Here is a 57,671-nt window from a genome sequence, read left to right as displayed (position 1 = left end):
TTCCTGTGATACTTAGTTCCTTCTGGTTATTTAGATTTTTCAGGATCATTTGATTGGTTTTAATTTTCAGGTAGAGATCGGCCATGTATTTCCTTGTTTTATTTTGTCTTAAAGGTATAGGGTACAGGCATTATGTCTGCTGAATAGTTAATTCAATCCCAACTCTTCTTTGAGCGGTTTTAAGTAACGCCGGCTGACAGGAATGCGTTCATCATTACGTAAGACTAATTCTGCGTGACCGTTTTCTCCGAAAACAATTTCCCGCAAATGCGTCATATTGACCAGATACTGGCGATGGCAGCGGGTCAGGGGAGTACGGGTTTCCAGAGTGCGCAAAGTTAACTCCGTAAACCCCTCCTGCCCATTGGCATTCATTACATAGACACCGCTCATACGTGAGGTGATGTATAACACATCATCCAGCTGCATCAGCCATATCCGGCTGTGTCCTGTGCAGGGAATATATTTCAGTTGCTCATTTTCCGGTTGCAAGTCCGCCAGATGCTGTTTTTGATAGCCTGAACGTAATCGCTGTAATGTCTTGCTCAGCCGATCTTTTTCCAGCGGTTTCAGCAGATAATCAAATGCGTGTTCCTCAAATGCCTGTATGGCATATTCGTCAAATGCGGTGAGAAAAACAATATAGGGACGATGGTCAGGGTCGAGCATACTGACCATTTCCAGTCCGGTAATACGGGGCATTTGAATATCAAGGAAAACCACATCCGGCTTCAGGCGATGAATGGCTCCAATCGCTTCTACTGCGTTGGCACATTCACCGATGATTTGGATATCCGTTTCCTCTTCCAGCAGGCAACGTAAATTCTCACGGGCCAACGGTTCATCATCAACAATCAATACATTCATATTTACGCTGTCTTATCAGCCTCTTCTTCCAAGGGTAAACACAAAATGACGCGGGTAAATTCTTCCGGCTGGCAATCAACACGTACGCCGTAGTGTTCACCGTAACGCAGCCGCAGGCGTTTATCTACCAGACTCATTCCAAGCCCATCCCCTGATTGTTGTGGGCAATAAAGCCCTGCATTATCTTCAATTTCAACCAACAGCATATTCGCTTGCTGGTGAGCTCTAATCGTAATTCTTCCGGTATCCAGTAACTGTGATGTGCCATGTTTAATTGCATTTTCAACCATAGGTTGCAGGGAGAATGCGGGTAGTCTGGCGTAGCGCAGTGATTCCGGGATATTTATGGTTATCTGAAGGCGTTCACAGAATCGAGCCTTCTCAATCTGTAAGTAAGCATTCACATGCTCTATCTCATTTTGCAGTGTGGCAATCTCTTCCGGCCGTTTCAGATTTTTGCGGAAAAATGTGGAAAGGTATTGCACCAGTTGGCCTGCCTGCTGGCTGTCACGCCGTATCACAGCCTGCAAGGTATTCAGGGCATTAAATAAAAAGTGAGGATTTACTTGCGCGTGAAGCAGCTTTACTTCTGATTGCAGCAGAGACTGTTTATTCCGTTCATATTGTCCGGCAAGAATTTGGGCTGAAAGCAGGCTGGCAATACCTTCCCCCAGTGTCCGATTGATTGAGCTGAATAAACGATTTTTCGCTTCGTACAATTTGATGGTGCCGATGACTTGCTGATTCTCACCCCGTAAAGGAATGACCAATGCTGAACCCAGTTTACAGGCGGGGTTGAGAGAGCAGCAATAAGGAATTTCATTACCATCGGCATAGACAACTTCATTATTGGCGATAGCGCGATGCGATTGCTCAGAGGCGATAGGCGTTCCCGGCAGGTGATGATCAGAACCAATTCCGATAAATGCCAACAATTTCTCCCGATCTGTAATGGCCACAGCACCGATTTCTAATTCCTGATAGATGACTTTTGCGACACGCATACTGTTAGTTTCATTAAATCCTTTCAGTAACATACCTTCAGTGCATACAGCGATTTGCAGCGCCTGAGCAGAAAAGGCGCTAGTATATTTTTCAAAGATAGCCCTTCTGTCCAGCAGGATACGGATAAACATGGCGGCACCGATACTGTTGGCGATGATCATCGGAGCAGCAATATTCCTGACTAAATTGAACGCTTCACTGAAAGGATGAGTAAATAGCAGAATAATTCCCATCTGGGCACATTCTGCAAAAAAAGTCACAATAGCCGCAGTCCATAAATTAAGTAATTTGTTGATCCTGCCGCGCTTCATTAAATAATTATGTACAAGGCCGCCAAGTACGCCTTCTATAATGGTTGATACCATACAGCTGAACGCTGTCATTCCACCAAGAGAATAGCGATGTAATCCCCCCGTGAATCCGACCATTGCACCCACAGTCGGCCCACCCAGTAATCCTCCTAACACAGCACCGATGGCGCGGGTGTTGGCAATAGAATCATTAACATGCAGGCCAAAATATGTTCCCATCACGCAAAAGATGGAAAAGATGACATAACACATGAGTTTGTGAGGTAAGCGAACACTCACTTGCAGTAGAGGGATGAACAGAGGTGTTTTACTCAACAGCCAGGCAATCACCAGATAAATGCACATCTGCTGGAGAAGTAATAACACGAGGTTAAATTCATACATTTTTTTTCACAGAATCTTTGATAATTATAAATAAATTTATACAGTTATTATCAAAGTTTGAATTTAACATCGTCAATAGGATAGCGGAAATTAACCTATTTTCGGACGGGAGGAAGGCAATCCGCCCTTAACAGAGCGGATTTTATTCAGGAAATAAACAGGATGTTATATGCAGACAACATAATCGGTCACTGTTTCATTGATAACATGCGCCGTTCCGTTATCAATATTGACTGCAAAATGGGCATTGTCACCATCTTCATCTATTCCTGGTGTTGCAGAGCGATAAGAACGGAACTGCGGCCAGCCATACAGATCGTGCATTTCATTCTGCTGGTGAATTTGATACAGGCTGAGCAAGTCTTCTTTTGTCGGTAATTTTTTATGTATTTTATGGCAATACCATATAGCTCCCTTATAAACACGACGTGGCCAGTATTCACCATTTTCGGGATATGTAGTCATGCCTTCCATTCCCATTCCCATAGCCTTAAGTTCGGTTTGTAGTAGAGGTCGGCTAAAGACTCGTCCGTTCCCGCCTGTTACTGTGTCCGCCATATGCCCCCAGAAATTTGCATATTGAGAATTAGGGCTGGTCGCAACAGTGAAAATGACATACTCAGTTTTTGGTGCTGAAACGCCATATCCGGCTACTTGCAGGGTTGTTTTGACACCCAAACCCTGTGGGTCAGTGACGGGAAGGGACAATATACCGTTATCGCCAGTCACTCCCTGATAATGTTTTTTATTACCATTTATCTGTAGTGTGATTGACTGATGAACACTCTGACGATTCAGGGCTTCAATCGCTTTTACTTCTACCGGAACATTTCTTACAGGTTGGCCGTGATTGAATGCTTTCACGCTCAAAGTAATGGTTTCGCCTTTTTTAGCTTCGCCTGTATTAACGGTAACTTTCAGATTATCAGCAATTCCTTTGATTTTTCCGCCTTCTGTGCCGCCATAGGTATCATTACCCTGTGCCTGGCTCATACTGCTATCAATCGTTTTGGTATTTCCGGTAATATGAAGCCCATTCTGTGCCTGAACAGCAAGTGCTTTTACTCTACCCGCATCTGACAGTGTCAGTGTATAAGCGGGGATCTTACCTGATTGGGTAATTGTCGAGCCTTTAGTAATATCAACATTCCCTTTGTCTCCCCATACATAGCGTGACCTGTCTGTACCTTCGCCATTATTGGCATTGAAAGTATAAGTCGCATTGAGAGTATGCCCCATCTCCAGCCTGCCTGACATTTTGACATCTTTAATGATTGGTTTGTCAGGATGGAAGAAGGTGATCGCTATTGGTTTGAAATTAAGTTCTTTGAAGTTAGCAGTGACTGTCAGCACACCCGTTTTTTCGCCAGCAGTAAGTAATGCTTCATAAGTGCCCGGCTGAGTCTCTTTTATTTTTCCTATTTTGGGAGCGTCACCTGTCCCGCTTAATTCGCTGCTTGTGAATTTGATATCTTCAGTAGAGTCAGGAATTGGGTTGCCATTCCCATCTTTTAGCACCAATTTAAGCAGTGTACTGGAATGATCATCAGCTGACAGATCGTGATCTCTGACTGTGAATGTGGATTTATCAACACTTGCCTCTGCCTGTAGTACCTGAACCTGAGTTTCTGCCCGTCTGGAAGCATTATCATGCTCATCATAAGCAACCGCGCTTATAGCATATATATTGTTGCCATCATGGTGATATTTAGGCAGTGTCAGCAGATAGCGGTTATCGTTTTGTCGTTCAATTTTGCCACCACTGGCGAGCAGGCTTGCGGTATCCCACTGAATCGTTTTCAATCCATATTTACTATTCACACTAATATGAATTGGTTTTATTTCACCAGCATGACCGGAGATCAGGCTATCTAGTGTCAGGCGGATAACTTCACGTTTGCGGTATTCCAGAACGATCTGGTTATTACGATCGACAAGATCATAGCGGCTGCCCTGTAGTGTATGCCTGAATCCAACGGCATCAGGATTAACCTGTTTTGACCATGGAGTACCGATTTCATAATTCAGTTCTAAGTTAAACTGAGTATCTCCGTTACCGGACATATCCTGCTTGCGATCTATCCCGAAAGTCAGTAGTGGGATAGGGGTATAATTAATGCCAGCGGTAAACGCGGCGGGGTTTTTTCGGCGGTGCTCTTTATTGATTAACCCGACTTCATTTCCGAAATATTGTTCATAGACCAGCTTACCGCCAAACTGTGGCAGAGCGGGGATATAACCCTGTGCTCTCAAATCGAATCCATTAGCAGGGCGTTCATCATAATCTTCCAGTAAGCGTGATTCTCTCCAGTTACTTAAGCGTAAATAGCCGTTCATGCCCAGTTTCAGGTAATTACGGGTATATTCTGCACCAAGGCCAAGCCGGGTATTACTGCCGGTAAAATCGTGATCCAGAAAAGCGTTGTATCCCAGCATCCAGTTATCAAAAAACTGCCGTTGCCCAACACCGATATTAATAGTGTTGCGTTTATCAATACGGCGCAGACCAAATTGAGTAAAATCCATTTTACTGTTGCTGTCATACAAAGGCAGCAGCATATCAAGCTGGCTGCCATCCAGATGACCCTGTCGATCAATATTCGCCTGTACCCGGGCTGTACCATAATGTTTCAGCCAATTCTGGAGCTGCTGATTGGCTTTGCCGACAGCCAGATTACTTAACTGATTGATTGCACTATTACCCACTTTATCACTGCTCAGTATCTCTCCGATGCGGGTGGCGGAATCTGCCAGCGTGCGCTCAGTATCATCTGTTACGGGGGGCGGCGCTGATGGAGCTTGCCCTGCTAAGAGCGGTTTTAATTCAGCCTGTCTTGATGCTGATTGTTCCGATAAAAAGTAATTGAATGGTAAATACTTATTGGGACGAGGTCTGGGAACGTTAATTTCATCGCCGGCACTAAGTTCGGAAAATGGTTGCTTGAAAGTACGTAACTTATTTATTTCCTTTAGCTGCTCGATAGTGAAATTATAGCGTTTAGCAATAGTGTTAATTGTTTCTCCTGACTTCAGAATATAAGGCTCTGTCGGTATTGCTATCAAAGAAGCATATTGAGATGTCGTCAGTGTTTCAGCCGCGGCAATAGTGGGAACAAATGCGCTAGCCAGTGGGAACGAAAATTGGGCGATAATGTTTATCCAGGCTACTTGTTTCAGTAAAGATCGCTGATTTTGTACCCACGGTTTATCAAGTTTTTTATACATAAATATTAAACCTGTAACAGTAAAAGCATCAGGTGATGACGATATAAAAAAATGGCAAAGTGACATTGCCTTATTTAAGGCATAACAAATACGCCAGCGAAAATACTGCTAGTGTGGTTAATGCATAGATTATTAATCTGACATATACAGTATGCTAGGTTTTTTATTCCAGCATAAATTTTTTTTGGGGTCAACAGTACTTTCTTTATTATCTATTGAAAATAGAAGGTGATAACCCGATGTGGAATAATTAATAGATAATGTACACCTGTTATATTATTTCTCAATATTATGATTTTATTGAATATATTAATTAAACAATAGCGTGATGGAGTCTTATTTATATGAAGATAAATCATCTGATGAAGGAATTAAATAATTCTAAACACTATGAGGTTTCGATAATTAAATATCCATTGCTAATTATTATTGGTTTTTGTTTTCATTTTTATTTTATTAAGCATTGCTACTTTTATTGATTATCAGTGTTTATTTATTATGTAGAGGGTATAGGAGTGATCTTTTTATTTATAACTAAATATTAATTAATAAATTAAATTTAATTATAAAAAGTATTAAGTAATGAAATCTGACTTTGAACACTTATTAATTTCCCTCCGTATCACCACTAAAAGTTGATTAGGTATATAATGTTATGAAAGGTTGAGCAAAATATCTGATTCTTGTCAGTGATGAAGCGCACGAATTTCTAAAAAGGATTTATAAAAATAGTGTCACACTAGGCAGTTAATTCATCTCTCGATAATAAACAGATCATACAAATAGAGGCCGAAATGCAGCTAAAACAGGATCGTTGAGCGGGGGCAGTTAAACTTAATGCGGTAAATTACCGACGAGTTTTGTTCGGGTAGTATGTTTGGAGCTTACAAAACATAATGAAGAAAAGAACACTTTTCACAATATTGCTGATTATTTTCCTGACCGCAATGGCCGTGCTTTTTCGTTCACATCATCAGGATTTATTGTTACAGGGAGAAGTAGAAGCCCCTGAAGTCATCATTGCATCCAAAGCATCTGGACGTGTAGCCTCGCTTCATGTTGAAAGAGGCGATGATGTTAAAGCAGGGCAATTGCTGGTAAGTCTTGATGGCCCGGAATTGACTGCAAAAGTTGCCGCCGCTCAGGCAGCCCGTGATCAGGCCAAAGCAAAACTCGATTTATCCATAAATGGTACACGGGAAGAGAATATCCGCAGTCTGGAAGCTGCATTTTTGCAGGCAGAATTTGGCTATAAAAATGCAAAGCGTGAATTTGAGCGGCTGAGCCATATTTCAGCCAAAGGTTACTCATCTGCCAGTGAATTGGATAATGCCCGAAATGCCCGCAATATTGCCTATCAGAAAATGTTGGCAGCGAAAGCAGAACTGGATGCGGGAAAAAATGGTGATCGCATCGAGCTACGGCAACAGTATCAGGCTGCACTGAATGAAGCTGACGAAAAATTACAGGAACTAAAAATTCAGAGTAATGATTTACAGGTAACAGCTCCTGTTGACGGTGAAGTCGGGCCACTTCCGGCAGAAGTCGGTCAGCTTTTTAATGCCGGTAGCCCATTGGCAACGTTAGTGCGAATTCCCGAAACCTATTTTGTCTATAATCTGCGTGAAGATATTCTGGCGAAAGTGCGCAAAGGTGACAAAGTTAAACTGCGTGTACCGGCGCTGAATAACGAAGAGATTCAGGCTGAAGTGCGTTATATCGCACCAATGGGGGATTATGCGACAAAACGTGCAACCCGTGCGACAGGGGACTTTGATCTGAGAACCTTTGAAGTACGTTTATACCCATCGCAACCGGTTGATGGTTTACGTCCCGGTATGAGTGCGTTATGGCTCTGGGGTCGCTAAGGTGGCAGTCTGATGAACAGAAAAGGTGGGTGGTTTGGTTTTAAATGGAACAGCTTGAGCTGGAATAACATTAAGCGGTGGAATAGCCTGAAATGGCATGCTCATGAATGGAATGTGTTTAAACAGGCCTTTAATAAGGAGCTGAGGGTTGCATCCCGCAGCCCGGTTTTTCACTGGTTGAGCTGGTTGTTTCCTTTGTTACTGTTTATCTTAATCAGTGCCACTTTTTCGGAGGGGACGCTGTTAAATCTGCCTGTTTCGGCAGTGGATAATGATCACAGCTCTTTATCACGAACGCTGATCCGTAACTTGAATGCTGCTCCTCATGCAGATATCAAAACTTATGATGGTGGGTTAGCAGAATCATTAGAACGTCTTGGCAGTGCGCAGGATTATGCGCTGCTCTATATTCCCCATGAACTTGAAAAAGATGCGCTGAGTGGTAAACAGCCGACAGTGAGTATGTATTACAATGCATTGTTTTATGGTGCAGGGCGCTATTCGGTAGTGGATTTCAGCGGGCTGATGGCAGAAATGAATGCCAAATATCGGGGGATAATCGCATCTGAAATTGGTCGCTCCTTGCCGCCGCTCGCCAGAGCGAGTATGTCTTATGACAGCTTGTTTAATGCCAGTGGCAGCTATATCTATTATCAGCAATTCGCCGCAACCATCCATTTATTACAGCTTTTTGTCGTGACCGGCACTATTTATACCATGGTGAGAGGGAAACATCTCCTGAGAGCAAAATCTTTTGTTCCGGCTTTAATAGGGAAACTTGCTCCGCATACTCTGATTTTCACTCTGTTGCTGATGGTAGAAATTATGGCGCTGGTGGCATTTTCTGATGCCAAAGTAGCAGGTAACCCGCTCTATATGCCTGTGGTGGGGTTTTTCTATGTGATTGCGGCTCAAAGTGTCGGGCTGTTGTTGTTTACTTTTACCAACAGCGCATTAACGGCTTATACATTGATTGGAATGCTGGTGAGTATTGCAATGTCATTTTCCGGCATGGTAGTGCCTGAATTATCAATGGTATGGCCAGCCCGATTAATTGCCAATCTGGAGCCGCTAACCCACGCTTTAAACGCTATGTTCGATATCTTCTTACGGGAAGTATCATTAAAAATCATCCTGTATGTCTGCATGTTGTTAGCAATTTACCCTTTGGTTAGTGCCTTACTGATCCGCAATCGCCTGTGGAAACGGCTTAATCAGCCTGAGGAGAGCCTATGATGCAGGGGAAATTCGGAAAATGAGTAATTGGAAAATGTACTGGCAGACTTTCCGCACGGTATTGTTGGGAATGTTGGAAAAGCCTATGTGGCTGATGCTGATTGTTTCTCTGTGTGTCATGAGTCTGGTTTATGTCCACCCCACATTATGGGATTTGCCTGTTGCGGTCATTGATCAGGACAATAGTCATATGAGCCGTGCGCTGATCCGTCACATTGATGCAACGGCAAAAGTAGAAACCCAAAGTTATGCCAGCCTTGCAGATGCCCGCGCTGACATGCTACAGCGGGAAATATTTGCCATTATTATTGTACCGACAGATTTCGAGAAGCGCCTTTTAAGCGGGAAAAACGTGACCGTACCGGTTTATGGTGATGCGACCAACCGCCTCGCTAACGGGCAGATTCAACAGGATTTGGTATTGGCTTACCAAGAACTGTTATCAGAATACAATATGCAATTACTTTTGAAATCGGGTTTCAGTACGGAACAGGTGAAAGTGCTGCTGCAACCGATCAAAGGAGAAACCATCGGGTTATTCAATCCGGGAGTGAGTTATGCCGCAATTGTTTTCCCCGGATTATTAGTGATGTTGTTGCAGCACTCTTTACTGGTTGCCTGTGTGCGTGTGAGTATTGCCATTCGTAAAACCCCAAAAGGCGATCCTCCATTACCAGTCTATCTGGGAGCATTGTCCGCACTGTTGCCTATCTGGCTGTTTTTATCCGTCATCTTTTTTGTGCTATGGCCGTGGGTACTGGGATATCGGCAGGATGCACCAATCTATCAGTTGCTGTTAATGACTTTTCCATTTCTGCTGGCGGTATTGGGGCTAGGCAAACTGGTGACAGAGTGCTTGCGCAGCGTGGAAATGGTTTATCTGACACTGGCGTTTATTACCACACCGGTGTTCTATATTTCCGGCACGATCTGGCCTGTTCAGGCAATGCCTGATTGGGTAAGAGCGATTTCACTCGCTTTACCATCGACATGGGCAACCAAAATCATCGCGGGGATAAACCAAATGAATATGCCTCTGCAAAGTATGCTGGGGGATATTGCGATGATCCTGTTCCTCGGGGCTATCTATCTGCTTCTGGGGGTTTTGGTTGGGATGTTACGTGATGGGGAATTGCGGGGGTTGGGAGTGCTGATGAATCGATTGAGAAGAAAATAATAACAATCGTGGAGTGCTGTCTGACCGATAGTGAAAATATATTGATTTGGGATGGGTTCCGTGTAAAGGTTTCAGGTGCTGATTTACTGGATATCAACGTCAGTTTTTATTGCCGTTTTTTTGAGATAGCATCAGGAAATATCACAGTATTTTGGCAGAATAACAAATTCCTTTTCATGCAAAAGGAACTGACTTTTATTAGGTTAAATCCACTCTCTATTTTGGTTTATGACAGTTAGCTGAATTTATCAAAATGGAACAGAAAGAGGGCGCTGATCAGCACGATCGCGCGTTATCGTCATGTTAATCAGGGTCGAAATTCCGGTTGATGCGATGGGGATTGATCGCTTACTGCGGGAATCCTTTGAGACATCGGCAGAAGCTGAGTTAGTTCACAGGCTAAGAGAAGATGGCCTGTTGACACTGGGTGTTGTTGCGACTGACGATGAAGGTCACGTGATTGGCTATGTTGGTTTCACACCGGTTGATGTCAATGGACAGAATCATAACTGGGTTGGGTTGGCACCCTTGGCGGTGGCTGAATCGTACCGTCGTCAGGGGATTGGCGAAAAACTGGTATATGAAGGGTTAGATAGCCTGAATGAATTTGGCTACGGGGCAGTTGTTGTACTTGGTGAGCCTGAATATTATCAGAGATTTGGTTTCAGGCTTGCTGAAGAGTATCAACTCCATTGTCAGTGGCCTGACAGTGAACAATATTTTCAGGTTTATACGCTGGCAGATGTTTCGCTGGATGATTGCCATGGTCTGGTCACATATTCCAGTCATTTTGCTGACGTATGAGGACTGATGGAAAACATTGGATGTGACATGTTGGCGGCAACGTGTAGTTAACTAAACTCGTTAACTGAACCTACGATAAATAGGTGGCTATACAGATAGGCTGGGCAGTTACCAGCCTTTCTTTTTGCTGCTTACTCAGTTGTTTTACCCGATATTCCAGTTTCAAAGCCGCACTCCTGTCTGGTACGTGGCTATGATAAACCAATATTAATGGCCCTTTTCCTTTCAGTGCCTTCGCTCCTTTTCCGGTAGTATGCTGAGCCAGACGGCGAGAAATATCGGTTGTAATTCCAGTATATAGTGAACCATTCTGAGTTCTTATCAGGTAAAGATACCAATCAGGTTTTTTAATATTCATTATTTTTCTTAAGTGATTTTCTCTGTACTAATAACAATAAAAATTAATAAATAGATTGGCTATCATCTGAATGATTATATTTTTGCTATTATAACTTATGGATTATATTAAATTATATGTTTATTAACAGTCAGTGAGTGCTTTTTAAGTTCAAAATTCTTGAATGAGAATAGCAGTAATTGCTAATTTTCATTTTTCCAATAAGCGTATAAATTGATCCGCGTCACAAAGATGAATCCCTATATTCAAAAAGTAGTCAGAGGATCTAAACATGAAAAATATAAAATTTATTGCTGCTGTTTTGTCATTAAGTGCTATTTCGTTTGGTTCTTTTGCGGCAACTGAAGTTCAAAACGCTACTGGGGAGAAGATTGGTGTTGTTTCAGTATCGGGAGCAGACACGTTGGATAGTCTGACTGAAGAATTATCCAAAAAAGCTGATGAAGCTGGAGCATCCTATTTCCGTGTTGTTGCTGCAACAGGCCATAATAAACTGTATGGTATTGCTGAACTCTATAAATAACTTATAGTTAAACCCAGACTTCACTCATATTATTCGATAAAGATCAGAACGCGTATTGGAAAGATATCCAGCGTGTTCTGATTAAAAGAGAAAATATAACGGTATATAAACAAATGGAATCGGATAAAAAAAAATTAATAATATGTCAGTATCTCGCCAATCAACATGTCTTCACACTTTGTACTTCTTCACAACAGGATCTCTGGTGTGCAAGTTGCTTCTATCTCTTTGATGCTGAAAAGATGGTTCTGTGGTTTATGACTGAATCGGATACGCGCCACGGTAAGATAATGCAGGAAAATACCATCGTTGCGGGAACTATTGCCGAGCAAACCCACAATATTTCCCAAATCAGAGGCATTCAGTTTCGTGGGGAGATTGTTGCTCTGACTGGTAAAGCGGAAACCATTGCCAGAGCAGCTTATTGTCACCAGTTTCCTGTTGCGATAACGGCAAAAACACCAATTTGGCAACTGAACCTGAATGAAATCAAAATGGTGGATAACACCCTTGGTTTTGGCAAAAAATTACACTGGCAGCGTTAATATCAGCGTTATAAATTGAATGCGACAAAATGGTGTGCTGCTGCGGCAATAAATCTGTCGCAAAAAGCTTTCATAAAAAGCCATCGTAAAAAATTACCGCAAATAGTGGATAACCTGATTGTTGCTACCCCGCCAGATTAACGTCGGGTCGTGCAGCTCCTGTTCAAATTTCCCATCAATTAACACATTAATATGGCTGACAATCTCCTGCTGGAGTTCATTTAATTCGTTGAGCATATAACCTGTCCAGAGCCAGATATCTTTATCTGGACATTCTCTTTTTACCCGTTTGACCAACCGGAGAATGGCAGATGTGTTATTGGGATGAAGCGGATCGCCACCGGATAGTGACAGCCCTTGTCGCCTGATCCGGTGATCATTCAAATCATCAATGAGCTGATTTTCAACAGCCGGGGTGAAAGGGTGACCGGAATCAATCCGCCACGTACTTTGGTTATAGCAGCCACGACACTGATGGGAACAACCTGCTACAAACAGCGTGCAGCGGGTACCGGGGCCATTGACCACATCGACCGGATAATATTGATGATAATTCATGATATTAACCAATATTCCCATTATCGAGATGTTTAATACGGCGTTTCACCTCTTCCTGTTTACCCGTATTAAACGGGCGGGCATCGGGGCTGCCAAGATAACCGCAAACTCGTCTTATCACGGAAACATGGGTTGAATCATGATTACCACAAGCCGGGCAGGTAAAGCCCTTGCTGGTACAGGAAAACTCTCCGGTAAAACCACATTGATAACACTCATCAATCGGGGTATTGGTTCCATAATAAGGAACACGGGAATAACTGTAATCCCATACATCTTCCAGTGCTTTTAAATTATGTTGCAGGTTGGGATATTCGCCGTAGCAGATAAAACCACCATTCGCCAACGGAGGATATGACGCTTCAAAATCCAGTTTATCGTAGGGATTAACCTTTTTCTCCACATCCAGATGAAAGCTGTTCGTGTAATAGCCTTTATCCGTAACGCCGCTAATTACACCGAACTCACTGGCATCAAGGCGACAGAAACGGTCACATAAACTTTCACTTGGCGTACTGTATAAGCTGAATCCATAGCCGGTTTCCTGCTTCCATTCGTCGACGGTTTTACGCAGGTATGCGACGATAGCGAGTGCTTTCTGGCGGCGCTGTTCATCATCAAATAGATGAATATGATCACCATATAACGCATTGATTGTTTCATGGATACCAATATACCCTAACGATATAGAAGCCCGCCCATGCCTGAAAATTTCAGCGATGTTATCATCTTCTTTCAGCCTCACTCCACAAGCACCTTCCATATAGAGAATAGGAGCGACCCGTGCTTTAGTATTTTCCAGCCGCATGATGCGCGTCATTAATGCTTTTCTGGCAATCTGCAAGCGCTGATCTAACAACTGCCAGAAGCGTATCTCATCACCTCCTGATTCAATGGCAATACGTGGAAGATTCAGACTGATCACTCCCAGATTGTTGCGTCCGGCATGAATTTGCTGTCCATCCTCGTCATAAACACCAAGAAAGCTGCGGCAACCCATTGGAGTTTTAAATGATCCGGTTACTTTAACCACTTGATCATAATTAAGAATGTCGGGATACATACGCTTGCTGGCGCATTCAAGAGCCAATAATTTAATATCATAGTTGGGATCACCAAACCGGTGATTCAGCCCATCACGAATAGCAAAGACCAGTTTGGGAAATACAGCCGTTTTGCGGTTTTTACCCAGACCAGCGAGGCGATTACGTAAAATAGCAGTCTGAATTAAACGGGATTCTTTTGATGTTCCCAGACCAAATCCAAACGTCACAAACGGCGTTTGTCCATTGGCGGTATGCAACGTATTCACTTCATATTCCAGAGACTGGAAAGCATCGTAGCATTCCTTTTCCGTACGGGCTTCAGCATAAGCTATCCTATCTGAGATATTCCACTCCTCAGCAATGCTCAGGTGTTTGTGATAGCTGGTTTTAACAAATGGAGCGAGTACTTCATCAATTCGATCAATGGTTGTACCTCCATAAATATGACTGGCAACCTGAGCAATAATCTGGGCTGTGACGGCAGTTGCTGTGGAGATCGACTTTGGCGGCTCAATTTCAGCGTTTCCCATTTTAAAACCGTGGGTCAGCATCCCTTCTAAATCGACCAACATGCAGTTAAACATCGGGAAAAATGGCGCATAATCCAGATCATGGTAGTGAATTTCGCCTCTTTCATGTGCCGCAACAACATCATCCGGCAGCATATACTGCTTGGCATATTGTCTGGCAACAATTCCTGCCAGTAAATCACGCTGAGTAGGAATGACTTTGGCGTCTTTATTGGCATTTTCATTGAATAAAGGGAGGTCACTCTGTTCAATCAACCCGCGAATTTCCTGATCCAGACGATCATGCCATTCGCGGAGATCTTTTTCACCGACATCAATAGAATGGTCACTGCTCTGCATCACAACCGTGTTCACAATAGGATTCCTCAATATGTTATCCCCAAACTGAATCTTAACTCCCATCGCAATGACTGTTGCATGATGGACTGTTTTTTTATCTGGTGTGGATAACTCTGTGTATAAATACTATATATAGTGCTTTATTTATATTTAAGCACAATATATGGGTATATTAACTTTATATACCCATATATAGTGCTTTATTTATATTTAAGCACAATATATGGGTATATAAAGTTAATATACAGCTCAATAAGTTGATCTGAGACAAAGAAAAGGAAAGTTATTCCGGGGAGATACAGGCAGAAAAAAGAGCAACCAACCCTGATATTGAAACTATCAGGGCTGATGGGCTATGAATTAGCTACGGACGGCAATCGCTTCGATTTCGATTTTCACATCTTTTGGCAGACGGGCAACTTCAACGCATGAACGCGCAGGGAATGGCGCATTATGTTCAGTGAAGAACGCTTCATAAGCGGCATTCACAACAGTAAAGTCATTCAGGTCTTTAACAAACACCGTTGTTTTCACAATATTGGCAACTTTCAGGCCAGATTGCTCAATGATAGCCTTAACGTTTTCCAGTGACTGGCGGGTTTGAGCGGTAATATCTTCAGAAACAGCTCCTGTTTTTGGATCAACAGGGATTTGACCAGAAGTAATAACCATGCTGCCCAGATCAACGCCCTGAACATAAGGGCCGATTGCGGCTGGAGCATTTTCGGTATGGATGGAACGTGACATTAGGAACTCCTGTTTAACGTCAGAATGGAAGATTTTGAGAAGGTTTTATTATAGTGGCACTCTACCCGGCATCAACTGCGGGATCTTAATCGTTGCTGATAACAGCCTGACGATCAAATTCTTTTTCGCAATATTTGCAACGCACGATGAGATCGTGAGCTGTTTCCATTACGTGAAAGCTGCTTTCGACAGGCTCATTATGGCTGATACAGTTACCGTTGGGGCATACAAGAATACCGTCAATCTGTTCGGGGAGGCTAATTGGCATTTTCTTGACAACAACGTAATTTTCAATGTTATTGATAGTCGCATGTGGAGCGTACATGGCGAGCTGGTTTGCCTGATACTCTGTCAGGAACGTATTTTCAATTTTGATCAGATCCTTCTTCCCTAAATGATTGGAAGGTAAATTCAGGCCAATGGTAATACGCTGATCAGTTTCTGTGAGTTTGAAGAGAGATAACAACTTAAAACCGATCTGAGCCGGAATATGGTCGATAACTGTGCCGCATTTAATGGCTTCTACTTGCAACTGATGGTCTTGTAGTGGATGCTCTTGAGTCATGTTGTGTTGCGAATACCGTTTAGGTATTCCTCCTCTGGACATTGGGTGATCAGGGAAATGTGTACATTTTGTCATATAAAATATGGCATTTCACCTTGTATGGATGACACAAGGTGAAATAATATTTTTCTTTCTCAACAGAAAGAAAATTAAAGTTTGATAGCCTTTAATTTTGTTGCTAGCCTGTAAATACATTGTTATTTTGCAATAAATAAAATTAATGATTAAAGTTTTCTTTATTTAATCAATCAATAAAGCTTATCAGAGTATAACCAAATGAAAATGCAAAAGAATATGAAGATTAATATACTGCATTCTTTTACTGAGAAAAAAATTGGTATAAAAAGGCTTTTTGACTGGGAAACTATTAATAAAATACCGATTAATGAAAGTCATGAACCTTTAGAAATAGTTTCTGAAACAGATAAAATAAAACTGCAACCGGTTTATTTTCTTGCGGGTATCAATGGTGCTGTTGAATATTGTGCAGTGAGAAGAAGTGTGGCTGAAAAATTAAGACAGGCCTCCCGATTATTGCCATCTCATTTAGGGCTTCTGGTTCTGGATGGGTGGCGTTCATGGGAAACTCAGTTTGCATTGCAGGAGAAAACGCGGGCTAAAATTGCGGAACAGTACAGTCAGTTATCCATTGAAGAACAAAAAGAATTACTGGAACAGTTTGTGGCTCCGGCCCCGACTGAGCAAAACCCGGTCAGCCCTCATCTGACAGGAGGTTCAGTGGATGTGACGCTGTTTGACATTGCATCGGGTAACGCACTGTTTATGGGAACTGAATTTGATGAGGTGGATGATCTGTCTTACACCGCCGCTTTAGAGCAGGAACCGGAGACAAACATGCCTGCTGTGTTATACCGCCGGGTACTTTATCACGCCATGATTCAGGCTGGTTTTACTAATCTGCCGACGGAATGGTGGCATTACGATTATGGTAATGCTTCATGGGCATTTTATAAAAATGATCGTGCTATTTATGGTGCAGTGCAGGGAATCAGATAATCGGGAAATAGAATATGGAAATAATGTTATCGGCTCAAACTGAATAAAGGTAATAACAGGGGTAAATAATGAGAAACACCTTAATTAACGCTGATAATTCATTAATGTTATGGGCTTTTATTATGATTGCGGTAGCTGTTGCAATTATGCTGGAACAAAAATATAAATGGGCCACTAAAATACCGGGAGCAGTTATTGCTCTGGTAATAGCCATTCTGGCTTCTAACTTACATATTATTCCGACTGAAGCTCCTGCTTATGATGTTGTCTGGGAATATATTGTTCCCTTAGCAATTCCGTTGCTGTTATTTAAAACCAATTTACATAATCTGATTACCGGTAGCTGGCGGTTATTGATATTATTTTTGATTTCCTCTGTCGCGACTATGGTTGGCACAGTTGTTGCGTTTCATTTACTCAGGGGATATATCCCTGAACTGGATAAAATCAGCGGTATGATTTCCGCATCTTATACAGGTGGTGGAGTCAACTTTGCGGCAATGGCAGCTAAATTAGAACCATCGCAAAGTATGATTGCATCTACTATTGTGGCTGACCATATGATGATGGCTGCTTATTTTATTATTCTGATGGTCATCTCCGGTTGGACAGTAGCGAGGAACTTTTGGGGAAGCCCTTACTCCGATGCCATTGATAATGACTCGAATCTGGATAAATCCCGGACGTTAGCAGCCGCTTACTGGAAACCGAAAAATATTGCTCTGAAAGATATAGCTTTATCATTGGCATGGTCAATTTTTATAGTGGTTTTATCATTCCACCTTTCATCATGGCTAAAGGCTTTATTTGGGCAACCTGACAGCATCTATCAGGAATTAGTTTTCAGCCTGATATCAGATAAATACCTGCTTCTGACAACAGTGACATTTATTATAGTGTCGATATTCAAAAAAACATTCAGCAATCTTAATGGCACTCAGGAATTAGGAACTTATGCTATTTATATGTTTTTTGTCGTTATCGGTATACCGGCATCTATCCACGCTATTATCAGCAATGCACCTTTACTGTTTGTCTTTGTTTTTATTATTGCCATGATTAATCTGTTGATCACTTTTGGTGCAGGGAAAGTATTTAAATTCAGTCTGGAAGAAAATATTCTTGCCTGTAATGCCAATATCGGCGGGCCAACCACGGCAGCGGCAATGGCAATCAGCCGTGGCTGGAATTCACTCGTCGGGCCGATTATGGTCATTGGTACAGTCGGTTATGTCATTGGTAATTATGTTGGGACGTTTGTTTATTTTGTGGTGGAGAATATGTGATAACCGATGCAGAACAATCGGTTAAGCCAGCCTGATTTTCCTGAGCATGCTGTTCACAATAATACCGTGTGCCAGAGAGACTGGGATCATATACATTTTCCCAAAATAATTATGAGTAATAACGGATGCTGTGACAGTGATTTTATAATTTCTCTTCTGATTATCACTTGGTGAAATATTGATAGAAACCAAAACTTTTAAATGTATATCTTCTGATAACAGGCATAACTCATCATCATTAATATGGATAATTTTAAAAAAATCAATATAGCTTCCCTCACACAAACTTTCTTTTAAATGCCCGCCAGAGAATCCGTGGATTTTTTCAACGCCCGCCAGACTTGAAATTTTATCTCTTATAGCAAAAGACCAGCGTATCCATAAGGGTATTTTATTGGTCATTTCATTATAAATAGTAAGGGCAGTAGTTTTATTTTTAATAAAAGACACCTGTTGACTGTAATAATCTAATTTGTCTTTTTTATTCAATAGCAAAAAACCAGATTCATCACGATAGTACATATTACACCACAGTATTATTTTATTATTTTATGTAATTTAAATTACGAGCAGTTAGTCTGTTTGCTATTTTGCAGTATATGCCCTTCAAGCCACCTTTTCCACCAAGTATAAAAAATGTTCATAATTGAATTGAAAATGAGCAATACTTTGCTTTGCTAATATCTTATCGTTGTATTAATTTTGAACAGTTAAATTGTGTTACTCAGCATTGACAGAAAAATGATTCGGTTTTCTCGTTGTATAAGAAAGGAATAAGTATCACAATAAATCAGTTCGGCGTTCCTAATTCATCTGCTAATCCGTGGCCACTTTCTTGACCACCACGTTAAAAATCGAGATTGTTATGAAATTCAAATCAAAAATAAAACCTTACCGCGCCGCAGCGGGAGGCTGGGGTTCTCTGGAGGCAACAACACGTTTTGTCTTTGATAGTAAACAAGTATTAAAAAATATGGTTAACCTGATGCGCATGAATAAACCCAAAGGCTTTGATTGCCCGGGATGTGCATGGGGTGATGATAACAAAAGCCTGTTCAGTTTCTGTGAAAATGGCGCGAAAGCGGTGACTTGGGAAGCGACCCGCCGTCATGTGGACAGAGAATTTTTTGCTACCCATAGTGTCAGTAAACTCTACGAACAAAGTGACTATTTTCTGGAATATCAGGGGCGGGTCATTGAACCGATGAGCTATAACAGCGAAACAGATCACTATGAACCTGTTAGCTGGGAACAGGCTTTTTCCCTGATTGCCAGACACATAAAAGGAATGGATAACCCTAATCAACTGGAGCTATATACTTCCGGTCGGGCCAGTAATGAAGCCTCATGGCTGTATCAATTATTTGGCCGGGTGCTGGGAACCAACAATTTCCCGGATTGCTCGAATATGTGTCATGAAGCAAGTGGTTATGGGCTGCTTAAAAGTCTGGGAGTGGGCAAGGGAACCATCCGCCTGAATGATTTTGACCATGCTGATGCTATCTTTGTTTTTGGTCAGAACCCCGGAACAAACCATCCTCGAATGTTGCACAGCCTGCGTCATGCCGCAGAGCACGGGGCCAGAATTGTTACCTTTAATACATTGCGTGAACGTGGCTTAGAGCGCTTTGCCGATCCACAAAAACCGCTCGAAGTCGTCACAGCCATGGCAGGTAATATCAGCCATCGTTACTACCAGCCTAAGCTGGGTGGAGATATGGCGGCGGTACGGGGCATGGTCAAAGCGTTGTTGGAAACGCACAACACTCGCATAGCTGCCGGAACAACCGGTATTTTTGATCAAGACTTTATTGCGGCTCATACCGAAGGTATAGATGCTTATTTGCAAGAAGTGGCTAATACTGAATGGTTATTTATTGAGGAGCAATCAGGTTTAACAGAGGCACAATTACGCGAAGCTGCTGATATTTACCGGAATGCTGAACGTGTGATTTGTACTTGGGCGATGGGGGTTACTCAACACAAACACTCCCTTGATACGGTTCGTGAAATTACCAACCTGCAATTGTTGTTTGGTCAGTTGGGCAAGCCCGGTGCGGGAGTCTGCCCGGTGCGCGGTCACAGTAACGTGCAGGGGAACCGGACAATGGGAATTAATGAGCAACCTTCTCAGGCTTTCCTCGATAGTCTGGCAAATCACTTTGGCTTTGAACCTCCCCGCCCACACGGTCATAACGTTGTTGAAGCGCTGGATGCTATGCTGCGTGATGAAGTAAAAGTACTGATTGCGTTAGGTGGTAATCTAGCTGCTGCTGCACCTGACAGCCCACGCACAGAAGAAGCGCTCCGGCATTGCGATTTGACTGTACATATCAGTACAAAATTAAATCGGAGTCATCTTGTTACCGGTAAAAAAAATGCCCTTATCCTGCCCGCGCTGGGACGTACAGAACAGGATATCCAGCTCAGTGGCGCACAGTTTGTGACGGTAGAAGATTCTTTCAGTATGGTGCATGCATCTGAAGGGATAAATAAACCCTTATCTGATACACAGCGTTCTGAAACTGCCATTATTGCAGGTATTGCTGATGCGGTCGTAGGCAATACGCCGACAATTAACTGGCTGGAATTAGCCGGAGATTACAACAAAATCCGTGATCATATTGCGGCAACTATTCCGGGATTTGCTGATTTTAATAAAAAATGTGAACATCCGGGTGGCTTCTACCTTGGTAACGCGGCAGCAGAACTGCGTTTTCAGACTCCGAGTAAAAAAGCAGAGTTTAGCCACGCCCCATTGCCAAACACACTATTCCCACAAATTGACGGTGCCGAAGTTCCCTTTGCTTTGCAGACCTTGCGCTCCCACGATCAATACAACACAACGATCTATGGTTTAGATGATCGCTATCGTGGTGTTTACGGTCAGCGGGAAGTCTTATTTATGAATCCAGAAGATATCGCTCAATTGGGATACCGAGAAGGGGATCTGGTGGATATCGAAACAATCTGGCATGACGGAATTGAGCGTAAAGTGCATGGTTTTAAATTAGTTCCTTATACCATCCCTCGCGGCAACCTTGCGGCTTATTACCCGGAAACCAACCCATTAGTGCCGATGGATAGCATTGGCGATGGAACGGGTACACCCACATCCAAATCTGTACCGGTAAAACTGTCGCTGACTGAACTGAATAATTCAGAATTTGGACGCATCGTTTAAAGGTGAATTATTTATTCAGGCTCGGTTTTTAGGGAATATACTTAGACCGAGCCTGAGTGAAAAACAATTAAGCTACTTTGCATCTAATGCGGCCAGAATGCGTTCCAGTTGCTCACCAAAATCAGCTGGTTTTTCCTCTTCATGCCAAAATCGGTGTGGTTTTTCATATATAATCCTACATTCAGAAACAGCTTCTTGGCCATTACAGAGATACCTGACCATAAAAACATAAGGAGCCAAAAGATGTCTTTCTCGATCAATTTTATTGGGCCAGACATCATTTTCTGGAAAAAATTTACGTTGTCGTAATTTTTTATCGTCATCTTGGGTATATAATCCCAATGAACTGATTATATTAGTGTGTGCTGGTGAGTCATAAAATTGAAACATACTGGTTTGTGAATAACGGGCAACAAAAACTTTTCTTTTGTGCCAAGTGAAAATTATTTTATTTTTTCGGTCAATGAATAATGGAGGCGGTAGATGACGAAAATAATAGAGATAAAAAGGACAAAAGAAACTTATCTGAAATAACAAAACCATAAAAATATCGACAAGCAGATGACGAAACTTATGTTCAGAATACCCATAACGATAGTGTAGCTCAGTCCAAGAAGAAAGCGTTTTATCATTACCGACATATAGTGCGAACTCCATTTCTGGGGGCAGGGTTCTCCGAAGATAAAAACTTTCACCGTACTTTTCCTTAGCCAATTTTACTTGATGCCAGATTTTGTAACGATGATAGAACTGTTGTTCCTCAAATATGGTGCTATAGAAAAGGCCGTAAATTATAAATAACATAACGAAAAATAGCGATAGAATAATAGAATTAAAACCATATGGGCCACGACGTATAGAACATATATCATCATCAATACTGCAAAGTGGAATATTGTGATTTAATTCTTCTTGAACCCTCTTGGAAAATGGTATTTTTAATAATTCTATTTTCCGATCTATAAATGGTACCACTGGAAGCGCATTTTTATGAGTATTTAGTTTTTTTAGCCAATTCATAATTAAGTGTTTTCCTTTTAGCTGTTTTTTCTTCCTACATTCCATTATTCAGTTTGTTTTTTTCCTTCTATTTGCATAGCCAGCAGGAATTCCTGCTGGTTAGTTAAAGAAGTAGAGATTACTACATCATGTATGTAATAAAGTAAATTTTTTGACAAGCTTACTTATTTTCTCGTTCGTTTGTATTACTTGTTTTTTCGTTATCCCGTTTATCCAATTCCATCAAAATACGTTCCATTTGTTCATCAAAATTAACAGGTTTTTTGTCTTTGAATAAAAATAAAGCTGGAAAGCGTTTGTAGTCAGTGGCCGCAACAGCATCTTTTCCTTTTATAAGATATTTGATGATAAAAGCATGGGCTTCGTCTTGTTGTAGTTTGGAGTTAAATCCCCAGAAAGATAAGTAAGCAAGGCATAGCTGGAAAGGTTTATAAATTAGTGAGTTATCATTATTTAATGTATACATGGCTAATCCCATGACTTGTGTGATTTTACCGGGTCCTGCCTGATAGGAAATACCGACTTGTGAATAACGAGCCGCATAAACCTTACCTTTATACCAGCTAAAAAAAAGTTGCCTATTTCGATCAATAAATATTGGTGCTTGTAATCGCCAGAAAAAGCAGGTGTATATTAGAACAAGAGAAAAGGCTAGTAATGTGCCGAAAAGGAAAAAGTCTTGAATCAAGATTTTGGTGCTAGCATGAAAATAATTATAGCGATAATATAGATATTTCCAAAAGGAAACGGTTTTATCGTTACCAATAAAACGGGCACTTTCTATTTTATTAGGGAGATCTTTGCGTAGATAGAAATCTTCTCCATATTCTTCACGAATGATCTTGACCCATCGTAATATATTGACATCATCGTCTTTTTTTTGAACAAGAAAATCAACAACATTGTGATGAAAAATCAGTAATACGGCAATAAGAAGAGGAAATAGTACCATTATACGAACAAGGCGTTGTGGATTGCGTAGAGTGCATTGAGTATCATCAACACTGTTAAGAGGAAGATAACTCTTTAACGCTTCATAACTTTTTTTCTCCATTGGCATTGCTAGCAGAGATTCCTGCTGATCGATCAGTAGATTTGGGGGAGTATCATGGTAAGGTTCAAATGGTTTTTGTGACATGTTCATTTTATCGGAACTCCGTGTTTTTAAATCCTATAATGGATTTTTTACTTATATCTTCTTTTTCTTCTTTATGCGCTAAGTAACGTAATGGAACAGCGGCACCTTCGAATGGAATATAGTGCCAGAATAATTCAGCTGTTTCTTCATTAGGATAGGGATATCTATCTTCAATCGTGATAATAAGTTCAAGATTACCATTTTTGTATTCTGCCTTGGCTGTTTCTAAAGCTTCACGGAATTTCTCCGTGAGTTCTTTGTCGTATAGGTAGAGTTTTCCGTCAATTTCTTCAGCCTGAGATTTTAACCCTTCATGATGTTTTTGTTCTTTTTTAAGTGATTCTTTATGTTTTTGAATAAGCTCTACGGGAGCTGTATTGCCTGATAACCAGGTATTTACCGGTTTTTTAGGGAGAAGTTGATAAAAAGCATAATGGAGATCTGAACTTCCTTCTCGAAAAGCAGGTAATATAAAGGTATAAATGCTGCTGAATTTATTATATATCTGCTTACGCTTAATGGATAATGTAGGCATAAAAAATAAGTTTAAAAATTCTTGACTTTCAATATCAAAAGCACGCTGAATATTAGGTTCATGACTTATTTCCTTAGCTTGTTTTAACTGTTCTATAAATGATTGGCGTTTACCTCTTCCCCAAAATGGGTATTTTTCCCCATTTCCCCAAAAACTATTACGAAATAAATTTCGTGTATCAGAAGAATTGGATGCTATTAGGAGAATAGTGCCCCCAATCACTAATATCCACCCCATAGTCGTTATTCCTACTACAAAGGCAGAGGTCATTAATGTTGGACTTATAGCAGCTGTTATACTGGCTGTACCTAATGCTGCACTTCCTAATCCCACGGCATAGTTGCCGTATGCAGCTCCTTTATTACCGATATTTTCTGCTTTTCGTCCATCAATAAAGGAAATATAAGCACCCATGATATTAACCAATCCAAGGCCTGATTTTACCCACTTGGCTTGAAGTTTATTTGATAAGTTATCTGAAACATTTTTGAGACTATTTAACAGGGCTGGAGAGGCGTGTGGCATAAACTTGTGGGCGTGTTTGGTGACCTTGGATGTAATTAGCACTAAATCAGCAGTGAGTGATATAAGTGCTGCTGAAAATTTAATCACATCATAAGATAAACTGAGTTCATCCTGATCTAGTGGGTTATTACGACTGTATTGGGACTGTATAACAACTGAAGTTGCTGTCTGAACATTGAAAAACAAGCTGAGCCCCGGTGATATTTTCTCCAGTAAAATTGTGGTTTTATGTGTGCCGACTTTAAAAAAATCAAAAGAAGTCTTAAAGCCTTCTCTGATAGTTATCTTAGCAAGTTTGATACCAATAACGGCTTGAACTGACGTTGTTTTTACTTGCTCGGAGACTGCATTTCCTATCTTTATTCCGGTTTTTTTAGCGTAACTACCTGTTTGCTTAATAGAGTTTTCAATTTGTTGTTCTGCCTTGCTGGGAATCTCCATTTCTTGCAATTTGTCATAGAAAAGTGACTGCGATTTATTTAACTTTTTAAATGTTTCATTATGTTTATGAATCTGTGACTTTTTATTGCCAGAATAACTTTTTTTAGCTGCAATCTTTGCTAAACGATCTTGGATTTTGTTGAACTCTTCAGGGGTTATATGAAGCCCTTCACGGTAATCAATAACAATACCGAACGGTTGCATTAAAGCAGGCACAAATTTGTGGGTAATTAAACGAATGGCAGTATCACTTAAATGAGTCAGTGGTCCACTTATAGCGATTGAACCTGTTTCCATTATTGCCAGCGCTTTACCAATAATTTTGCCAAATAGTTCAAGGAATTTTTCTGAGACGTGTACTGACATCTTTAACATCTGTTCATTCAGAAAATTTTTAGATTGTTGGATCGGTTTGTCGGGGTTATTGATAAAGTCTTCTGCATTTTTAATAACACCTTTGGAAATCTGATGAAGTGTCTTAGCGACGTCTTTGCTTTCACCATGAGTCAGTACTTTTACCATACCTGTTGCAGCTATTTCCCAAGCATTGGAGCTGTATTGAGGGGTATAGCTTTTCTCAGCTACTTTAATTGTGTCTCTTTTGGCTTTTGCGTCTTTGTTTGGGGCTAATAACCCATTGGAGAGGATATCCAGCGTCGTTTCAAAGAAATCTTTTAGTGTTGTTGGTTTTTCTGCTGCTGATGAAATCAACTCTTCCAGCATTTTTTCCGATGTAACGGACATTTGTAACCCATGGAAAATATCTGAAACTAGGGCAACAAAAGTGTAAACGTCCTGAATATCACTTTCATTTGATATTTCTTGTTTCTCATGAAGGCAGAAAAAATGCTGGAAATAAGTATCAAGGCTGCCGACTTTTCCAGTAACCGCAGGAGCACTGGCAAATGCTTTAAATAAACCAATAAAAATATCCTGTCGTTTTTCAAATTCCAGATGTGAATCTCTTATTTTTGGCCACTCACGTCTCACAGCAGGTTGGTTTAATACTTCTTTATTAGCTCGCCTTGCTATTGGAGATTTTCTATTAAAATTTTTAATGTAATCCTCAATATACATTCCAATAGTCATCGGATAAAGATTGCGCTCAGCATTATATTGTTGTAATAAATCCAGAATATCATGCGCCTCTAAAATCTCCTTCTGCCGCCCAACGGGATCATGCAGGATCACAATCCGAGCTTTTTCCTGATAACACAGTTTATTACGGATTTCTTTGGCAATATCCTCTGCATCCATTTCATAGGATTTTTCCGTGGTCAGTTCATCGATTCGGAGGTTTTTTATATCTAACTCCTCAAACTTTTTAGCATCGATTTTAGCTTTAGCGGCGGCAAACTGTTCTTTGCGGGTTTTATAATCCTCAATAAGTTTTGTGAGATTAGCTTCGGTGGCTTCAATGGCGTATTGCTGTTGATCAGCATCCAGATTAATAAACTGCATGGTTTTTTCGCGCAGTTTCTTACTACTGTTCATGCGGGCAATCACATCGGGATGCCAGAGGTGTTCACTGTAAGCAATGCTGATATTTGAAACATCTTTCGCTACAAACAGGAAAGGATAACCCTCGCCACGCAAGCCCGGTTCAGGTATCACACCATCGCGGGCATCTTTATTATTGCGGTACATGTACTTGCGGAAACGCTCAACTCTTGGGGTATCATCGTTATCTGCGCTTTTTTCCACATCATATTTGAAGATATGGAAATAAGCGGTTTGACTGGGACGATGTTCCATGTCGTCTTCTTCCCGGATATAAATCCAGCCAGAGCGCATCAAACGAGCCGCATAGCCTTTGCTTTCCTGCAAAGATGCCGCAGACATCAACGTATGAATATCTGGAGGTGCTTCAGGTTTTTCCAGCTCTTTTCCGAAAAAATTGACATAGGCATAACGTACAGGATAGATCGGTTTGATATTTCCATCACACGGGTATTTAGTACTTCCCATATCGAGTTTAGAGATGTAATTGTTAGCATTTTCAATAATATTAGTGATTGAAGAGGTCATGACTGGCTCCATGTTGTAGGGGTAAGGCACTCCTTGAGAAGTTTGTAAGATCTAGCTTCCTGATTGGATGGTTCGGATTGGACGGTTTCCAGTGTGTGATACCAAAGATCATCATTTTTTGCGGTAACCGATCGGGCCATAATGTAATACAATCCGGTCAATTCAAGGGTAAAACCGTGCAGGTAGGAGTAATTGGCATGTTTTGTGATAAAAGGGAGTAGTTGTTCTTCTGGAACCTGACATTGCTGTGGGATATTCTCCTGAATAAACGTTTTGACCTTATGGAAATATCTCTGCTGCACATACCGTTCAAGATTGTGGTGCATCCTATTATTGATCGTCACGGTTTCCAGTTTGGCTTCCCTGATACTATCTGCAACGGTAATTTTCATGATGCTGTTTTCATTCGTTAAACCGTAAATGGCACCGATGTTTCGCATAAAAGAAGCCAGAGCACCACGGGATAAGCTTTTTAGTGTTAAATCCAGACTTAGTGAATAATAGAATCGGAAGAATACCCATTCTTTATTGGTTTCATGTTGTAAATAAGAAAATTTACGCAGGTGGTTATACAACTCATCAAACTGGCTGTCGGTATGGATAAAAATGCCGATATCCGGCGTATGATGGGTAATAAATATTTCCCGCAAAAATCGAATATCTTCTTGGCCGGTCAGTTCGACCAGATAAGGTGCAGCATCTTCAAGGGTAATTTGTGTGGTTCCTTTGAACAGACAACGATAAGGTAAACCGGATGCCATCAGCGAAGGAACAATAAAGTGTCCAGCGTGTTTATGATAAACCCCTGCATCGATGACCAGATAACAGTGTGAATATTTGGTCGTATTCTGTTTTTGCTGATAAAGCAGAGCGTATAAATCGTCATTGATCCAGTGTTGATTAAAATCGTTATCGCCGATAAAGGGTGCGCAAGGATATTGGGTGATTGACAGTTCTCCGGTATCAATAGGGAGAGTCTCGCTGATATCCAGTGGATTCAGTACCCAAATAGGTTGCTCTGTATTGATTTTATTGAGGTTCAGAATCAGATGTTTTTCAAGCAGCTCGCTGCTATCTAAATATTGTAAGAAAGGCAGTATTTTTTTGTATTGCCCTTCATCTGCTCGCAGTGAATTCAACATATGGTCAGAGAGTTGAAGCAATGCCAAATGCTGGCTTTTAGCATAAATTAATGCCTGAGCAGAATAACGTCGCTGTTTTTGTTGTTCTGAATCAAAATATCCATATGAAAATTCGGCAACCCAAATATTTTCATATCGTTGATAGTAATTCTCTTGCCTGTGCATGATGTAATATCGTCAATTTTTTATTTTTAGTGGATTTAATTTAACAAAAATAATTTATTTAAACAGACGATAATAACTGAATTTAATGAAAGTCTAAAACAAGAGGAATGATTTAAATTCAAGGCTTATTTTAATTTAATAGTTTTAATTATAACGGTTGGTGACACTTTCTTTTTGGACATTAACTTATGGTAATTAACTTTGTTTTTATAAGAAAGTTTTCGAAGAAGTGATGTTAACTGGTTTGTTGGAGAAATAACATTATGACTAAAGAATAATTTCCTTAGTCATAATATTAATAGCAGCTTATTTTCGTTAATAAGCTATTTGAGAATTAATCGATAACAACATTTTCATTCAGCACCAGCGACAACAACGCCTGACGTGCGTAAATACCATTGCCTGCCTGTTGGAAATAGTAGGCGTAAGGGGTTTTATCCACATCAACCGTAATTTCATCGATACGTGGCAATGGATGCAGAACTTTCAAATTATCTTTAACGTTCAACAAATCCGCAGCACGCAGGACAAACTGGGCTTTGATATTGGCGTATTCAGAAGGATCAAGGCGCTCTTTCTGAACGCGGGTCATATACAGGATATCCAGCTCAGGCACTACGTCTTCAAAATTGTTATGAATACTGTAGCTCACCTGTTTTTCATCCAGCATGTGCAGAATGTAGCTCGGCATAGAAAGGGCGTCTGGAGCGATAAAGCAGAAATGGTTACCCTCAAATTTCGCCAGAGCCTGTGTCAATGAGTGGACGGTTCGACCATATTTCAAGTCACCAACCATAGCGATTTTCAGGTTATCGAGCTTGCCCTGAGTTTCCTGAATGGTAAATAGGTCGAGCAGAGTCTGGGTTGGATGTTGGTTTGAACCATCACCGGCGTTAATGATAGGAATATGGCCGGAAAATTCAGAAGCAAGGCGGGCTGCCCCTTCCTGTGGATGACGCATGACAATCGCATCAGCATACTGGCTGATAATAGAAATGGTATCAGCCAGCGTTTCCCCTTTTTTGCCCAATGAAGTATTGCTGCTGTCGGCAAAACCGACAACAGAGGCACCAAGTCGCTGGATAGCCGTTTCAAAAGAAAGGCGGGTGCGTGTGGAGGCTTCAAAAAAGCAGCTGGCGATCACCTTATGTTTCAGTAAATCATTCTGTGGACTGGCTTTCAGGGCTGCAGCCGTCTGCAATACCAATTCAAGATCTGCGCGGTTCAAATCATTAATTGAAATGATATGCTTGCGATATAACGGGTTAGCCATGTTTACATTCCTCTGTTATGACTTTTAGCCTTGGACTGGACAGACGAAAAAAAGCCCCTCAATGGAGGGGCTTTTTAAATGTTCGGTTTAGTAACGGGAAAAACAATACACCCAGGCTGCCAGTTGGCAGTTCTTCGTTAGGTTGTTGTTTTGCAATGTTATATGCAGTGCAGTATTTCATGTTTTCTCCCGGCAAATCGTCGCGCATTATACTCGTGATTGCATTCATCGCAAGATCTGTTGAGAGAAATTTTTGTTGCAAATTATCGCTCATGAATTGAATCGCGAAGTGAATAACTCGCTTTATTCTCCACACTGGGAGCCAATTTAATGTTCTATTGATGCTTTAATCTATAACGTGAACTACGCTCGTCATTCCAATTTATTTATGATGCAAATAAGGTGCATAACCTTCTCATTTTATGGGGCGAATAGGATGTGTATTTGCATCATGATTATCAGCCATATTGGGTATCAGATTACTTAACCGCAAATACCAAAAAGTCCTCAGCTAAATCAGTATTAGGAAATATTTCCCGGCATTCTGCCAGTAATCGTGGACAGTCCTCTTTACCATAACGTCCGCTGATATGTGTTGCGATAAAGTGTTTTACTTTGGCATCACGGGCCAGTGTTGCCGCCTGTTTGGTGGTAGAATGACCGCGCTCATTGGCTTTTTTGGCAAACGCATCTTCCAGTGTGATTTCATGTACCATAACATTAACATTAGCTGCCAGTTTCAGGGCTTCTGGTGTGGGTTCGGTATCGCCGAAAATAGCTAATGATCTGCCTCGAATTGAGGCTCCCAGATAATCTTTACCGCAAATTGTCCGCCCATCTTCCAGTGTTACTGTGCCGCCTTGTTTCAGGGTTTGCATCCACGGGCCACGGGGAATGCCATCCTGATTCAGTTTTTGTGCATCCAGAGCGCCGGGTTTATCATGCTCTTCAATCCTATAGCCATAACACTCCACGCGATGATTCAGGGCGTAAGCTGTGACTTTCATTGTGTCATCATCAAACAATAATCCCGACTGTACTTCAATAATTTCCAACGGATAGGTCAGAAAAGAACTGCTTAATTGCAGTGCTGTTTCCACAAACTGGCGTATGCCTTTTGGTCCGTATAGCGTCAGCGGGTCGGTAGAGCCTCCCATTGATCGGCTGCATAATAAGCCGGGCAGGCCAAAGATATGATCACCGTGCAAATGGGTGATAAAGATCTTTTCCAGTTTGGAGATTTTAATCGGGGAATGAAGGATCTGGTGTTGCGTTCCTTCACCGCAGTCAAACATCCACAGCGAACTGCGGGTCTCCTGTAAGTCGAGAATAAGGCTGGTGACATTGCGTTCTTTAGTCGGAATACCTGCGCTGGTACCCAGAAATTTTAGCTCCATATCGTCTTGTCCTAATATTGCTGAATGATTTCCCAGTCCAGACCGAACCGGGCAAGGTATTTACGTAACCTGTCGGCATCATTGGGTTGTTTCTTTTGTTGGCGGGAAACAGCGAAAAGCTTGCGCCCAGCCTCTGATAAACTGGCAGATTCCCGACAAACTTTGATAACGGTTTCTAACTGCTGGCGATCAAACAGATCAATTTCTGCTAAATGATCCGGTAGCAGAGAGGAACTATTTTCTCCTTGCCAGTGTTGTTTTAGGCGGATAATTTCTTCTTCTGCCAGATATTGATTGATGCGGCCATTTTCAGCAAATGTTGCCATGCGAGCGACAGAGGCACTTAACTCACGGAAATTTCCCCGCCACTCGGCTTGTTCTGAACAGGCAAAACTCAGGTAAATCTGCCGTGCTTCTTTATCAAAGCGAACCTGTGTTTGCTGCATTTGTGCATAGCGAGCCAGTTCATAGTCGATATTGGGTTCAATATCTTCACGACGCTGGGCAAGTCCGGGTAACTGATAAGTCCACATATTGATACGGGCATACAAATCTTCACGGAATTTCCCCTGAACCACCCAATTGCGCAGATCCCGATGAGTACCCGCAATTAATTGAAAGTCGCTGTAGACTTCCCGATCAGAGCCATATGGCAGGAAATTTTTCTCTTCAATGGCTTTCAGTAACATTGCCTGTTCATCAAGGCCTAACTCCGCCACTTCATCCAGAAATAAGATACCACCATCGGCCTCGCGTAATAGGCCGGTTCGCGGCTGGATCGCACCTGTAAATGCCCCTTTAACGTGTCCGAATAGTGTAGACATGGCATTATCACCACGCAATGTTGCACAGTTCACTTCGACAAAACGCCCTTTAAGCAGATGGCGTGATTGCCGGAGTTGGTAGATTCGACGAGCCAGAAAAGACTTACCTGCACCGGTTGGCCCGGTCAGCAGAATCGGTGCGGAAGAACGCAGAGCAACACGCTCAATCTGCTCGATCATCTGGTTGAAGTGGTTATTGCGCGTAGCGATACCTGATTTCAGGAAGGCAACCTGCTCTTGTTGTTCACGCAGAAAGCGGCTGGTTAGTGTGGTGTAGCGACTGAGATCTAAATCGATAATGGTATAGATGCCTTCTGGATGGCTATCGCGACCACTATTTCTGGGGGATGTCTGAATTAACCGGGCTGGCAGATAACGTGCTTCAGTCAGCAGAAACCAGCAAATCTGGGCAACATGAGTTCCCGTAGTGATATGTACCAGATACTCTTCATGCTCAATATCGAAAGGGTAGCGAACTGCAAAATCAAGCAGGGCAGTATAAACCTCCTCAAAATCCCACGGGTCTTCAATCTGGGTTTCTTGCAGAACAACACGAGTTTGGGGAGAGGTTTCTTCAATATCTTCTTTAACTCGTTGCGCCAGACTGTAGTTATCTGTTTGATACAGTAACTCCAGCCTATCGACCGGTAGTTCAGGCTGCTGACATAATCCGATAGTGGGGCGCCATTTAGTCCAACGATTCGCCTTTTTCCCTCGTTTATCTAATGTTGTCCCTAAAACCCCGATAGCAACTCTGCGTTTCATCCTTGCCTCTATGATTAATTATCTAAATTTATAAATGACGATATAAAAAGATAAAAAAATCAAATGATAAAAACAATCATAAAAAATGCAGGAGAATAAAAATTGTTATTTTTCAATGCAATAAAAATATTTTTTGTGTTTTTTCAAAATTGGCACGGGATTGGCAATACAACTAAGTATCAAAAATCAAAGGAGAACAAAAATGACAACAACTGAAATGAAAACCAACGCTTATAACTTATTGACTCAGGAAAATGGTGCTCCGGTAAAAATGTGGACAAATGGAGTGCCTGTTGATCCAAAGGCGATTACACAATTACAAAACACGGCCAAAATGCCTTTCGTATTTAAACACTTGGCAGTAATGCCGGATGTTCATGTCGGTAAGGGTTCCACCATCGGGAGCGTAATTCCGACGCGCGGAGCCATTATTCCGGCTGCGGTTGGGGTGGATATTGGATGCGGAATGATAGCAGTCCGTACTTCGCTGGTGGCATCGGATTTGCCGGATAATCTACAGAATATCCGTTATGCCATTGAAGCTGCTGTACCGCATGGACGTACTGTGAACCGTGGAGGACGGGATAAAGGTTCCTGGAATAAGGCACCGGAAATAGTCGATCAACATTGGGCAACGTTGGCGGATAGATTTAAACATATTACCGATAAATACCCGAAACTGCTGAACACCAATAACCGTCAACATTTGGGTACGCTGGGAACAGGGAATCATTTTATAGAACTGTGTCTTGATGAAGCGGATTGTGTTTGGGTAATGCTGCATAGCGGTTCCCGTGGGGTAGGAAATGCCATCGGTAATCTGTTTATTACACTGGCACAGAAAGATATGCAGCAACATATCGCTAACCTGCCTGATCGTGATTTGGCCTATTTTGAGGAGGGAAACCGTTACTTCGGCGATTATATGGAAGCAGTGGACTGGGCACAGGATTATGCGCGCCAGAATAGAGAAGTGATGATGCACCGAGTGCTTGAAGCATTGTCACGAGAGATACCAAAACCGTTTACAACCCAGCAGGAAGCCGTGAATTGCCATCATAACTATGTGCAGCGTGAGCAGCACTACGGGGAAGAGGTTTTGGTAACCCGCAAAGGCGCAGTGTCAGCCCGTAAAGGCCAGATGGGAATTATTCCGGGTTCGATGGGGGCGAAAAGTTATATTGTCCGTGGCCTTGGGAACGAAGAGAGTTTTTGCTCATGCAGCCACGGAGCAGGGCGTGTAATGAGTCGTACTGAAGCAAAAAAACGTTTTACTGTGAGTGATCAGAAGCGAGCTACAGCGCATGTTGAGTGCCGTAAAGACAGTGATGTCATTGATGAAATTCCGATGGCATATAAAGATATTGATGCAGTGATGACAGCACAATCTTCGCTGGTGGAAATTGTGCATACCTTGCGGCAGGTAGTGTGTGTAAAAGGATAGAGGATCAATAGGAAAAAGGAAAATGAAAAAGGAAGCAGAAACAGTCAGCCCGGAAATGCGGAGCCGTATTAAAAAAGAACTGGAAAAAATAGAGAAAAAATATGGTGTACGAGTATTGTACGCCTGTGAATCGGGTAGCCGTGGGTGGGGTTTTGCCTCACCGGACAGCGATTACGATGTGCGGTTTATTTATGTTCACCCTGTGGATTGGTATCTCAAAGTGGAAGCGGGTCGGGATGTTATTGAACTGCCAATCAGTGATGAATTGGATATCAGCGGTTGGGAGCTACGTAAGGCCTTAAAACTCATGAAGCAGGCAAACCCGGCATTGATGGAGTGGCTGGATTCACCAGTTATTTATCATGCTAACGCGGCTGCAACTAATGGGCTTAAAACGATGGTGCCACATTTTTTCTCGGATATGAAAGCGCGTTATCACTATCTTTCTATGGCAAAGAAAAACTTCCGGGGTTATTTGCAGGGTGAAGAAGTCCGGTTAAAAAAATATTTCTATGTATTACGGCCATTACTGGCGGTACGTTGGATTGAGATGGGCAAAGGGGTACCACCGATAGATTTTGAAACGCTGGTGGCTGGTACAGTTTATGATCATCAATTAAAAGCAGAAATTACAGACCTGTTACGGATTAAACGCTCTGCAAATGAGGCAGAATACGGTGCGCGTAAACCGACAGTGCACGCCTTTATTGAATCAGAACTGGATCAGACACTGATACGTTGTGAGCTTAAGGATAATCGTGAGCGTAATCAGGAATTGCTTGATAGTTATTTGAATCGTTGGGTAATGAAAAATAGATAAAAAATGCTGATTTCATCAGGTGGAGAATGGCGTTTGGTTGACAAAGGCGGTTTCTGTCGAATATATCAGTATTAAATAAAAATGAAGCCAATTACGCCCGCTTATCTATGGAGATAAAAATGACAGTTCTGGATTCTCTGCTGGCATTCATGGTTGCTGCCACATTATTAACATTAACACCCGGTCTGGATACAGCTTTGATTTTAAGAACCGCCGCCGCAGAAGGTGGTAGGAAAGCTTTTCAGGCAGCTCTTGGGATTGATGCAGGATGCTTTATCTGGGGAGCGATGGTGGCATTTGGTTTGGGGGCGCTGATTGCGGTGTCTGAGCTGGCATTTAATATTCTGAAATGGTGCGGGGCACTGTATTTATGCTGGTTGGGAGTCCAGATGATCCTGCGCCCTAACTCCGAGCTTGGTGGCGAAAACACTTCTTCGGTTAAAACGTCGAACTGGTTTATCAAAGGCATGTTGGGAAACGTATTAAATCCAAAGATGGGCGTATTTTATGTCTCTTTCTTACCTCAGTTTATTCCTCAGGGGCATTCGCCGATAGTCTGGACATTTGGCTTAGTCGCCATTCATGTCGTACTGGGTACGATATGGTCATTAGCGCTGATTTATGCTACCCGCCCGCTTTCCCATATCTTACGCCGAGGGAATGTCATTAAATGGATGAACCGGGCGACAGGAGGGTTATTTCTGTTTTTTGCGTTTAATCTGGCGTTAAGTCGGCGGTGAGTGATAGAAGATGGCTACTTGTTTTTGTGAAACTGTAAGCGGTGCTTAAGTGCACCGCATAAGGCTTTAATCATAAATCCAGTTCCTGTACCAATGTTGCTACCATCACTGCTTTAATGGTGTGCATGCGGTTTTCTGCCTGATCAAAAACAATACTGTGTTTTGATTCAAAAACTTCATTGGTTACTTCCAGACCACCAGACAAATTGAATTCTTCCGCAATTTGTTTACCCAGAATGGTTTCTTCATCATGAAATGCCGGGAGACAGTGCAGGAATTTCACATCTGGGTTTTTCGTCATTTTTATAATATCCATATTAACCTGATAAGGAGCTAATAATTTAATGCGCTCCTGCCAGACGTTTTTCGGTTCACCCATTGAGACCCAGACATCGGTGTAAAGGAAATCCACATCCTGTACGCCAGTGGCAATATCTTCCGTCAGTGTGATTTTTCCGCCAGTCGCTATTGCCTGTGCTTGGCATTCATTAACCAATTGTGCATCCGGCCAGCAGGTTTTTGGCGCAACCAGCCGCACATCCAGCCCCGTCAATGCAGCCGCTTCCAGCAATGTATTACCCATGTTATTACGGGCATCGCCCAGATAGGCCAGTTTCATTTCGGTGAATGGCTTTTTACTGTGTTCCTGCATGGTCAGCAGATCGGCTAATAGCTGAGTTGGATGGAATTCATCCGTCAGGCCATTCCAGACGGGAACACCGGCATATTTTGCCAGTGTATCGACGATTGTCTGCCCATAACCACGGTACTGAATACCATCATACAAACGCCCGAGAACCCTTGCTGTATCCCTGATCGACTCTTTATGCCCAATCTGGCTGCCGCTGGGGCCTAAATAGGTGACATTTGCCCCTTGATCATGTGCTGCAACCTCAAATGCACAGCGTGTGCGGGTGGAATCTTTCTCAAAAATCAGGGCGATATTCTTTCCTACCAGTAGAGGAATTTCTTTACCTGATTTTTTATTCGTTTTTAATTCCGTAGACAAGGATAAGAAAATTTCAATTTCCTCAGGCTTATAGTCAAGTAATCTCAGAAAGTGGCAGTGGAAAAATGGATTCATGCGGCATTATCCCTACAAGATGGAAATGAATTAATATGCAATATATATCAATAAAAAATCTTATTGCAAGTGCTGTAGTGTGTATTGAAGATTTAAGAAGAGCCAGCAGAATTGTGATTCGGTACTTAAGGCCTGTACTTTTGGTTTAACAACATGGGATAGCTATATCCTTTGTAAGTAAAAGATGGGAGAATGCGGAACAGGATAGCCAACTGACAGGGGGATTGGCATGGCAGACCCACATGCACTGGAAGAACAGCGTGAAGAAACTCGCTTGATCATCGAAGAGTTATTGGAAGATGGCAGTGATCCTGATGCGCTTTATATCATTGAACACCATTTTTCAGCAGAAGACTTTGATCTTCTGGAAAAAGCGGCTGTTGAAGCATTTAAACTTGGTTATGAAGTAACAGATGCAGAAGAGCTGGAAACAGAAGATCGCGTTATTTTGATGTGCTGCGACGTGATTAGTGAAAGCCGTCTGGATGCTGATCTGATCATTGTACAGGTTGAGCAGTTGATGGATCTGGCTGAGAAAATTGGTGTGAATTATGATGGCTGGGGGACTTATTTTGAAGACCCTAATGCGCCAGATGATGAAGATGATGAAGATGATATAGGCGATCTCTTCCCTGAAGAAGATGAACCCAGATTACACTGAGTTTTTTCAATCGCATTTGCCCCACGGTTCACGCGGGGCATATTATTATGGCCTTACAACTCCCTGACCATTCTGACCTCACAATCACTGTGTCCGGTATTACCCAGTGGTGCATCAAGGTAACTGAATCCCAGTTTTTCATACAGAGCGATAGCTGCTTTCAGGTTTTCTGTTGTTTCTAAATAACAGCGAGTGAAGCCCTGTTCTGCTCCGAATTCCAGAGATTGCCTGACGATTTGCTTGGCAACGCCCATGCCCCGTAATGCTGATGAAAGATACATTTTTTGCAGCTCGCAGGTATTATGATCACCACCTGTTAGTGGGGCAACGCCTCCGCCTCCGACGACCTTTCCCGCCATTTCAACAACCCAGTACGCACTGCGGGGCTGACTATAAACTTCGTAGAGAGTATCCAGAATAGGGTCAGCAACGGCGAATCCTTTATCAGCCGTTAAACCATGTTCGGCGGATACCTCGCGAATAATGGCTGCAATATCTGGGTTATCTTGTTGAGTAATGAGGCGGATGACGTAGTTAGGTGTTGTGTTTTTAATCATTGTTTTCTCATTATGTCTTTTTATTTTTGGGTACGGGTTAAAAATTTTGCCAAGCGCTTGAGATAATAATCTGGTAACAGTATGGATTAATTCGATAAATTTACCGAAGATATCGTAAACAGTTGTAAGATTTAATTCAATGCCAACCCAAAAGTGTGATATCTGGTGATAAAGTTATTTTGCTTTATCCATTTTTAATCAATGTGTTGAAGTTAAACTGCTATACATATCCTGATTTAGATTAAAGTCAATTCATTTCCATGAAGGTGACTGATTATTAAAGTTATTATCTTATTTTGTTAAATATTGAAAATTTAGCCATGAAAAAATGACAAAAGTACCATATCGGTACTATACTATATAGATATAGTAACCTTGGTTGTAATGTTGTCCCTATCTGGTTTTTGTTAACTTATTATCTAAATGATGTTTTCTATATTTTTAATGGATCTTATTTAATTGATATTAAATTTTCTTTTGTTTTATGTTTATTGCTTCATACGTAAATGTATTATTTTTATCACTAATTATGATACTCATTCTTGATGTTAAAATAATAAATTTTTAATTAGGGGTTAATATGAAGTTATTTAATGGTATTTCTTGTTTATTTGCATGTGGTATTTTAGTGACCTGCGGTATAGCAGAAGCGATTTCATATAATCAAGTAGGAAATTCACAACCTAATAATAATTATAAGCATCCTCCTAATATTCAGTTTGGAAAGAGTTGTGTACAGGGTAAGCCATATAAGGGCTATATTCTTTCTGTAGCGACTGGATATGATAGGGAAGATCCATATCGCATAGGGGTCAGTGTTGCTAAGGATGCAAAATCTAATGAGTTTTACTGGATAAAATATACAGATAATACTCTTTTAGGTAAGGCTTTTCTGAGTAATGCCCTTTATGCTGCTTCTTCCGGGCAAAAAATATATGCTCAATGTGAGCACACTGATAATGAGATTAGTACATTATGGATTGGTCCGGATGCTTGGTAACAATAAATATATATACACTTCATCTTTTAGCTGCCTCTTTGTTGGCTACGGTTACATAGTTAATCTATGCTCCCGGGGATTTGTTCCCTTGCCGGCGCGATGCAACTTGAAATCCATTGTGTATAAGATCAATTATGATAAGAATCGGATTATATCCGACACTTTGCAAAAGATAATGCAATTGAAGGATATAATCTGATTAATCAGTTAATTATTTATTTCGAAATATCAATACCGAAATATTTCTCGGAAATGCGGGCATAAGTTCCGTCATCTTTCATGCCTTGTAATGCTTTATTAATAGCTTCTACCAATTCAGGATCACCTTTGCGCAATAAAACGGCTGATTTGCTGGCATCAGTCTGTTGAGCGACAATTTTAACGGGCGCATTCGGGCGCTGATTTTTGAAATCCAAAAATGACAGGCGATCATTCAATGTGGCATCTGCCCGACCGGTGGCAACCAAATCAATGGATTGGTTAAAGCCATCTGTGCTAACCAGTGTCGCGCCATAAGATATTGCTAATTGCCCGTAATTGCTGGTCAGAGATTGTGCAGAGCGCTTTCCTTTTAGGTCATCAAAAGATTTAATGCTGTTATTATTATCCCGTGTGATAAGTGCTACCTGAGAGACAGTATAAGGGATCGAAAAGCTGAATTTGGCCTCTCGCGCAGGAGTAATGCCTACCTGATTAATAACGGCGTCAAAGCGTTTGGCATCCAGACCTGCAATCAAACCATCCCATTTCACTTCCGTAAACTCTGGTTTAACATCCATCCGGCGTGCAATTTCTCTGGCGATATCGACATCAAAGCCAGTTAATTTATTGGTCGCATCATGGTAGGTAAATGGAGGATATGTCCCTTCTGTACCAACTTTAAATACGCCAGAGGCTTTTATGGCATCAAAATCTTTACCGGCATAGCTGGGAGCAGTGATTGCAAGGGTAACGGCACCAGCCAGCAGCAATTTTAAGAATACTTTCATTATGTTCTCCGAATTGTTTAACTAAAAATGTTGTGGCTCGCTATATTTGCCAGTCCGGTAAAGTTTCTGTCAGCGTTGAAACAAACTCGACGGTGCGCTGGTGATCCGGGCGGGTAAACATATGTTTGGCGCTTCCCGATTCGATAATCTCCCCAAACTCGAGAAAGATAACATCATGGGCAAGATTAGCGGCCAGACGCAGATCGTGCGTTGCCATTAACATTGTTGTTCCTTCATCTGCCAGTTGTTTCAGTACTGAGACGACTTCTTTCGATAGTTCAGGATCAAGTGCTGAAGTTGGTTCGTCACATAATAATACTTTTGGTGATGGAGCCATCGCTCTGGCGATTGCAACCCGCTGCTGTTGACCACCGGATAATGTGGTTGGCCATACATCTGCTTTATGGGACATATCGACTTTTTCCAGTAACTCCATAGCCCGCTCTCTGGCACGTTCACGAGGCCATTTCTGTACCCAAATCAGCCCTTCCATGATGTTCTCAATCACAGTGAGATGGGGGAAAAGCTGGAAATTCTGGAATACCATTCCGGTTTGCAGACTAAAGCGCTGGATCTCTTTATGGGAAAGCCGCTCTTTGCCGGTAAAAGTGATTTTTTCTTTACCCAGCATCAATTGACCAGCCTGTGGAATTTCCAGCAGATTAATGCAGCGTAACAGGGTGCTTTTCCCACTGCCGGAAGGCCCGATAAGGGCAGTCAGACTACCTTCCTTTATGGTCAGGTTAATGTTTTTCAGCACCTTTTGTCCGTCGAAACTTTTTTCAATGTTAGAGAGCTGAATCATTTTTGACTTCCTTATTATTGCCGTTTTTAGCGTATTGCTGGGAGAACTTGTTTTCCAGACGGGTTTGCAGTGCTGATAACAGCGAACTCAGGAGCAGATAAAGGATAGCTGCTTCGGTGTACAGGATCAGAGGCTGGTATGTCACAGCAGCGATGCGCTGAGCGGCCAGAAACATTTCCGGTACGGTAATGACAGAAGCCAGTGAGGTATCTTTTACCAGAGAAATAAAGGTATTTGACAGCGGCGGAATAGACACTCTTGCTGCTTGTGGCAGTATGATACGACGAAGGGATTGCCACCAACTCATACCAATAGAGTGGGAAGCCTCCCATTGCCCTTTAGGAACCGAATTAAGGGCTGCCCGGATCACTTCTGAAGTGTAAGCACCGACATTCAGAGTAAAGCCAATCACGGCAGAGGTGAATGCTTCAAGAGTAATGCCGATGCTGGGCAGCGCATAAAATATCAGAAACAGTTGCACCAATAATGGTGTTCCGCGGATCAGCCAGACATAAAAACGCACGACTGCAACCAATGGTTTAGGTCCGTAAAGCCTTATCAGAGCTACGATAAACCCCAGCGTAAGGCCAAGGGCAAATGTGATCAGCGTCAGGGGAATGGTGAATGTCAGACCCGCGTAAATCATCGGCCAAAGAGAATCCAGTGCTAAGCTGAGCCAGGATGGTGTCATATATCGTTCCTAAAAAAGTATTTATTTTTTATAAGTTTGTTTTAATGATGATATGGCAATAAGAGAACATCGTTATATACAATAAAGTTATAGCTTAGAACTGATACGCTCGCTGTCTTTCGCGTTGGCTCTTGAAATCCTAGTGTATAAGTGAGGACATAAAATACTTATCCCAGATGCGCTGATAAGTGCCGTCAGCGTTGATCTCCGTAATCGCTTTATCAACTGCGGCCTTTAGCTCGGTATCGTTTTTGCGCAGGAGCACGGCAGTCTGTGCCGCATTAGTATCGGCTGCTACAATTTTTACCGGTGCTTCCGGGCGGTGTTTTTTATAGTCGAGATAAGACAGCTTATCGTTGATGGTTGCATCTGCACGCCCCGTACTGACAAGCTCAATTTCCTGATTAAAACCATTGGTGCCGATAATTTCTGCACCGTGTTGGCGGGCAATCTGGGCAAAGTTATTGGTTAAAGTATGGGCAGAGGTTCTGCCTTTTAAATCATTAAACGTTTTAATGGTATTGTTATCGGTTTTGGTAATCAGGACTGCTTCTGAAATTACATAGGGCAGGGAAAAAATATATTTTTTCTGGCGTTCGGGAGTAATGGCAATCTGGTTCATAACCGCATCTGAGCGCCCGGCATCCAGACCTGCAATCAGCCCATCCCATTTACCCTCAATAAATTCAGGTTCTACTTTCATTCGCCGGGCAATTTCACGGCCGATTTCCACATCAAACCCGGTTAATTTCCCTGAAGTGTCGTGATAACTGAATGGCGCATAAGCGCCTTCTGTTCCTATTTTAAATACACCCGAAGATTGGATCTTATTCAGAGTCGATTCTGCATAAGTTAAGTGTGTAAAGCAAAGTTGGATAATTCCAGCCAATAATATCTTGTGTAGAGTTTTCATTTTACCTTCTTTAATAGTGAGAGTTATTTTCAAACCATGATACATGACGGTTTTTTTAGTCCCAATCATTTATATATAATATGAAATTATATGTTGTATTTTAATTTCCATATGGGAATATACGGATAAAATTAATAGTTTATACCTGTTCTTGTAACTAATGTTGATTAATTCCATTTTTTGACAGTAGAGAAATAATTTTAAAAAAACACAATTTATTTTTAATTTGTTTATCTGGTTGATTTTTATGGACTTTGTTTTGGCTGTTTAAATGTTCAATTAATATTAAAGAAAAAGAATTAAATACGTATATAGCATTAATAATAATTGTTCTCAACTAGGTGGTATCAAAAACATTGAAGCACCATTTTTTTTAATGTAATGTTTTTTCATGTCGTGATTTTAGATATGAATTTATTGATATTAAAAGTTGGTGCTCAATGCAAAACTCCTTATTCAGAAAAGGAATGTTAGATTCATTACCTGTCTGTATCTCTTTTTTCCTCATTTTTGCATCTGTAGGTGCTCTGTATCAAAATAAAGGAATCTCATTAATAGAGACAATGGTAGGGTCTGTATTCACTTTTGCTGCACCTTTGCAGGTTGCTGTAATTAATTATCTTGCTGATGGCGCATTTTTATCAGTGATAATATTAACCCTGATCATTAACTTTCGTTTCTTTCTGATGTCGATGGTGATGTCACAGTATTTTCAGGGCATTCCGAAAAGCCAGGTAGTTGTGTCAATGTTGGCATTCAGCGCCAGTACATACACTGTAACTCACGCTCATTTAGTCTCGGAGAAGATCCCTGAAGGAAAAGCACAGTTTAATTATTATCTGGGTGTATCCATCCCTAGTTTTATTATTGCTGTCTTTGCGACACTATTGGGGTATGTATCCTCAGGCTACCTGAATTATGATTCAATCTCTCTTTTTCTGGTGATGTTAATTCCGATCCATTTTTCGTCTCTTACCGCTAAACGGGCCGGAAAAGATTTGTCCGTTTTTGCTACGTTGATTGGGGGATTATGTGCGCCATTTATAAATGAATTAAATATTCAGCTTATGGATATAGCGATACCCATTATGGTTGGAATGTGCATCGCATTTTATGAATTAAAAATTAAAAAGAGAGTCTGAATATGATTATGATATTGTTGATGGGAGCAATAAGTTACCTTCTGAGGGTGATACCATTCTTAATGGGTAACAAAAAAATCAAAAAAGATGGGTTTCTGATTACATCTTTAGATTATTCAGTCTGTTTCATACTTGGAAGTATTATTGTAAATATCTCTCTTGGTAATATAAAGATTAGCGAGTTAATTAATCATTTTGAAATTAATTATGCTCTTGCAATTATTACTGTTTTAACCGCTTATTTTATCAGTAAACACACAGGCTCTATATTGAAGAGCTTAATTATATCATCTGTTTTATTTACATTAATATCATGGTGGGTGAATGAAAAAAATATGTTTTTTTGATACAACATTGAGAGATGGTGAGCAGGGGATTGGGTATTTACTCTCGAATGAAAAAAAGTTGAAGTTGTTACCACGTTTAATTGATTTAGGTGTTGATACTATAGAAATTGGCATGGTAACAGATGAGAATAGCGAAAGATTTTTTTATGAAGCTGCATCATCTAATATAAACTTCAAAGATACCTATATTGCTTCTTTATGCCGATTAAAACCAGATGATATTAAAAGAACAATTTTAGCTTTAAGCCGATTTAAAAAAACTAAATTAAACTTGCTGTGTGTTGGTTCAGAAATACATATCAGAAAAAAGTTTGACTCCACCAAAGACAGTATATTATTAATGCTGAAAGACTCTTTGGAATATATAGCTAATAGTGATTATACAGGTAAAATATCAGCTATTTTAGAAGACTCATCAAGGGGAAGCTTCGACCTTTTAGAAGAGAAAATTGAGTTATTGGCATCTTATCATGTCAATGATATCTGCTTTGCAGATACAACAGGCTGTGCCACACCACTATATATAAGTAATCTTATTAGCTATTTTAAAAATAAGTTTCCAAATATACGGCTTTCTGTACATTGTCACAATGACTTAGGGTTGGCAGTTGCTAACTCAATCAGTGCAATGGATGCCGGAGCCGATGAAGTACAGGTGACATTGGGAGGTGTCGGAGAGCGCTGTGGTAATGCTTCATTTGAAGAAATCATGGCAATTCTCTCTTATAGAAGTGAATACAAAAATAGGTTTAAAGCAGATATTGATATGAAAGATCTCATTGACCTATGTAATTTTTATTATGAAATCATAAATAAACTGCCTCATCCGAATAAACCCTTATTAGGTGAGTATGCATTTTCAACCTGTGCAGGTATTCATCAAAATGGGATTAAGAAATTCCCTGAGACTTACGAATTTATCAATCCTGATACATTAGGGTTGGAAAGAAAATTTTATTTTAACAGACTATCAAGCAGTAAAATTTCTCAGCAAGATATTTAATAGGAATAGTTATGCATTTTTCTCAAAACAGTTTTTCTCAGCACCGTTTTTCTCAAAACATAGGTTTTTCAACAAACATTTTTGAAAATCCGGCAGATATAGATATTTTGGTTGAACAATTAAGTAAAGATTTTAAGAGAATTGAAATTGAGTTTGAAAAAGAACTAAGAGATTTAATTGATTATCATCCTGAGAAATGGAATGAGAAAGTTACTGTATTAAATAAGTTAAAAGAAGATAATGGTCTTTATTATTCTGTCCATGCGCCTTATATCGGTATAAAAACAGATATTGCGAATGGTGAAGAGTTGGACAGGATTATTGCTGTTGATTATCTTGAATCGTTCATTTATGAAGCGAAGAAAATTGGTGCTGAGTATATTACTATTCATCCCGGTTATCTGGAGTTTGATGATAATGGGATATCTGATTTTGACTTTCAGCAGTTGTCTAAATCTATCGAGAAATTATCCGCAGTTGCAAAAGAAAATGGTATGACAATCCTGCTGGAAAATACCGGAAGTGATAGAGAAAAGTATATTGTGCTAAGTCATGAGCAACATGAAATTTTATGCCATCAGTATGGTGTTTTCCTGACGTTGGATATCGTGCATTTTGAATCATTTATGCATAAAAACAGTACCAGAGAATATAATGAAACATTAAAAAGAATTCTTCCCTACATCAAAAATGCACACTTCAATGATGTGCTGAATGGTGAACATGTTCACTTACCGCTAGATGAAGGCAACTTTGATTACCACAAAGTATTATCCTATATGGTGAGTGAAGGCTATCAAGGGAATTTTATTATTGAAGAATCAGGCGGTGGTTTTTCACCTGAAGAGTTTATTGCCGCAGGGAAGAAATATGTTGAATGCCTGAATAGTATGGAATGATTTTAATTGTAATATGAAACATACTGTTAGAATTAATAAAGCTGAGATCGAATTCTTTTCTGATGAAAACCTGACTATATTAGAACAGGCTGAGCTTAACGGACACTCTTTAAAAAATGGTTGTCGGTTGGGAGCCTGCCGGGTCTGTAAGTTAAAATTATTATCCGGTGATGTAGAATATACGGTCGGAAATAAAATTGGATTAACAAAAAAAGAATTAGATGACAATTACTTTTTGCCATGTTGCGCTATTGCCAAAAGCAATATTGTTTGTGAGGCGGATGGTGATAATAATGTTATTTCAAATGCCAAAGAAGGGGCTGTTATATGTGACATAAAAAGATCCCCCGGAATTACGGTTATAAGATTCAACTTATCAAAAAGATCTAAGATGAATTTTACTCCGGGGCAATATATTGGGATAGAAGTCCCCAATGGAAAATACCGGTATTATTCTATTGCTAATATTCCGAAAGATGATGGATATGTTGAGATTCATGTCGCTAAGAATAAAAATGGTGTTTTTTCAGACCTGATTTGTGAAAAACTTACAGTCAATGATGTATTGTGGATATACGGGCCTTATGGTGACTTTATTTCTGGCTATCATGAGGAAGAGAGGGATATTGTTTTTGTTGCGACAGGAACAGGGTTTGCTCCGATAAAATCCATAATAGAATCTGGTATGTTCAATGAGCGAAATATTCATCTTTTTTGGGGAGGAAGGCGAAAGGCCGATCACTATTTTTCTGAGATTGTCGATAATTGGCAAAATACACTGGGAAATTTCCATTTCCATATGGCGTTATCACGGTCAGATGAAGAAGTTTGTTCTGGTATCCATTATGGATATGTGCAGGATATTTTTAAAAAAGAAATTGGCCTGAAGGATGAAATAGAAGTCTATATGTGTGGCTCTCCCAATATGATTAATGATATGTCTGAGTTATTAAAAGAGAATTATCAACTGCATGAAGATTATATTCATGTTGATGTATTCTATCCGAATAGTTGACAGGCAAAAAAAGCCACTACATTTTTTGTAGTGGCTTAATGTTATTCAGAAGATATTACAGGGCGGCAATAGTCTCTTTTTGTGCCAGTAATTTTTCTTTAGCAGCGTTGTTTGTCGCCAGACGCTCACGTTCTTTGGCAACAACGGCTTCTGGTGCTCGGCTGACAAACCCTTCATTGGACAGTTTGACTTCGATGCCACTGATTTCTTTATCCAGTTTCTCGATTTCTTTATCCAGACGCGCCAGTTCGGCATCCTTATCTACCAGACCAGCCATCGGGATCAGAACTTCTGCTCCGTCAATCAGTTTGGTCACAGAAACAGGTGCTTCTTCTCCTGTTGCCAGAACGGTAACAGAGGAAAGACGGCCCATTGCCTGAATGAAGGTAAGGTTTTCAGCTACACGGCGTTGCGCATCGCCATTTGCATCCCGCAGCATAACCTCCAGTGGCTTGCTTGGTGCGATGTTCATTTCTGCACGGATATTACGTACCGCAATGATCGCTTCTTTAATCCACTCCAGATCGTTAAGCGCCAGCTCATCAACCTTCGCCTGATCGAACTCAGGGAAAGATTGCAGCATGATGGTATCCGCATCAATACCTTTAACGACTTTCACGCGTTGCCAGATGGTTTCGGTGATGAATGGAATGATTGGATGAGCCAGACGCAACAGACCTTCCAGCACTTCAATCAGAGTATGACGCGCTGCGCGGACTTCTGCTTCAGTACCTTTATTGATCGCTGGTTTGGACAGTTCCAGATACCAGTCACAGAATTGGTTCCATGTGAATTCGTAAAGAATATTGGCAGCGATGTCGAAACGGTAAGTATCCAGCGCTTCGCGGTAGGCTTTTACTGTCTGGTTGAACTCCGCCAGAATCCAGCGATCTGCCAGTGACAGTGACATTTCACCACCATTCTGACCACAATCCTGTCCTTCGGTGTTCATCAGCACGAAACGGCTGGCGTTCCAAAGTTTATTACAGAAGTTGCGATAACCCTGTAGGCGCTTCATATCCCAGTTAATATCACGACCGGTAGAAGCCAGAGCCGCCAGGGTGAAACGCAGGGCGTCAGTGCCGTGGGCTTCAATGCCTTCCGGGAACTGTTTTTCAGTACGCTTGCGGATTTTCTCAGCCATTTGTGGCTGCATCATATTACCGGTGCGTTTTTCCAGCAGAGTTTCCAGCGGAATACCATCAATCATATCCAGCGGGTCGATAACGTTCCCTTTGGATTTAGACATTTTCTGGCCTTCTTCATCGCGGATAAGACCCGTCATATAGACCGTCTTGAATGGTACCTGAGGCTTGCCATTTTCATCTTTGATGAAGTGCATGGTCATCATGATCATGCGGGCAATCCAGAAGAAGATGATATCGAAGCCACTGACCAGCACGTCTGTCGGATGGAACGTTTTCAGGGCTTCAGTCTGCTCAGGCCAGCCGAGAGTGGAGAATGTCCACAGACCGGAAGAGAACCAGGTATCCAGTACATCATCATCCTGAGTCAGCGTAATATCTGCACCCAGATTGTTTTCGCGACGGACTTCTTCTTCATCACGACCAACATAGACATTGCCTTCTGCGTCATACCATGCAGGAATGCGGTGGCCCCACCACAATTGACGGGAAATACACCAGTCCTGAATATCACGCATCCAAGAGTAGTACATGTTCTCGTACTGTTTTGGTACGAACTGGATATCGCCATTTTCAACGGCTTCAATCGCCACTTTTGCCAGTGGAGCCGTGCGGACATACCACTGGTCAGTCAGCATTGGTTCGATAACTACACCGCCGCGATCACCATAAGGAACAGTCAGATCATGAGGTTTGATTTCTACCAGAAGCTCCAGTTTCTCGAATTCAGCAACGATAGCTTTACGGGCAGCAAAACGCTCCATGCCACGATATTCAGCGGGGATCTCTGTTGGGTAAGCGTCAGAGGCTTCACCATTGGTATTGAATACTTCTGCGGCTTCGCGGATATCACCATCGAGTGTCAAGATATTGATCATCGGCAGGCTGTGACGCTTACCAACTTCATAGTCATTGAAATCGTGCGCCGGAGTGATTTTCACACAGCCGGTGCCTTTTTCCATATCGGCGTGTTCATCGCCGACAATAGGAATACGACGGTTGACGAGCGGCAGAATGATTTCTTTGCCAATCAAATCTTTATAACGCGGGTCTTCCGGGTTAACGGCAACACCGGTATCTCCCAGCATTGTTTCCGGGCGGGTTGTGGCAACAATCAGGTAATCTTTGCCTTCGGCTGTTTTCGCACCGTCAGCTAATGGGTAACGCAGATACCACATTGAACCTTTTACTTCGCGGTTTTCAACTTCGATATCAGAAATTGCAGTGCGTAGTTTCGGGTCCCAGTTAACCAGACGCTTGCCACGATAAATCAGGTCATCCTGATACATGCGAACGAAGGCTTCTTTAACGGCTTTTGATAACCCCTCATCCATGGTGAAGCGTTCACGCTCCCAATCCACAGAGTTACCCAGACGGCGCATCTGGTTAGTGATTGTGCCACCGGATTCCGCTTTCCATTGCCAAATCTTGTCAATAAAGGCATCGCGGCCATAATCGTAGCGGGTTTTGTTTTCTTCTGCTGCGATTTTGCGCTCAACAACCATTTGTGTTGCGATACCGGCGTGGTCAGTACCGACCTGCCACAGGGTGTTTTTGCCCTGCATACGCTGATAACGCACCATCGTATCCATGATAGTCTGCTGGAAGGCGTGCCCCATATGCAGGCTGCCGGTTACATTTGGTGGCGGAATGACGATGCAGAAGCTTTCACGGCTGGTATCATCATTCGGCTTGAAATAACCACTTTTTTCCCAGTGATTGTAAAGAGGTTGCTCTATCTCTGTCGGATTATACGTTTTATCGAGAGATGGCTCAGATTGCGTTTTAGTAGCGGGTGTCTTTTCCATTTTATCTTGATATTTAATAGGTTGGCGGGGTTGCCATGGTCAAATTAAAGCCGACGCTACGATAGGATTTATATCGTTCGCGAGCTAACTGTTTCAGATTTTCATCAATAGGGACGAAGTCTACCACTTCATGGAAAGCTGTGGCAAAGTCTGCAAAATGAGGAAGCAGTGTTATCAGAATATCACGGGGAGCATTGCCTCTTTTCTGCGGCCAGCACAATTCTACAGGGGCACCATAGCGGGGGCCTTCTCCTGCAAGGTTGTGTGGCACAAACTGACTCGGCTCTCGCTGCCATAGGGCTTCATCCAGCGTCTCGGCCTGCTGCTGGCTTTCACAAGCAATCAGAACCCGCTTCCCTGCACGCCATTGGTCAGCGGCAAGCTGACATGCCAGCCATTCATGTGGCTGTAAATCATCTGAAGACGATGATTTTTCCGGTAACATTTTTTCCAATAAATAGAAAGTGGCGTTTTTCATAGTCTCATGATTATCGAAAATAGGTTACAGAAAAATGTAAATGATAGGTAAGGTAAAGGAAAAAGGGTATTGCTGCCGCAATACCCTTCTCTTTAATACCTTTTTTATAGCCATCATCTTTCAGGTTATAGCCCGAAATCTGTTGGGTATACGCTATGTTTTTACGCAAACAGTTTATGCAAAAAACAATAGCGATGTGGTATTAATCATCAGCATTAAGACCTGCACGATTTAACAGGAATTGTGCTAATAGTGCAACCGGACGACCTGTTGCTCCTTTGGTTTTACCTGCACGCCATGCCGTACCGGCGATATCCAGATGTGCCCAATTGTATTTGGTTGTATAGCGAGCGAGGAAAGCACCGGCTGTAATTGCACCGCCGAGGCGCCCGCATGCGTTCACCATATCCGCAAAATTGGACTCCAACTGTTCGCTGAATTCGTCACCTAACGGCAGACGCCATGCACGATCACCTGCCTGTTCTGACGCATTCAGCAGTTCATGTGCCAAAGGGTTATGATTGGACATCAAACCGGTGTAATGACTGCCCAGTGCGATCATACATGCACCTGTCAGCGTGGCAACATCAATAACCAGCTCTGGTTCGAAACGTTCAACATAAGTCAGTGCATCGCACAGCACCAGACGACCTTCCGCATCGGTATTGGTGACTTCAACGGTCTGACCAGACATGGTTGTCAAAATATCACCGGGGCGATAGGCACGGCCACCGGGCATATTTTCGCATCCGGCCAGAACGCCGATGACATTGATGGGTAATTGCAGCTCTGCAACAATGCGCATAGCGCCATAAACAGAAGCTGCGCCACCCATGTCGAATTTCATATCTTCCATGCCGTCGGCTGGTTTGAGAGAAATACCACCGGAATCGAAAGTCAGCCCTTTGCCCACTAATACGATAGGTTTCGTATTAGGGTCTTTACTGCCTTTATATTCGATTACTGACATCAGAGACTCGTTCTGAGAGCCCTGACCTACCGCCAGATAAGCATTCATGCCCAGCTCTTTCATCTGTTCTTCACCAATAACTTTGGTAACCAGATTGTCAGCGCTGTCAGCAAGCTGGCGTGCCTGTGATGCAAGGTACGCTGCATTACAGATATTCGGCGGCATATTAACCAGATCTCTTGTCGCCTTAATTCCGGCGGCGATAGCAAGACCATGCTGGATGGCACGCTCACCGCTGGTCAGCTCGCGTCGGGTTGGTACATTGAAGACCATCTTACGCAGAGGGCGACGCAGTTCATTTTTGCTGCTCTTTAGTTGATCAAAGACGTACAGTGATTCTTTTGCTGTCTCGACCGCCTGACGTACTTTCCAATAGTTATTACGCCCTTTGACGTGTAACTCAGTCAGGAAACAGACAGCTTCCATTGAACCGGTTTCATTGAGGGTGCTGATGGTTTTCTGGATAATCTGCTTATACTGGCGCTCATCCAGTTCACGCTCTTTTCCGCAACCAACCAGCAGAATGCGCTCAGACAGCACATTGGGAACATGATGCAGCAGCAGGGTCTGACCCACTTTGCCTTCAAGTTCACCGCGGCGCAGTAAGGCACTGATATAACCGTTACTTATTTTGTCAAGTTGTTCTGCGATAGGGGAAAGACGGCGTGGTTCAAATACGCCGACAATAATGCACGCACTGCGTTGTTTCTCCGGGCTACCGCTTTTTACACTAAACTCCATGCGTTCTCCTGAATCTTAAAGACAAAGACAGATACAATCGCTAAAATACCATGTTCCGCATTAAATCATCCCAAATAAAGTTCTCTGTTATGTTAAGCTGAGCATATTAATTTTAGATACTTAGCCAACGATAAGTATGCTCTAATAAGAACAAATATAGGGAATGCTTTGGTATCATTTTAGCTACGGGGAAGCCAAACTGATTCATATAAATGGTAGATATACGACGAAGTTAGCGACTTTCCTGCAAAAAGACAAGTTTTCACAGGCGTAATAAGCGTGATCATCATTAGATATCTGGTACGGGAAACCCTGAAAAGTCAAATCGCAATACTTTTCATCTTATTGCTGATCTTTTTCAGTCAGAAATTAGTTGAGGTATTGGGCGCGGCGGTGGAAGGTAATATTCCCGCAAATTTAGTTTTATCTTTGTTAGGGTTAGGTGTGCCGGAGATGGCGCAGCTCATTTTGCCCCTGAGTCTGTTTCTCGGGGTGTTAATGACATTTAGCAAACTCTATACGGAAAGCGAAATTACCGTCATGCATGCCTGCGGTTTGGGTAAAAGCGTGTTGGTAAAATCCGCCCTCATTCTGGCTCTGTTCACTGCAATGCTGGCAGCCGCCAACGTTATCTGGTTCACTCCGTGGTCATCCAAATATCAGGAACAAGTGCTGGCAGATGCGAAAGCAAACCCGAGCCTTGCTGCAATCATGGAAGGGCAGTTTAAACCTTCCAGAGATGGCAATATGGTGCTGTATATCGGTAACGTCAAAGGAAATAATTTTGAGAATGTTTTCCTTGCCCAGCTTCGCCCGACTCAAAATCAGCGGCCCTCGATAGTTCTCGCTGATGGCGGGCATATGGAAGAGTTATCCAACGGAAATCAGGTTGCGGTACTTCATGAAGGAACACGTTACGAAGGAACAGCCTTGTTACGTGATTTCCGCATTACTGACTTTAAAGACTACCGGGCAGTTATCGGGCACAGAAGCCCTGAGGTAGACAGCGGTAAAGTTGAACAAAAATCAATGGATCAGTTGTGGCATAGCAATGATAACGATTCCCGCGCTGAACTCCACTGGCGTCTGACCCTGATTGTTTCAGTCCTGATTATGGCACTGATGGTTGTTCCGCTCAGTGCGGTTAACCCGCGGCAGGGGCGCGTAATCAGTATGCTGCCAGCCATGTTGCTCTATCTGATTTTCTTCCTGCTGCAAAGTTCCCTGCGCTCCAATGGCAGTAAGGGTAAACTTGATCCTATGGTCTGGATGTGGCTGGTTAACTGTGTCTATTTTGCTCTGGCGCTGGTGCTCAACGTATGGGATACCACTGCGATGCGTAAACTGCGTTCACGCTTTAAGACTCAAGGAGCGGCCTGATGTTTGGTGTATTAGATAGATATATCGGGCGGACAATCCTGCAAACCATTCTGATGACACTGTTCACTCTGGTGTCGTTGTCCGGCATTATTAAATTTGTCGATCAGCTGCGCAAAGTCGGGCAGGGGGAATATACTGCCCTTTCTGCCGGTATTTATACCTTGCTGAGTGTTCCTAAAGATATCCAGATTTTCTTCCCGATGGCTGCTTTGCTGGGCGCACTTTTGGGGTTAGGGGCGTTGGCAACCCGCAGTGAGCTTGTGGTAATGCAGGCTTCTGGGTTTACCCGTCTTCAGGTTGCCGGTTCGGTAATGAAAACGGCTATCCCGCTGGTTTTGCTGACAATGGTGATTGGTGAGTGGGTAGCGCCACAAGGGGAACAAATCGCCCGTAACTTCCGTTCACAAAAGATGTATGGTGGTTCTTTGATGTCTACCAGCAAAGGGCTTTGGGCAAAAGATGGTAATGATTTTGTCTACATTCAGAGTGTTGGGAAGGATAATTCCCTGAACGGCATCAGTATCTATCATGTTGATAAAAACAAGAAACTTCAGTCAGTACAGTATGCGGCATCTGCGGTATATGATGCTGAAAACTCACGCTGGAAATTATCTCAGGTGGAAGAATCCAATTTAAGTCAGTTTGGCCGGATTACGGGTTCGCAGCATATTTCTGCTGACTGGGAAAGCAGATTAACACCCGAAAAACTGGGCGTTGTTTCTCTTGAGCCTACAGCGCTTTCCATTCGTGGTCTGCATCAATACATCACTTACCTGAAACAGAGTCAGCAGGATGCCGGACGCTACGAGCTTAACATGTGGAAAAAGGTCTTCGCTCCGTTATCTGTGGCGGTCATGATGCTGATGGCACTTTCCTTTATCTTCGGCCCGTTGCGTAGTGTTCCGATGGGGTTCCGGGTCGTGGTCGGGATCAGCTCAGGTTTTGTTTTCTATGTCCTCAATGAGATATTCGGCCCGCTCAGTCTGGTTTATAGCATGCCACCGGTATTGGGCGCGTTGTTGCCAAGTCTGCTGTTCTTTGTGGTGAGTGTTTACTTGCTTTTGCGTAGAAAATAACAATAACTTTTTGATAAATAATCCATTTTATTTTAATCGCCTCTACTTTGAATGGTAGAGGCGATTTTTTTAATTCTTTGAATAATAAAAATATTCATTACTGGTAAATAAATTAATTTACTTTTGTTACTAATTGTTTACTATAAATTCACTACTTTTTGATGACACTTCAACCACGATCTTTACCCATAACTTAATTATTAACTTTTATTTTTTGGTTAAATAATTACGCGGCTTTACTGAAAGCCAGTGAATATCATTAAGACACTAAATATTATAGTATTCCATTGAAATAAATATAGCTATTTCGTCGAGTCGCTAATGTGAGGTTTTTTGTATGAAATACCTTAAATTTTTCCCGGAAGGATTCTATCTTTTTGAAGATGTTCCACATAACGCAACTGGTGAACCTCGTTTAACTATAGTGGGGCATGGTGTAGAGTTTGAAATATTCGGTCATGCGATACCAACGGGACATTTGGGCACTCTAGGCCTAGGAGGCTCTTCATTTCAGATGGGGCCAAGAAAATTAGTATCTATCTTAAATCAATATGTTGGTAATGATCTTGGTAACTATAGGCATATTCGTCTGCTAATTTGCTATGCGGGAGATAAGTTATGGTATAGAGGCGGAATCTCTTTTGCAGGAAGATTTTCTCAATTACTACCTAACCCAGATCGAGTTATCGTCGAAGCTTATAAAGGAAAAGTAGTAATAAATACTGCTGATTATGATACGATAACGCGTGGGTTTGCTCATCATTATAAACAGGAAGGTAGGTTTGTGGCAGCTAATAGAAAAATATTTTTGGCAGCTTTGGAAAGGAAGCCTGTGAGATTTCTTAGATATGATGAAAGACCTAAAGACTTACTAACATCTGTATATCCCCATGATGTAAATCGAATGTTGTTCGGACTTAGCAGTCGGTTTGATAAGGGCTATGGTATAACTATAGATGAGATAAAAAGAAAGTTATGGGATTCATTCGTTAATATTGAAAAACGCTTTGATTCTTGTGAACCTGTTCAACTACCGTTTGTTCTTTCATCCAGAGTATTTTTTTGTAATGGGAAATCGAGCACAAATATCAATGATTTTCGTTAATTCTTATCCGATACAGCCTGAGTTTTAATGATGTGAACTCAGGCTGTTATTCTTTATCAGACTATTTTTTTACCAGTTCCATCACCGTTGGCTCTGGAGTTTGGTTGTGATTCTGTGCCAGAGCAGTAACCAGTTCATTAACCCCTTTAGTCACCTGATGAAACTTACTGTGTTCTTTACGCGTCATGACCACAAAGACCGCGATATTCTGTTCAGGGATCATCGCCATATAAGTATTGAACCCGCCACCACCACCGGTTTTCTGATAGATGCCCGGAATATCCTTCCTGCTGTTCATATAAACCCAGCCAAGCCCGATGCCATCGGCTTTTCCTGCTACATCCATTCCTTTGATTGAAGCCAGTTCAGCGCGTTTAAAATAAATGCCCTGTTCACGGCTGGCAGTCTGTTTTCTCAACTGATTGTGAGAGGACAAAAACTGTTGCATCCAGCGCTGCATATCGGCAGGGGTAGAATAAATGCCTCCGCTGCCTGCTGCGGCGATGGTATTGAGACAAGGGCTGGATTTTATCCCTTCCATTAACCGTGCACACTGGGCAGGGGTCGGTGTCAGAGTTGTATCTTTCATATGATAAGGAAGAGTGATTTCTTCTTGCAGAAGGCGGGAATAAGGTTCTCCCGTCGCTTTGGAAAGGGCATCTGCTAATAAATCGTAGGCCAGATTAGAATAAGAAGCAGTTGTGCCGGGAGCAGTCTCTAGCTCTGCATTTTTCAGCCAGTCCCATCGATTGGACTGAGTCGGCCAGATAAATACCGGACGTCCCCATTTCCCGCCGGGTTGCTCTCGGGGTAACCCACTGGTGTGGCTGGCCAGATGATATAACCGGATAGGCTGACCGAGACCGAAGTTTGGTATATGTACATTATGATAGGTGTATTTTTGCAATGGATCGGTGATTTTAATACGCTTTTGCTCTGCCAGCTTGATCATGACTTCACTGGTCATCAATTTGGTGATTGAGGCAATGCGAATTAAAGAGTTCTGGTTGGGTTTTATACCACTCCCCGGATAAGTTTCCCCAAAACTGTGATGCATAACCTGATTATTATCAATCACCACCATTGCCATACCTAGCGGATTGCCTTCACTAAAGATTGACTGGGCATACTTTCCCACCAATGCTGAAGCCATTTTCCTGTTTGCAGCATCGCCATCAAATACTTCCCATTTTGTCGGCTGTTTACTTGAGTTACTTGATTGCAACGTTTTGTTCTGGTGTGAATTCCCAGAAGCGGAACAGGCTGAAAGCGCTAATGATAGAGCGGAAATAACACAAAATTTATAGAGCCGTTTGTTCATATTCGGGTTAACCAATCAGGGAGCGTAACGCATGGGGGGAAGCCAAACCGTTATTTATTCTTCTTAAATATCGCAATAACGGCACCGATAACAAAACCCAGCAGAATACCTGCGAAAATCCAATTCATAAGCGTCATACTGATTTACCTCAATAACAGTGTTTTTATTTTGAATTATATAAGGTGTTTATAGGTTGTCTATTGGTGAAAAGAAGTTATAAAAGGTTGATTTATGTTACATAGAATAATACAGCCTTAAATTTGAGCGATTTTACATGAAAGTTATTGTGTTTGCTTTTTTTTTCGTCACTTGAACGAAATTGGAAGGATAAATGTTGCGAATGGTCTTCTGGCAAGTATAATGACTCTCGTTTTCCGACCCCTTTCAGTGCCGAAGTGGCGAAATCGGTAGACGCAGTTGATTCAAAATCAACCGCCTTCGGGTGTGCCGGTTCGAGTCCGGCCTTCGGCACCATTAGCAAGTTTCTCAACGTCCATTCAAGTCTACAAATTCCCTGAAAACCCCAATAAATCAAGACACTTCGTTATCCTGACGTCCATTGTAGTCCGTTGCAATCAACATGCAGCAAGGGGCATAATTAGGGGCACCTCATAGACAGGATCTTAAGCAATAACCGTTTATTTTTAGATAGAAAAAAGGCTTCATTTATGATCTGATAATCGTCGCCAAACAATAAATCAAAACCACG

The 57,671-nt window shown here is 41.8% G+C and carries 50 protein-coding genes and 1 tRNA gene (1 of these 51 running past the window's edge); 23 read left to right on the top strand and 28 right to left on the bottom strand.

Features of this window, described 5'->3' with window-relative positions:
• The 4 genes from Xinn_RS04920 to Xinn_RS04905 all read right to left on the bottom strand — a co-directional run.
• Positions 1-85 carry the 5' end (the start) of a hypothetical protein gene (locus tag Xinn_RS04920; RefSeq protein ID WP_086955153.1) on the bottom strand. 302 nt of this gene lie to the left of the window's left edge, so the window shows 85 of its 387 coding nt (coding positions 1-85); the start codon lies at positions 83-85; its stop codon lies beyond the left edge, outside the window.
• A 62-nt stretch (positions 86-147) separates the two neighbouring features.
• On the bottom strand, positions 148-867 hold the full coding sequence (gene btsR / locus Xinn_RS04915; protein ID WP_086955154.1) for a two-component system response regulator BtsR: 720 nt from the start codon (positions 865-867) through the stop codon (positions 148-150).
• Between the two features lie 2 nt (positions 868-869).
• Positions 870-2,567: a sensor histidine kinase gene (locus Xinn_RS04910; RefSeq protein WP_086955155.1), complete on the bottom strand. Its 1,698-nt coding sequence runs from the start codon at positions 2,565-2,567 to the stop codon at positions 870-872.
• A gap of 165 nt (positions 2,568-2,732) precedes the next feature.
• Positions 2,733-5,792 (bottom strand): inverse autotransporter beta domain-containing protein, encoded by a 3,060-nt coding sequence (locus Xinn_RS04905; protein WP_086955156.1) that lies wholly within the window; start codon positions 5,790-5,792, stop codon positions 2,733-2,735.
• An 896-nt stretch (positions 5,793-6,688) separates the two neighbouring features.
• On the opposite strand from Xinn_RS04905, the gene Xinn_RS04900 reads away from it, so the two are divergent.
• The 4 genes from Xinn_RS04900 to Xinn_RS04880 all read left to right on the top strand — a co-directional run bounded on the left by Xinn_RS04900 (position 6,689) and on the right by Xinn_RS04880 (position 10,877).
• Positions 6,689-7,660, top strand: coding sequence for an HlyD family secretion protein (locus Xinn_RS04900; protein WP_086955157.1), 972 nt, complete (start codon positions 6,689-6,691; stop codon positions 7,658-7,660).
• A 12-nt stretch (positions 7,661-7,672) separates the two neighbouring features.
• A complete protein-coding gene (locus Xinn_RS04895) occupies positions 7,673-8,896 on the top strand; it encodes an ABC transporter permease (RefSeq protein WP_086955158.1) in 1,224 nt (407 codons plus the stop codon).
• Between the two features lie 19 nt (positions 8,897-8,915).
• Positions 8,916-10,073, top strand: a complete 1,158-nt coding sequence (locus Xinn_RS04890; protein WP_086955159.1) for an ABC transporter permease — start codon at positions 8,916-8,918, stop codon at positions 10,071-10,073.
• A gap of 300 nt (positions 10,074-10,373) precedes the next feature.
• Entirely contained in the window at positions 10,374-10,877 is a 504-nt protein-coding gene (locus Xinn_RS04880) for a GNAT family N-acetyltransferase (protein WP_086955161.1), read from the top strand.
• Between the two features lie 70 nt (positions 10,878-10,947).
• Here Xinn_RS04880 and Xinn_RS04875 read toward each other — a convergent pair whose 3' ends face one another.
• Positions 10,948-11,235, bottom strand: coding sequence for a GIY-YIG nuclease family protein (locus Xinn_RS04875; RefSeq protein ID WP_086955162.1), 288 nt, complete (start codon positions 11,233-11,235; stop codon positions 10,948-10,950).
• Between the two features lie 271 nt (positions 11,236-11,506).
• Between Xinn_RS04875 and bhsA the strand changes: the two genes are divergently transcribed.
• Together bhsA and Xinn_RS04865 are read left to right on the top strand one after the other, a co-directional pair.
• Positions 11,507-11,758 (top strand): multiple stress resistance protein BhsA, encoded by a 252-nt coding sequence (gene bhsA, locus Xinn_RS04870; protein WP_086955163.1) that lies wholly within the window; start codon positions 11,507-11,509, stop codon positions 11,756-11,758.
• A 113-nt stretch (positions 11,759-11,871) separates the two neighbouring features.
• Positions 11,872-12,303, top strand: a complete 432-nt coding sequence (locus tag Xinn_RS04865) for a YhbP family protein (RefSeq protein ID WP_099137612.1) — start codon at positions 11,872-11,874, stop codon at positions 12,301-12,303.
• A gap of 93 nt (positions 12,304-12,396) precedes the next feature.
• On the opposite strand, the gene nrdG is transcribed toward Xinn_RS04865, so the two are convergent.
• The 4 genes from nrdG to pyrI form a co-directional block, all read right to left on the bottom strand.
• Complete coding sequence (gene nrdG / locus Xinn_RS04860) at positions 12,397-12,861, bottom strand: anaerobic ribonucleoside-triphosphate reductase-activating protein (protein WP_086956558.1); 465 nt, start codon at positions 12,859-12,861, stop codon at positions 12,397-12,399.
• A gap of 4 nt (positions 12,862-12,865) precedes the next feature.
• Positions 12,866-14,776, bottom strand: a complete 1,911-nt coding sequence (nrdD, locus tag Xinn_RS04855) for an anaerobic ribonucleoside-triphosphate reductase (protein WP_339373514.1) — start codon at positions 14,774-14,776, stop codon at positions 12,866-12,868.
• 360 nt (positions 14,777-15,136) lie between these two features.
• On the bottom strand, positions 15,137-15,523 hold the full coding sequence (gene ridA / locus Xinn_RS04850; RefSeq protein WP_086955166.1) for a 2-iminobutanoate/2-iminopropanoate deaminase: 387 nt from the start codon (positions 15,521-15,523) through the stop codon (positions 15,137-15,139).
• 85 nt (positions 15,524-15,608) lie between these two features.
• Positions 15,609-16,088: an aspartate carbamoyltransferase regulatory subunit gene (pyrI, locus tag Xinn_RS04845; protein WP_086955167.1), complete on the bottom strand. Its 480-nt coding sequence runs from the start codon at positions 16,086-16,088 to the stop codon at positions 15,609-15,611.
• Positions 16,089-16,382: 294 nt separating this feature from the next.
• Between pyrI and Xinn_RS04840 the strand changes: the two genes are divergently transcribed.
• Both Xinn_RS04840 and Xinn_RS04835 read left to right on the top strand, forming a co-directional pair.
• Positions 16,383-17,105: a M15 family metallopeptidase gene (locus tag Xinn_RS04840; RefSeq protein ID WP_169923527.1), complete on the top strand. Its 723-nt coding sequence runs from the start codon at positions 16,383-16,385 to the stop codon at positions 17,103-17,105.
• Between the two features lie 68 nt (positions 17,106-17,173).
• Positions 17,174-18,391, top strand: coding sequence for a DUF819 family protein (locus Xinn_RS04835; RefSeq protein WP_086955169.1), 1,218 nt, complete (start codon positions 17,174-17,176; stop codon positions 18,389-18,391).
• 21 nt (positions 18,392-18,412) lie between these two features.
• Here the strand turns inward: Xinn_RS04835 and Xinn_RS04830 are convergent, their stop codons facing one another.
• Positions 18,413-18,913, bottom strand: coding sequence for a DUF2867 domain-containing protein (locus Xinn_RS04830; protein WP_086955170.1), 501 nt, complete (start codon positions 18,911-18,913; stop codon positions 18,413-18,415).
• A gap of 343 nt (positions 18,914-19,256) precedes the next feature.
• Here Xinn_RS04830 and Xinn_RS04825 point away from each other — a divergent pair, with 343 nt between their 5' ends.
• Entirely contained in the window at positions 19,257-21,575 is a 2,319-nt protein-coding gene (locus Xinn_RS04825; protein WP_086955171.1) for an FdhF/YdeP family oxidoreductase, read from the top strand.
• A gap of 72 nt (positions 21,576-21,647) precedes the next feature.
• On the opposite strand, the gene Xinn_RS04820 is transcribed toward Xinn_RS04825, so the two are convergent.
• The 8 genes from Xinn_RS04820 to rtcR form a co-directional block, all read right to left on the bottom strand.
• Complete coding sequence (locus tag Xinn_RS04820; protein ID WP_099137611.1) at positions 21,648-22,595, bottom strand: hypothetical protein; 948 nt, start codon at positions 22,593-22,595, stop codon at positions 21,648-21,650.
• Positions 22,596-22,755: 160 nt separating this feature from the next.
• Positions 22,756-23,739: a hypothetical protein gene (locus tag Xinn_RS04815; protein ID WP_086955173.1), complete on the bottom strand. Its 984-nt coding sequence runs from the start codon at positions 23,737-23,739 to the stop codon at positions 22,756-22,758.
• 1 nt (position 23,740) lies between these two features.
• A complete protein-coding gene (locus tag Xinn_RS04810; protein ID WP_086955174.1) occupies positions 23,741-27,262 on the bottom strand; it encodes a toxin VasX in 3,522 nt (1,173 codons plus the stop codon).
• Positions 27,259-28,569: a DUF4123 domain-containing protein gene (locus Xinn_RS04805; protein WP_086955175.1), complete on the bottom strand. Its 1,311-nt coding sequence runs from the start codon at positions 28,567-28,569 to the stop codon at positions 27,259-27,261. Before Xinn_RS04805 ends, Xinn_RS04810 begins: the two co-directional genes overlap by 4 nt.
• A gap of 334 nt (positions 28,570-28,903) precedes the next feature.
• Positions 28,904-29,842, bottom strand: coding sequence for an aspartate carbamoyltransferase (gene pyrB / locus Xinn_RS04800; RefSeq protein WP_086955176.1), 939 nt, complete (start codon positions 29,840-29,842; stop codon positions 28,904-28,906).
• A gap of 58 nt (positions 29,843-29,900) precedes the next feature.
• Entirely contained in the window at positions 29,901-30,116 is a 216-nt protein-coding gene (locus tag Xinn_RS04795) for a hypothetical protein (RefSeq protein WP_086955177.1), read from the bottom strand.
• A 205-nt stretch (positions 30,117-30,321) separates the two neighbouring features.
• On the bottom strand, positions 30,322-31,239 hold the full coding sequence (gene rnz, locus Xinn_RS04790) for a ribonuclease Z (RefSeq protein ID WP_086955178.1): 918 nt from the start codon (positions 31,237-31,239) through the stop codon (positions 30,322-30,324).
• A gap of 11 nt (positions 31,240-31,250) precedes the next feature.
• Entirely contained in the window at positions 31,251-32,828 is a 1,578-nt protein-coding gene (rtcR, locus tag Xinn_RS04785) for an RNA repair transcriptional activator RtcR (RefSeq protein ID WP_086955179.1), read from the bottom strand.
• A 217-nt stretch (positions 32,829-33,045) separates the two neighbouring features.
• On the opposite strand from rtcR, the gene Xinn_RS04780 reads away from it, so the two are divergent.
• From Xinn_RS04780 to Xinn_RS04770, 3 genes are all read left to right on the top strand, one after another.
• Entirely contained in the window at positions 33,046-34,272 is a 1,227-nt protein-coding gene (locus Xinn_RS04780) for an RtcB family protein (RefSeq protein WP_086956559.1), read from the top strand.
• A 55-nt stretch (positions 34,273-34,327) separates the two neighbouring features.
• Positions 34,328-35,092 (top strand): nucleotidyltransferase domain-containing protein, encoded by a 765-nt coding sequence (locus Xinn_RS04775; protein ID WP_086956560.1) that lies wholly within the window; start codon positions 34,328-34,330, stop codon positions 35,090-35,092.
• Between the two features lie 119 nt (positions 35,093-35,211).
• The gene (locus Xinn_RS04770; RefSeq protein ID WP_086955180.1) at positions 35,212-35,832 is read left to right on the top strand and encodes a LysE family translocator; all 621 of its coding nucleotides are present in this window, start codon (positions 35,212-35,214) and stop codon (positions 35,830-35,832) included.
• 70 nt (positions 35,833-35,902) lie between these two features.
• Here the strand turns inward: Xinn_RS04770 and argF are convergent, their stop codons facing one another.
• Positions 35,903-36,916, bottom strand: a complete 1,014-nt coding sequence (gene argF, locus Xinn_RS04765) for an ornithine carbamoyltransferase (RefSeq protein ID WP_086955181.1) — start codon at positions 36,914-36,916, stop codon at positions 35,903-35,905.
• A 229-nt stretch (positions 36,917-37,145) separates the two neighbouring features.
• Here argF and rraB point away from each other — a divergent pair, with 229 nt between their 5' ends.
• The gene (rraB, locus tag Xinn_RS04760) at positions 37,146-37,577 is read left to right on the top strand and encodes a ribonuclease E inhibitor RraB (RefSeq protein ID WP_086955182.1); all 432 of its coding nucleotides are present in this window, start codon (positions 37,146-37,148) and stop codon (positions 37,575-37,577) included.
• A 53-nt stretch (positions 37,578-37,630) separates the two neighbouring features.
• Here rraB and Xinn_RS04755 read toward each other — a convergent pair whose 3' ends face one another.
• On the bottom strand, positions 37,631-38,134 hold the full coding sequence (locus Xinn_RS04755) for a GNAT family N-acetyltransferase (RefSeq protein WP_086955183.1): 504 nt from the start codon (positions 38,132-38,134) through the stop codon (positions 37,631-37,633).
• 580 nt (positions 38,135-38,714) lie between these two features.
• On the opposite strand from Xinn_RS04755, the gene Xinn_RS04750 reads away from it, so the two are divergent.
• Positions 38,715-39,134 (top strand): hypothetical protein, encoded by a 420-nt coding sequence (locus Xinn_RS04750; protein ID WP_086955184.1) that lies wholly within the window; start codon positions 38,715-38,717, stop codon positions 39,132-39,134.
• Positions 39,135-39,349: 215 nt separating this feature from the next.
• Here Xinn_RS04750 and Xinn_RS04745 read toward each other — a convergent pair whose 3' ends face one another.
• The 4 genes from Xinn_RS04745 to Xinn_RS04730 all read right to left on the bottom strand — a co-directional run bounded on the left by Xinn_RS04745 (position 39,350) and on the right by Xinn_RS04730 (position 42,532).
• Positions 39,350-40,123, bottom strand: a complete 774-nt coding sequence (locus Xinn_RS04745; RefSeq protein ID WP_086955185.1) for an amino acid ABC transporter substrate-binding protein — start codon at positions 40,121-40,123, stop codon at positions 39,350-39,352.
• A gap of 40 nt (positions 40,124-40,163) precedes the next feature.
• Positions 40,164-40,928, bottom strand: coding sequence for an amino acid ABC transporter ATP-binding protein (locus Xinn_RS04740; RefSeq protein ID WP_086955186.1), 765 nt, complete (start codon positions 40,926-40,928; stop codon positions 40,164-40,166).
• Positions 40,912-41,619: an amino acid ABC transporter permease gene (locus tag Xinn_RS04735; RefSeq protein WP_086955187.1), complete on the bottom strand. Its 708-nt coding sequence runs from the start codon at positions 41,617-41,619 to the stop codon at positions 40,912-40,914. Before Xinn_RS04735 ends, Xinn_RS04740 begins: the two co-directional genes overlap by 17 nt.
• A 139-nt stretch (positions 41,620-41,758) precedes the next feature.
• Entirely contained in the window at positions 41,759-42,532 is a 774-nt protein-coding gene (locus Xinn_RS04730) for an amino acid ABC transporter substrate-binding protein (RefSeq protein WP_086955188.1), read from the bottom strand.
• A 467-nt stretch (positions 42,533-42,999) separates the two neighbouring features.
• Here Xinn_RS04730 and Xinn_RS04725 point away from each other — a divergent pair, with 467 nt between their 5' ends.
• The 5 genes from Xinn_RS04725 to Xinn_RS04705 are packed head-to-tail and all read left to right on the top strand — an operon-like array spanning position 43,000 to position 46,938.
• Positions 43,000-43,674: an AzlC family ABC transporter permease gene (locus Xinn_RS04725; protein ID WP_169923526.1), complete on the top strand. Its 675-nt coding sequence runs from the start codon at positions 43,000-43,002 to the stop codon at positions 43,672-43,674.
• 2 nt (positions 43,675-43,676) lie between these two features.
• Positions 43,677-44,021, top strand: a complete 345-nt coding sequence (locus Xinn_RS04720; RefSeq protein ID WP_086955190.1) for an AzlD domain-containing protein — start codon at positions 43,677-43,679, stop codon at positions 44,019-44,021.
• Entirely contained in the window at positions 43,999-45,024 is a 1,026-nt protein-coding gene (locus Xinn_RS04715) for a LeuA family protein (RefSeq protein ID WP_086955191.1), read from the top strand. The genes Xinn_RS04720 and Xinn_RS04715 overlap by 23 nt, the downstream gene beginning before the upstream one ends.
• Positions 45,025-45,035: 11 nt before the next feature.
• A complete protein-coding gene (locus tag Xinn_RS04710; protein WP_086955192.1) occupies positions 45,036-45,923 on the top strand; it encodes a sugar phosphate isomerase/epimerase family protein in 888 nt (295 codons plus the stop codon).
• Positions 45,924-45,936: 13 nt separating this feature from the next.
• A complete protein-coding gene (locus tag Xinn_RS04705) occupies positions 45,937-46,938 on the top strand; it encodes an FAD-binding oxidoreductase (protein WP_086955193.1) in 1,002 nt (333 codons plus the stop codon).
• A 55-nt stretch (positions 46,939-46,993) separates the two neighbouring features.
• On the opposite strand, the gene Xinn_RS04700 is transcribed toward Xinn_RS04705, so the two are convergent.
• The 3 genes from Xinn_RS04700 to pepA form a co-directional block, all read right to left on the bottom strand.
• Positions 46,994-49,891 carry a valine--tRNA ligase gene (locus Xinn_RS04700; RefSeq protein WP_086955194.1) on the bottom strand — a complete coding sequence of 966 codons (2,898 nt, stop codon included), beginning with the start codon at positions 49,889-49,891 and terminating at the stop codon, positions 46,994-46,996.
• 13 nt (positions 49,892-49,904) lie between these two features.
• Positions 49,905-50,369, bottom strand: coding sequence for a DNA polymerase III subunit chi (locus Xinn_RS04695; RefSeq protein WP_086955195.1), 465 nt, complete (start codon positions 50,367-50,369; stop codon positions 49,905-49,907).
• A gap of 202 nt (positions 50,370-50,571) precedes the next feature.
• The gene (gene pepA, locus Xinn_RS04690; protein WP_086955196.1) at positions 50,572-52,080 is read right to left on the bottom strand and encodes a leucyl aminopeptidase; all 1,509 of its coding nucleotides are present in this window, start codon (positions 52,078-52,080) and stop codon (positions 50,572-50,574) included.
• Positions 52,081-52,359: 279 nt separating this feature from the next.
• On the opposite strand from pepA, the gene lptF reads away from it, so the two are divergent.
• From lptF to Xinn_RS04675, 3 genes are all read left to right on the top strand, one after another.
• The gene (gene lptF / locus Xinn_RS04685) at positions 52,360-53,460 is read left to right on the top strand and encodes an LPS export ABC transporter permease LptF (protein ID WP_086955197.1); all 1,101 of its coding nucleotides are present in this window, start codon (positions 52,360-52,362) and stop codon (positions 53,458-53,460) included.
• The gene (gene lptG / locus Xinn_RS04680; protein ID WP_086955198.1) at positions 53,460-54,536 is read left to right on the top strand and encodes an LPS export ABC transporter permease LptG; all 1,077 of its coding nucleotides are present in this window, start codon (positions 53,460-53,462) and stop codon (positions 54,534-54,536) included. The genes lptF and lptG overlap by 1 nt, the downstream gene beginning before the upstream one ends.
• Before the next feature lie 337 nt (positions 54,537-54,873).
• On the top strand, positions 54,874-55,641 hold the full coding sequence (locus tag Xinn_RS04675; RefSeq protein ID WP_086955199.1) for a hypothetical protein: 768 nt from the start codon (positions 54,874-54,876) through the stop codon (positions 55,639-55,641).
• 61 nt (positions 55,642-55,702) lie between these two features.
• Here Xinn_RS04675 and ampH read toward each other — a convergent pair whose 3' ends face one another.
• Complete coding sequence (gene ampH / locus Xinn_RS04670) at positions 55,703-56,962, bottom strand: D-alanyl-D-alanine-carboxypeptidase/endopeptidase AmpH (RefSeq protein WP_086955200.1); 1,260 nt, start codon at positions 56,960-56,962, stop codon at positions 55,703-55,705.
• Between the two features lie 389 nt (positions 56,963-57,351).
• Here ampH and Xinn_RS04665 point away from each other — a divergent pair.
• Positions 57,352-57,436, top strand: a tRNA-Leu gene (locus Xinn_RS04665).
• The last annotated feature ends 235 nt before the right edge of the window (positions 57,437-57,671 follow it).

The sequence above is a fragment of the Xenorhabdus innexi genome (assembly GCF_002632485.1).
In the GTDB taxonomy this organism is placed as follows: domain Bacteria; phylum Pseudomonadota; class Gammaproteobacteria; order Enterobacterales; family Enterobacteriaceae; genus Xenorhabdus; species Xenorhabdus innexi.
The sequence above is the reverse complement of the archived record's forward strand: the minus strand, read 5'-3'. Positions and strand labels throughout refer to the sequence as shown.

Coding starts and splice junctions, on each gene's coding strand:
- btsR (WP_086955154.1), bottom strand. CDS start 867: ATGAATGTATTGATTGTTGATGATGAACCGTTGGCCCGTGAGAATTTA.
- Xinn_RS04910 (WP_086955155.1), bottom strand. CDS start 2,567: ATGTATGAATTTAACCTCGTGTTATTACTTCTCCAGCAGATGTGCATT.
- Xinn_RS04905 (WP_086955156.1), bottom strand. CDS start 5,792: ATGTATAAAAAACTTGATAAACCGTGGGTACAAAATCAGCGATCTTTA.
- Xinn_RS04900 (WP_086955157.1), top strand. CDS start 6,689: ATGAAGAAAAGAACACTTTTCACAATATTGCTGATTATTTTCCTGACC.
- Xinn_RS04895 (WP_086955158.1), top strand. CDS start 7,673: ATGAACAGAAAAGGTGGGTGGTTTGGTTTTAAATGGAACAGCTTGAGC.
- Xinn_RS04890 (WP_086955159.1), top strand. CDS start 8,916: ATGAGTAATTGGAAAATGTACTGGCAGACTTTCCGCACGGTATTGTTG.
- Xinn_RS04880 (WP_086955161.1), top strand. CDS start 10,374: ATGTTAATCAGGGTCGAAATTCCGGTTGATGCGATGGGGATTGATCGC.
- Xinn_RS04875 (WP_086955162.1), bottom strand. CDS start 11,235: ATGAATATTAAAAAACCTGATTGGTATCTTTACCTGATAAGAACTCAG.
- bhsA (WP_086955163.1), top strand. CDS start 11,507: ATGAAAAATATAAAATTTATTGCTGCTGTTTTGTCATTAAGTGCTATT.
- Xinn_RS04865 (WP_099137612.1), top strand. CDS start 11,872: ATGGAATCGGATAAAAAAAAATTAATAATATGTCAGTATCTCGCCAAT.
- nrdG (WP_086956558.1), bottom strand. CDS start 12,861: ATGAATTATCATCAATATTATCCGGTCGATGTGGTCAATGGCCCCGGT.
- nrdD (WP_339373514.1), bottom strand. CDS start 14,776: ATGCAGAGCAGTGACCATTCTATTGATGTCGGTGAAAAAGATCTCCGC.
- ridA (WP_086955166.1), bottom strand. CDS start 15,523: ATGTCACGTTCCATCCATACCGAAAATGCTCCAGCCGCAATCGGCCCT.
- pyrI (WP_086955167.1), bottom strand. CDS start 16,088: ATGACTCAAGAGCATCCACTACAAGACCATCAGTTGCAAGTAGAAGCC.
- Xinn_RS04840 (WP_169923527.1), top strand. CDS start 16,383: ATGAAGATTAATATACTGCATTCTTTTACTGAGAAAAAAATTGGTATA.
- Xinn_RS04835 (WP_086955169.1), top strand. CDS start 17,174: ATGAGAAACACCTTAATTAACGCTGATAATTCATTAATGTTATGGGCT.
- Xinn_RS04830 (WP_086955170.1), bottom strand. CDS start 18,913: ATGTACTATCGTGATGAATCTGGTTTTTTGCTATTGAATAAAAAAGAC.
- Xinn_RS04825 (WP_086955171.1), top strand. CDS start 19,257: ATGAAATTCAAATCAAAAATAAAACCTTACCGCGCCGCAGCGGGAGGC.
- Xinn_RS04820 (WP_099137611.1), bottom strand. CDS start 22,595: ATGAATTGGCTAAAAAAACTAAATACTCATAAAAATGCGCTTCCAGTG.
- Xinn_RS04815 (WP_086955173.1), bottom strand. CDS start 23,739: ATGAACATGTCACAAAAACCATTTGAACCTTACCATGATACTCCCCCA.
- Xinn_RS04810 (WP_086955174.1), bottom strand. CDS start 27,262: ATGACCTCTTCAATCACTAATATTATTGAAAATGCTAACAATTACATC.
- Xinn_RS04805 (WP_086955175.1), bottom strand. CDS start 28,569: ATGCACAGGCAAGAGAATTACTATCAACGATATGAAAATATTTGGGTT.
- pyrB (WP_086955176.1), bottom strand. CDS start 29,842: ATGGCTAACCCGTTATATCGCAAGCATATCATTTCAATTAATGATTTG.
- Xinn_RS04795 (WP_086955177.1), bottom strand. CDS start 30,116: ATGAGCGATAATTTGCAACAAAAATTTCTCTCAACAGATCTTGCGATG.
- rnz (WP_086955178.1), bottom strand. CDS start 31,239: ATGGAGCTAAAATTTCTGGGTACCAGCGCAGGTATTCCGACTAAAGAA.
- rtcR (WP_086955179.1), bottom strand. CDS start 32,828: ATGAAACGCAGAGTTGCTATCGGGGTTTTAGGGACAACATTAGATAAA.
- Xinn_RS04780 (WP_086956559.1), top strand. CDS start 33,046: ATGAAAACCAACGCTTATAACTTATTGACTCAGGAAAATGGTGCTCCG.
- Xinn_RS04775 (WP_086956560.1), top strand. CDS start 34,328: ATGCGGAGCCGTATTAAAAAAGAACTGGAAAAAATAGAGAAAAAATAT.
- Xinn_RS04770 (WP_086955180.1), top strand. CDS start 35,212: ATGACAGTTCTGGATTCTCTGCTGGCATTCATGGTTGCTGCCACATTA.
- argF (WP_086955181.1), bottom strand. CDS start 36,916: ATGAATCCATTTTTCCACTGCCACTTTCTGAGATTACTTGACTATAAG.
- rraB (WP_086955182.1), top strand. CDS start 37,146: ATGGCAGACCCACATGCACTGGAAGAACAGCGTGAAGAAACTCGCTTG.
- Xinn_RS04755 (WP_086955183.1), bottom strand. CDS start 38,134: ATGATTAAAAACACAACACCTAACTACGTCATCCGCCTCATTACTCAA.
- Xinn_RS04750 (WP_086955184.1), top strand. CDS start 38,715: ATGAAGTTATTTAATGGTATTTCTTGTTTATTTGCATGTGGTATTTTA.
- Xinn_RS04745 (WP_086955185.1), bottom strand. CDS start 40,123: ATGAAAGTATTCTTAAAATTGCTGCTGGCTGGTGCCGTTACCCTTGCA.
- Xinn_RS04740 (WP_086955186.1), bottom strand. CDS start 40,928: ATGATTCAGCTCTCTAACATTGAAAAAAGTTTCGACGGACAAAAGGTG.
- Xinn_RS04735 (WP_086955187.1), bottom strand. CDS start 41,619: ATGACACCATCCTGGCTCAGCTTAGCACTGGATTCTCTTTGGCCGATG.
- Xinn_RS04730 (WP_086955188.1), bottom strand. CDS start 42,532: ATGAAAACTCTACACAAGATATTATTGGCTGGAATTATCCAACTTTGC.
- Xinn_RS04725 (WP_169923526.1), top strand. CDS start 43,000: ATGTTAGATTCATTACCTGTCTGTATCTCTTTTTTCCTCATTTTTGCA.
- Xinn_RS04720 (WP_086955190.1), top strand. CDS start 43,677: ATGATTATGATATTGTTGATGGGAGCAATAAGTTACCTTCTGAGGGTG.
- Xinn_RS04715 (WP_086955191.1), top strand. CDS start 43,999: ATGAAAAAAATATGTTTTTTTGATACAACATTGAGAGATGGTGAGCAG.
- Xinn_RS04710 (WP_086955192.1), top strand. CDS start 45,036: ATGCATTTTTCTCAAAACAGTTTTTCTCAGCACCGTTTTTCTCAAAAC.
- Xinn_RS04705 (WP_086955193.1), top strand. CDS start 45,937: ATGAAACATACTGTTAGAATTAATAAAGCTGAGATCGAATTCTTTTCT.
- Xinn_RS04700 (WP_086955194.1), bottom strand. CDS start 49,891: ATGGAAAAGACACCCGCTACTAAAACGCAATCTGAGCCATCTCTCGAT.
- Xinn_RS04695 (WP_086955195.1), bottom strand. CDS start 50,369: ATGAAAAACGCCACTTTCTATTTATTGGAAAAAATGTTACCGGAAAAA.
- pepA (WP_086955196.1), bottom strand. CDS start 52,080: ATGGAGTTTAGTGTAAAAAGCGGTAGCCCGGAGAAACAACGCAGTGCG.
- lptG (WP_086955198.1), top strand. CDS start 53,460: ATGTTTGGTGTATTAGATAGATATATCGGGCGGACAATCCTGCAAACC.
- Xinn_RS04675 (WP_086955199.1), top strand. CDS start 54,874: ATGAAATACCTTAAATTTTTCCCGGAAGGATTCTATCTTTTTGAAGAT.
- ampH (WP_086955200.1), bottom strand. CDS start 56,962: ATGAACAAACGGCTCTATAAATTTTGTGTTATTTCCGCTCTATCATTA.